The organism is Shewanella cyperi (assembly GCF_017354985.1).
GTDB lineage: Bacteria > Pseudomonadota > Gammaproteobacteria > Enterobacterales > Shewanellaceae > Shewanella > Shewanella cyperi.
Map to the genome: position 1 here is coordinate 3,704,983 of NZ_CP071501.1, position 57,671 is coordinate 3,762,653.

At 55.1% G+C, this 57,671-nt stretch carries 37 protein-coding genes and 4 tRNA genes (2 of these 41 only partly in view); 26 read left to right on the plus strand and 15 right to left on the minus strand.

The annotated features are described in order from the left end of the window. From aceE to ampD, 4 genes are all read right to left on the minus strand, one after another. Positions 1-1,989, minus strand: partial view of a pyruvate dehydrogenase (acetyl-transferring), homodimeric type gene (aceE, locus tag JYB84_RS16455; protein WP_207321092.1) — the 5' portion only. 675 nt of this gene lie to the left of the window's left edge; 1,989 of the gene's 2,664 nt are visible here — the first part of the coding sequence; its start codon is at positions 1,987-1,989; its stop codon lies off the left edge, out of view. 76 nt (positions 1,990-2,065) lie between these two features. Then, the gene (gene pdhR / locus JYB84_RS16460; RefSeq protein WP_207321093.1) at positions 2,066-2,818 is read right to left on the minus strand and encodes a pyruvate dehydrogenase complex transcriptional repressor PdhR; all 753 of its coding nucleotides are present in this window, start codon (positions 2,816-2,818) and stop codon (positions 2,066-2,068) included. A gap of 180 nt (positions 2,819-2,998) precedes the next feature. After that, positions 2,999-3,874: a beta-lactamase regulator AmpE gene (gene ampE / locus JYB84_RS16465; RefSeq protein ID WP_207321094.1), complete on the minus strand. Its 876-nt coding sequence runs from the start codon at positions 3,872-3,874 to the stop codon at positions 2,999-3,001. A 34-nt stretch (positions 3,875-3,908) separates the two neighbouring features. Further along, positions 3,909-4,463 carry a 1,6-anhydro-N-acetylmuramyl-L-alanine amidase AmpD gene (ampD, locus tag JYB84_RS16470; protein WP_207321095.1) on the minus strand — a complete coding sequence of 185 codons (555 nt, stop codon included), beginning with the start codon at positions 4,461-4,463 and terminating at the stop codon, positions 3,909-3,911. A gap of 223 nt (positions 4,464-4,686) precedes the next feature. Here ampD and nadC point away from each other — a divergent pair, with 223 nt between their 5' ends. The 12 genes from nadC to JYB84_RS16530 all read left to right on the plus strand — a co-directional run bounded on the left by nadC (position 4,687) and on the right by JYB84_RS16530 (position 15,380). After that, complete coding sequence (gene nadC / locus JYB84_RS16475; RefSeq protein WP_207321096.1) at positions 4,687-5,544, plus strand: carboxylating nicotinate-nucleotide diphosphorylase; 858 nt, start codon at positions 4,687-4,689, stop codon at positions 5,542-5,544. Positions 5,545-6,452: 908 nt separating this feature from the next. Further along, entirely contained in the window at positions 6,453-6,878 is a 426-nt protein-coding gene (locus JYB84_RS16480; protein ID WP_207321097.1) for a pilin, read from the plus strand. Positions 6,879-6,937: 59 nt separating this feature from the next. Next, the gene (pilB, locus tag JYB84_RS16485) at positions 6,938-8,647 is read left to right on the plus strand and encodes a type IV-A pilus assembly ATPase PilB (RefSeq protein ID WP_207321098.1); all 1,710 of its coding nucleotides are present in this window, start codon (positions 6,938-6,940) and stop codon (positions 8,645-8,647) included. Between the two features lie 33 nt (positions 8,648-8,680). After that, positions 8,681-9,946: a type II secretion system F family protein gene (locus tag JYB84_RS16490; RefSeq protein WP_207321099.1), complete on the plus strand. Its 1,266-nt coding sequence runs from the start codon at positions 8,681-8,683 to the stop codon at positions 9,944-9,946. A 38-nt stretch (positions 9,947-9,984) separates the two neighbouring features. Further along, a complete protein-coding gene (locus JYB84_RS16495) occupies positions 9,985-10,899 on the plus strand; it encodes a prepilin peptidase (RefSeq protein WP_207321100.1) in 915 nt (304 codons plus the stop codon). Positions 10,900-10,907: 8 nt separating this feature from the next. Next, positions 10,908-11,513: a dephospho-CoA kinase gene (coaE, locus tag JYB84_RS16500; protein WP_207321101.1), complete on the plus strand. Its 606-nt coding sequence runs from the start codon at positions 10,908-10,910 to the stop codon at positions 11,511-11,513. Between the two features lie 6 nt (positions 11,514-11,519). Further along, complete coding sequence (zapD, locus tag JYB84_RS16505; RefSeq protein ID WP_207321102.1) at positions 11,520-12,254, plus strand: cell division protein ZapD; 735 nt, start codon at positions 11,520-11,522, stop codon at positions 12,252-12,254. A 46-nt stretch (positions 12,255-12,300) separates the two neighbouring features. After that, positions 12,301-12,510, plus strand: a complete 210-nt coding sequence (gene yacG, locus JYB84_RS16510; RefSeq protein WP_207321103.1) for a DNA gyrase inhibitor YacG — start codon at positions 12,301-12,303, stop codon at positions 12,508-12,510. A gap of 6 nt (positions 12,511-12,516) precedes the next feature. After that, positions 12,517-12,912: an 8-oxo-dGTP diphosphatase MutT gene (mutT, locus tag JYB84_RS16515; protein ID WP_207321104.1), complete on the plus strand. Its 396-nt coding sequence runs from the start codon at positions 12,517-12,519 to the stop codon at positions 12,910-12,912. 196 nt (positions 12,913-13,108) lie between these two features. Beyond that, a complete protein-coding gene (locus JYB84_RS16520; RefSeq protein WP_207321105.1) occupies positions 13,109-13,846 on the plus strand; it encodes a substrate-binding periplasmic protein in 738 nt (245 codons plus the stop codon). 261 nt (positions 13,847-14,107) lie between these two features. Then, a complete protein-coding gene (gene ric, locus JYB84_RS16525) occupies positions 14,108-14,809 on the plus strand; it encodes an iron-sulfur cluster repair di-iron protein (RefSeq protein ID WP_207321106.1) in 702 nt (233 codons plus the stop codon). Positions 14,810-14,888: 79 nt separating this feature from the next. Then, positions 14,889-15,380, plus strand: a complete 492-nt coding sequence (locus JYB84_RS16530) for an AlbA family DNA-binding domain-containing protein (protein ID WP_207321107.1) — start codon at positions 14,889-14,891, stop codon at positions 15,378-15,380. A 91-nt stretch (positions 15,381-15,471) separates the two neighbouring features. Here JYB84_RS16530 and JYB84_RS16535 read toward each other — a convergent pair whose 3' ends face one another. The 6 genes from JYB84_RS16535 to lptM form a co-directional block, all read right to left on the minus strand. Further along, the gene (locus tag JYB84_RS16535) at positions 15,472-16,182 is read right to left on the minus strand and encodes an HAD-IA family hydrolase (RefSeq protein WP_207321108.1); all 711 of its coding nucleotides are present in this window, start codon (positions 16,180-16,182) and stop codon (positions 15,472-15,474) included. Next, entirely contained in the window at positions 16,182-17,060 is an 879-nt protein-coding gene (gene xerC, locus JYB84_RS16540) for a tyrosine recombinase XerC (RefSeq protein ID WP_207321109.1), read from the minus strand. The genes JYB84_RS16535 and xerC overlap by 1 nt, the downstream gene beginning before the upstream one ends. Before the next feature lie 6 nt (positions 17,061-17,066). Then, complete coding sequence (locus JYB84_RS16545; RefSeq protein WP_207321110.1) at positions 17,067-17,702, minus strand: DUF484 family protein; 636 nt, start codon at positions 17,700-17,702, stop codon at positions 17,067-17,069. Continuing rightward, complete coding sequence (gene dapF / locus JYB84_RS16550) at positions 17,699-18,526, minus strand: diaminopimelate epimerase (RefSeq protein WP_207321111.1); 828 nt, start codon at positions 18,524-18,526, stop codon at positions 17,699-17,701. The genes JYB84_RS16545 and dapF overlap by 4 nt, the downstream gene beginning before the upstream one ends. 63 nt (positions 18,527-18,589) lie before the next feature. Continuing rightward, positions 18,590-19,834 (minus strand): diaminopimelate decarboxylase, encoded by a 1,245-nt coding sequence (gene lysA / locus JYB84_RS16555; RefSeq protein WP_207321112.1) that lies wholly within the window; start codon positions 19,832-19,834, stop codon positions 18,590-18,592. Positions 19,835-19,845: 11 nt separating this feature from the next. Next, a complete protein-coding gene (lptM, locus tag JYB84_RS16560; protein ID WP_207321113.1) occupies positions 19,846-19,983 on the minus strand; it encodes an LPS translocon maturation chaperone LptM in 138 nt (45 codons plus the stop codon). Positions 19,984-20,062: 79 nt separating this feature from the next. Here lptM and cyaY point away from each other — a divergent pair, with 79 nt between their 5' ends. After that, on the plus strand, positions 20,063-20,395 hold the full coding sequence (gene cyaY / locus JYB84_RS16565) for an iron donor protein CyaY (RefSeq protein WP_207321114.1): 333 nt from the start codon (positions 20,063-20,065) through the stop codon (positions 20,393-20,395). 11 nt (positions 20,396-20,406) lie between these two features. On the opposite strand, the gene JYB84_RS16570 is transcribed toward cyaY, so the two are convergent. Next, a complete protein-coding gene (locus JYB84_RS16570) occupies positions 20,407-22,827 on the minus strand; it encodes a class I adenylate cyclase (RefSeq protein WP_207321115.1) in 2,421 nt (806 codons plus the stop codon). A 207-nt stretch (positions 22,828-23,034) separates the two neighbouring features. Between JYB84_RS16570 and hemC the strand changes: the two genes are divergently transcribed. From hemC to JYB84_RS16630, 12 genes are all read left to right on the plus strand, one after another. Next, entirely contained in the window at positions 23,035-23,967 is a 933-nt protein-coding gene (gene hemC, locus JYB84_RS16575) for a hydroxymethylbilane synthase (RefSeq protein WP_207321116.1), read from the plus strand. A 2-nt stretch (positions 23,968-23,969) separates the two neighbouring features. Continuing rightward, entirely contained in the window at positions 23,970-24,689 is a 720-nt protein-coding gene (locus JYB84_RS16580) for a uroporphyrinogen-III synthase (RefSeq protein WP_207323276.1), read from the plus strand. A 42-nt stretch (positions 24,690-24,731) separates the two neighbouring features. Beyond that, complete coding sequence (locus JYB84_RS16585; RefSeq protein WP_207321117.1) at positions 24,732-25,838, plus strand: uroporphyrinogen-III C-methyltransferase; 1,107 nt, start codon at positions 24,732-24,734, stop codon at positions 25,836-25,838. Beyond that, entirely contained in the window at positions 25,835-27,001 is a 1,167-nt protein-coding gene (locus JYB84_RS16590) for a heme biosynthesis HemY N-terminal domain-containing protein (protein ID WP_207321118.1), read from the plus strand. Before JYB84_RS16585 ends, JYB84_RS16590 begins: the two co-directional genes overlap by 4 nt. A gap of 273 nt (positions 27,002-27,274) precedes the next feature. After that, a complete protein-coding gene (locus JYB84_RS16595) occupies positions 27,275-36,289 on the plus strand; it encodes a retention module-containing protein (protein ID WP_207321119.1) in 9,015 nt (3,004 codons plus the stop codon). Between the two features lie 254 nt (positions 36,290-36,543). After that, positions 36,544-46,881 carry a retention module-containing protein gene (locus JYB84_RS16600; protein WP_207321120.1) on the plus strand — a complete coding sequence of 3,446 codons (10,338 nt, stop codon included), beginning with the start codon at positions 36,544-36,546 and terminating at the stop codon, positions 46,879-46,881. A 91-nt stretch (positions 46,882-46,972) separates the two neighbouring features. Then, positions 46,973-49,150 (plus strand): type I secretion system permease/ATPase, encoded by a 2,178-nt coding sequence (locus JYB84_RS16605; RefSeq protein WP_207321121.1) that lies wholly within the window; start codon positions 46,973-46,975, stop codon positions 49,148-49,150. After that, positions 49,147-50,529, plus strand: a complete 1,383-nt coding sequence (locus tag JYB84_RS16610) for an HlyD family type I secretion periplasmic adaptor subunit (protein WP_207321122.1) — start codon at positions 49,147-49,149, stop codon at positions 50,527-50,529. Before JYB84_RS16605 ends, JYB84_RS16610 begins: the two co-directional genes overlap by 4 nt. A 40-nt stretch (positions 50,530-50,569) precedes the next feature. Further along, positions 50,570-51,946 carry a TolC family outer membrane protein gene (locus JYB84_RS16615; RefSeq protein ID WP_407696040.1) on the plus strand — a complete coding sequence of 459 codons (1,377 nt, stop codon included), beginning with the start codon at positions 50,570-50,572 and terminating at the stop codon, positions 51,944-51,946. Beyond that, positions 51,946-52,551 (plus strand): OmpA family protein, encoded by a 606-nt coding sequence (locus tag JYB84_RS16620; RefSeq protein ID WP_207321124.1) that lies wholly within the window; start codon positions 51,946-51,948, stop codon positions 52,549-52,551. The genes JYB84_RS16615 and JYB84_RS16620 overlap by 1 nt, the downstream gene beginning before the upstream one ends. A gap of 19 nt (positions 52,552-52,570) precedes the next feature. Further along, positions 52,571-53,278 carry a transglutaminase-like cysteine peptidase gene (locus tag JYB84_RS16625; protein WP_207321125.1) on the plus strand — a complete coding sequence of 236 codons (708 nt, stop codon included), beginning with the start codon at positions 52,571-52,573 and terminating at the stop codon, positions 53,276-53,278. Positions 53,279-53,286: 8 nt separating this feature from the next. Next, entirely contained in the window at positions 53,287-55,209 is a 1,923-nt protein-coding gene (locus tag JYB84_RS16630; RefSeq protein ID WP_207321126.1) for a bifunctional diguanylate cyclase/phosphodiesterase, read from the plus strand. Between the two features lie 174 nt (positions 55,210-55,383). Here JYB84_RS16630 and JYB84_RS16635 read toward each other — a convergent pair. From JYB84_RS16635 to JYB84_RS16650, 4 genes are all read right to left on the minus strand, one after another. Beyond that, a tRNA-Pro gene (locus JYB84_RS16635) sits at positions 55,384-55,460 on the minus strand. A gap of 33 nt (positions 55,461-55,493) precedes the next feature. Then, positions 55,494-55,570 (minus strand) — tRNA-Pro (locus JYB84_RS16640). 20 nt (positions 55,571-55,590) lie between these two features. Then, positions 55,591-55,666 (minus strand) — tRNA-His (locus JYB84_RS16645). Between the two features lie 35 nt (positions 55,667-55,701). Then, positions 55,702-55,778 (minus strand) — tRNA-Arg (locus tag JYB84_RS16650). 231 nt (positions 55,779-56,009) lie between these two features. On the opposite strand from JYB84_RS16650, the gene JYB84_RS16655 reads away from it, so the two are divergent. Next, a protein-coding gene (locus JYB84_RS16655) for a diguanylate cyclase domain-containing protein (RefSeq protein WP_207321127.1) crosses the window boundary here: on the plus strand, positions 56,010-57,671 show its 5' portion. 957 nt of this gene lie beyond the right edge of the window; only the first 1,662 of its 2,619 coding nucleotides appear in the window; its start codon is at positions 56,010-56,012; the stop codon falls past the right edge of the window.

Sequence of the window (57,671 nt, forward strand, 5' to 3'; positions counted from 1 at the left end):
GGTCGGATCGTAGGAAATACAGTTGGGCACTGTGCCGGCCAGGATATGACTGTGGCCGTCTTCGTGCTGCAAACCTTCACCGTTCAGCGTGGTGCGACCGGCAGTGGCGCCCAGCAGGAAGCCACGGGCCTGTTGATCGCCCGCCATCCATGCCATGTCGCCAACACGTTGGAAACCGAACATGGAGTAATAGATGTAGAAGGGGATCATCGGCAGGTTGTTGGTGCTGTACGAGGTGGCGGCGGCAACCCATGAAGACATGGCGCCCAGCTCGTTAATCCCTTCCTGCAATACCTGACCTGCAGTGTCTTCCTTGTAGTAAGACACAATCTCACGGTCTTCCGGAATATAGTTCTGACCACGGGGGTTATAGATACCAATCTGGCGGAACAGGCCTTCCATACCGAAGGTACGGGCCTCATCGGCGATGATTGGCACTATGTTCTTACCGATATTCTTGTCTTTCAGCAGAATATTCAGGGTACGAACAAAGCCCATGGTGGTGGAGATTTCGCGCTTCTGCTCTTCCAGCAGCGGCTGGAACTCGGTCAGTTCGGGCGCGATAAATTCACCGCTGAAGTTGGGCAGACGCTTGGGGGTATAGCCGTGCAGCGCCTGGCGGCGGGCGTGCAGGTAAGTGTGCTCGGCACTGCCTTCTTCCAGCTTGAGGTAAGGCAGGTTTACCAGCTCTTCGTCGCTGATAAGATCGGTCAGGCCCAGACGATCGCGCATCTTGCTTACGTGGGTCATGTCCATCTTCTTGACCTGGTGAGCGATGTTTTTGCCTTCGGCAGCATCACCCATGCCGTAACCTTTAACTGTCTTGGCCAGGATCACAGTCGGACGGCCCTTGGTTTGCTTGGCATTTTGGAATGCAGCAAACACCTTGGACGGTTCATGGCCACCGCGCTTGAGGGCAAAGATTTCATCGTCGGTCATGTCGGCCACCAGGGCCGCAGTCTCTGGATACTTGCCGAAGAAGTGCTCACGCACAAAGGCGCCGTCTTTAGCCTTGAAGGTCTGATAATCACCGTCAACGGTTTCGTTCATCAGCTGCAACAGCTTGCCTGTGGTGTCCTTGGCCAGCAGCTTGTCCCAGCCACTGCCCCAAACTACCTTGATCACGTTCCAACCGGCACCCTTGAACAGGCCTTCCAGCTCCTGAATGATCTTGCCGTTACCCATCACAGGACCGTCGAGACGCTGCAGGTTACAGTTGATCAGGAAGCAAAGGTTATCCAGCTTTTCACGGGCGGCGAAAGAAATGGCACCACGGCTTTCCGGCTCGTCCATCTCACCGTCGCCGAGGAAGGCATAAACACGCTGCTCAGAGGTGTCCTTCAGACCACGACCATTAAGGTACTTGAGGAAGCGCGCCTGGTAGATGGCAGAAATAGGGCCCAGGCCCATGGATACGGTTGGGAATTGCCAGAATTCGGGCATCAACTTGGGATGCGGATAAGAAGGCAAACCTTTACCGTCCACTTCCTGACGGAAGTTGTTCAGCTGGTCTTCTGTCAGACGACCCTCAACGAAGGCGCGGGCGTAGATACCGGGGGAGATGTGGCCCTGGTAATACACCAGATCGCCACCGTCTTTCGGGTTGGGGGCGCGGAAAATATGGTTGAAACCCACTTCATAAAAAGCAGCAGAAGATTGGAATGAGGCCATGTGGCCGCCCAGTTCCAAATCTTTCTTGGATGCGCGCAGCACTATCATGATGGCGTTCCAACGGATGATGGAACGAATGCGGCGCTCGATAGTGGTGTCACCGGGATAAGCCGGTTCTTCGGTGAGCGGGATAGTGTTCACGTAGTTGGTGGTAATGCCGGTGGGCATATCCACACCGTCAAGACGGGCCCGATCCAATACCTGTTCCAACAGGAACTGGGCACGCTCTACGCCTTCTTCTCGGACAACGGACTCGAGGGCTGCAAGCCACTCCTGGGTTTCGGTTGGATCTAAGTCTTGTAGCATATGTTCAGACATGAGACTGTCCTTATTTATATACATTTTTGGTGGATTAACGGCTTCCGGAGGAACTGGCGAATTGCCAACCCGGCTTTCAGGCGCCGCTCTTTAAACGGCGCAGGCTACGCTGCAACCGGCTGTCTTCTTCCCTTACCGCCAGCATGACTTCCTCGATGTAGCTCAAGTGCTCATTCGAGGCTTCGCGGGCCGCTTCGGGATCACGGCGAACGATGGCGGCGAGCAGTGCCCGGCGGTGTTCGTTGGCCATTCTGGAGGCATCTTCGCGTCGGCTCAGAAGTTCCAGGTTTTGTGCCACATTTTTATGCAGCACGGGAGTCAAACTGAGTACCAGGTGCAGCATGGCCACGTTATGTGAGGCTTCTGCCACCGCCCGGTAAAAACGCACAATGGCATCGGCCTGTTGTTCTATTCCCTGGGCCTGCTCCACTTGCTGGATCATATTCTGGATGTTCTGCATATCTGCGTCTGTACCACGCAGCGCCGCGAAATAGGCCATCATGCCTTCGGTGGCATGACGGAATTCGAGCAGGTCATATTGACTCTCGGAATCGCTGTGCATCAATTCCACGATAGGATCGGCAAGACTTTGCCAGAGCTGTTCCTTTACATAGGTACCGCCGCCTTGGCGGCGCATCAACAGGCCCTTGGCCTCCAGCTTTTGAATGGCTTCGCGCAGGGATGGACGGGAAACTTCGAACTGAATGGCCAGCTCGCGCTCCGGCGGCAGTTTTTGCCCCGGCTGCAAGCTACCCTCAAGGATCATGCGCTCAAGTTGCTGCATGATCACATCTGAAATTTTCGGCTGGTTGATTTTGCTATAAGCCATTTGGCCCTCAGCTCCTTTGTAAATTGGTCTTACCAATTTTAGCAAGTGAGGGCACTTTATCAAATCACAGTTTTAAAGTCTACTTCAGTGATCCCCATCACTTACGGACAGAGAGCATAGCCCAAAATGTTGGCCATGGGGTCTGACCAATTGCCATCAAACAAGATCCAGGCCACAGAATCAGCTGACAACGCCGAAAATTGTCAGTAAGGACAGGGCTGTCACCAAGAGCACAAAGTTGCGTTTGGTGAGTGCCAATAACGCCAGTGTCGGTTGAACACATACGGGCGCTTCCGATGGCTCAGGCAACTCTTCGGCGCTGACGGCGGTGTCTATAATAATGCTGCGTGCCGAGGCCGATGAATCCAGCGCCAGGCGTCGCCAACTGGCAAAGGCCGGCTTGAAGTCACCACTGAGCACATAAAACAGCGCAAATATGCGGCTGGGCAACCAATCGAGTACCCATTGCAAGGCATCCACCAAAGGCAATGACGCTTTGGCTTTTTGCTGCACCAGACTGCAATAACGCACTGTGCAGTAGAGAACGGCCCCGACCGGGCCCAGCAAGATAAAGTACAAGGCCACGGCCCCGTAATAACGGTAGTTGACCCAGGCGACACTCTGCCCCACCCTGGCTGCAAGCGCCTTCTCACTGACCGCATCCAGGCATTCACTGCAATCCAATTGCTCGGCATGGTGATAACAGGCCTGAACATCGCCACGGCAGGCCGCCTGAATATAGTGCTTGAAGGATGCCCTTTGCTCATCGTGACTGAAACAGACGATTGCCACCAGTACCCACAGCAAGAGTGACAGGCTGCCCCAGGCCACTCCGGCAACCAACAAGCCGGCAATATAAACCAAGGCTGCAGGCAGAAGTATTGCCAACCCCAATTGCAGTTCGGACAGTTTAAACAATACCGAACCAGTCCCCTCCCGGGGCTTACCAAACAGCAGCTCCAACCCTTCGGGCAGCAAAGTATCAAATTGCCAGGCTGACGGGAGCAACCTGAGTCGCTCCACCAAGATGGCCACCAATAATGAGAACAATGCCATATTATTTGCTTCCTTTTGCGCTATCGCGCCCTTGCTAAAGTTCCGCCAGACTGGCCAAGTAAGAGTGCCAATCAAAGTGTGGACCCGGATCGGTTTTTCTTCCTGGCGCAATATCGCTGTGGCCAACGATACGATCTCTGCTGATGCCTGGATAATGCCGCATCAGCTTGCTGGTCAGCTCAGTGAGCCTTCCATATTGCACCGGTTCAAAATCAACCTCATCCGTACCCTCCAGCTCTATGCCGATAGAAAAGTCATTGCAGCCACTACGGCCTTCAAAGCTGGAAAGGCCCGCATGCCAGGCGCGCTGATCACAGGATACAAACTGCAATACCGCACCATCACGTCGAATCAGAAAATGCGCCGACACTTCCAGGCCCTTAAGATCGGCGAAGCTGGGGTCGGCGGCACAGTCCAATTTTCCCAGAAACAAGTCTTCTATATAGGGAGTCCCAAAACAGCCGGCGGGCAGGCTGATATTGTGAATGACCAACAGGCTGACCTCCCCATGGGGCCGGGTATTAAAGAAGGGAGACTCACATCTTTGGGCCGCCAGGAACCAACCTTGCTGCCATTCATTTTTGGCCACGCCAACCACACCAGACTATGACTTTGATAGATAACACTTTAACAACTTAGCCCTGGTTAACCAACTGCTATATTAAGCCATGCATCCAAAGCGCCCACCTATGCCCAAGCCAAGTGAGGATGTGGTACCATCACCACAGATGCAGGGGGTGAAGACATCCCCAATACGCTCCACAGTCCCAATTTGCTCCACAGTATTGGTACCAAGTATCAAGGAAATGAAAATGCTGGAAAATGATATTCGACTCACGGTAAAGGCAGCCCTGGATGAGGATTTAGGACATCAGGATGCCAGCGGAGACATTACGGCACAGCTGATACCGGCAGACAAATATGCCGAAGCCACACTTATCACCCGTGAAGAAGGAGTGTTCTGTGGCAAAGCCTGGGCCGAACAGGTGTTCAATCAGCTCGGCGGTGAAGTCGCCTTGCATTGGCATGTAGATGATGGCGATCTGGTATTGCCAAATCAGGTGCTGTGTGAACTGTCCGGTCCGGCACGAGCCATATTGACCGGTGAGCGTACCGCGATGAACTTCATCCAGACGCTGTCCGGTGTCGCCAGCCTTACCAAGACCTATGTGGACAAGCTGGCAGGTACTCAATGTCGCCTGCTGGATACCCGCAAGACTATTCCGGGCCTGCGCACGGCACAGAAATATGCCGTAACCTGTGGTGGCGGTAGCAACCATCGCATCGGTCTGTACGACGCCTTTTTGATAAAAGAAAATCACATCATGGCCTGTGGCGGCATTAAACAGGCTATAGATAAGGCGCGCAGTCTGTATGCCGATAAACCGGTAGAGGTAGAAGTGGAAAGCCTGGACGAGCTGACCCAGGCCTTGGATGCCGGCAGCGACATTATCATGCTGGATAACTTCGATATCACCATGATGATCGATGCGGTTGAACTTAATAACAGCTACAAAGAAAAAGGCTTGGGCGCCAAATTGGAGGTGTCGGGCAATGTCACCCTGGAAACCCTGGCCGAATTTGCCCGTACCGGCGTCGACTTTATCTCTGTCGGAGCCTTAACCAAGCACGTCCGCGCACTGGATCTCTCTCTGAGATTGAAAGCCTGATAGCCGACAAAAGCTGGCACACTTCATAGTGCGCCAGCCATCTCTTACATTATTCTGTATTGACTGCAAGCCCCAAAAGACCCATTCACAATTTTAGTGGCATTTTCCACACTCAAATGGATGCTCCTCCAAAAGCCTGGTAAACGGCCGAAATTGCCGCCGTTAAATTGACGTTTCAGCCAAAGCGTCAAGCAATCGAACACTTGTCAATGAACTGTTAGAACCAACGTCTCAAAAAACCAACTATCTTAGATAAATTAAGCGACTAGACACGACTTTCGTGCAATTTTCTGTTTCATTTTCGCAAACTTTATACTAACTTTTACTCCAGGCGTAATGGCCTGTCCGGACGAAGTGTCTGAGATGGTAAAAAATGCGTGTGGGACAAGAAACTGAACACGCCTTTCTTATCACTTAAACTCCTTTGAACCGGAGAGTGAGACCGAGACAGCCGGGAGGGCCATTATCGGTTCGTACCTCGCGATGCTTGTAACATATGCATACATCAAGAGGCAGCTTCTTTCATCTTGGGTCAGTTGTCCCATGGAGCGAGAAGCACAGTCACCGAATTCAACATAATGCCAAACTTGGTGTGAAGACACTGATGCGTTGGGGTTGATGATGAATCAGGTGATCAGGGTGAGGTTGATGCCTTACTGTTCATAAAAACGTAAATTGGACAGTTTGTTATCGACAACATTAATAACAGACGAATACAATCCATCGTCATCCGACCAGGGTGCCGACATCAGGGACGAACCGGATTGCGAGTAACACAGGGTTAACATTTTACCGTTAGCTACTGTGCATCTGGCATCCGGATGATGTATGGTTACAAGGAATCGACCTGGCAACTGGGTCAACAAACTTTGGTCAACTAAATTGCAGAGCAATTTACGGAGAAAGAAATGAAAGGTATCACTTTAAAGAAAAACGCCAAGGGTTTCACCCTGATCGAACTGATGATCGTTGTGGCAATTATCGGTATTCTGGCCGCCATCGCGCTGCCTGCGTACAAAAACTACACCCTTAAAGCAAAATTCACCGAAGTTGTTAATGCAACTGGCGCTTTAAAGACAGCTGTTGAAATCTGTGCACAGAATCTCCAGACTGTCACTGGCTGCACTGGCAGTTCCAACGGTATTACTGCAGACGTTACTGCCTCCGCTTCAGCTGTTGGCTTATCAACCAAAGATGGCGTTATCGTAGCAGTGCCGATGACAGGTAAAGGTTTAGATCCTGCCGATACCTACACTTTGACACCAACCTTCCAAGCTTCTGGCGCTGTGACTTGGGCAGCAGCTTGCGGAAACAAGTCTACGCAGTTCTGCTAACAGTTAAGTCTGTTTTAGGGTTGTGAGTCGATATGATTGAACAACCCTTTAGGAAGAATATGCCAACCACAGGCCTCCATCTTGGATTATCTACGCTGTTTATCCGTAAGAGGCTGCTCACCGAAGAGCAGCTCACGGAGGCCATAGCGACATCCCGCAAAAACAGGCATTCGCTGGTCACCACCCTGGTGGCCAGCAGCCTTTTATCGGCACGGGAAATTGCCGAGCTGTGCTATGAAGAATATGGCACACCACTGCTGGATCTAGCAGAATTCGATATCACCAGTATCCCCGAAGATTTCCTCAATAAAAAACTGGTCGATAAGCACCGCTGCCTGCCGCTGTTCAAACGCGGCAACCGTCTCTATATTGCCACCTCAGACCCGACCAATATTGCGGCGCTAGAGGATTTTCAGTTTTCCGCCGGTCTACATGCCGAAGCCATTTTAGTGGAGGACGATAAACTCAGCAAAGCACTGGAGAAAGTTCTCGAGGAAGACCTTAACAGCCTCGACCTTGGCGGGCTTGATGAAGCATCCTTAGCCGGCATTGAAATAACCGATACTGACAAGAGGCAGGAAGAGCAACAGGGGGATGGCAGCGATGACGCGCCAATAGTTATCTACATCAACAAGATTCTGACCGATGCCATCCGTAAGGGAGCGTCGGATCTGCACTTTGAGCCTTACGAAAAACGCTATCGCATCCGTTTTCGTATCGATGGTATCTTGCACGAAGTCTCTGAACCACCGATTAACCTTGCCGGACGTATTTCTGCCCGCCTAAAGGTCATGTCCAAGCTGGACATTGCCGAGCGGCGGGTCCCCCAGGATGGTCGCATCAAGATGAAACTGTCACGCACCAAGTCGATAGACTTTCGTGTCAGTACCTTGCCGACCCTGTGGGGCGAAAAAATTGTAATGCGTATTCTGGATTCTTCATCGGCCCAGCTCGGCATCGAAAAGCTCGGCTACGAAGAAGACCAAAAAGCAGCTTATCTGGAAATGTTGGCCAAGCCCCAGGGCATGATTTTGGTGACTGGCCCGACAGGGTCGGGCAAAACGGTATCCCTGTATACCGGGCTTAACATACTCAACACCGAAGAGCGCAATATCAGCACCGCCGAAGATCCGGTGGAAATAAACCTGGAAGGGGTCAATCAGGTTCATATTAACCTCAAGGCAGGATTGACCTTTGCCTCGGCGCTGCGTTCCTTCCTGCGTCAGGATCCCGACGTGGTGATGGTGGGTGAAATCCGCGATCTGGAAACGGCGGAAATCGCCATTAAGGCCGCGCAAACAGGGCACCTGGTATTATCAACCCTGCATACCAACTCTGCCGCAGAGACACTCACCCGTTTAATCAACATGGGCGTGCCCGGCTACAACATAGCCAGTTCGGTCAATCTGATTATTGCGCAGCGCCTGGCCAGAAGACTTTGTCCAGAATGCAAAGAACCCGAAGAGATACCCGAGCATGAGTTATTGCGGTTGGGATTCTCACAGGAGCAAATAAATCAAGGTATCACCTTATATAAGCCCTGCGGATGCGATCTCTGCTCCGGTGGCTATAAAGGGCGGGTGGGTATCTATGAAGTGATGAAAATGTCAGACGAAATAGCCCGAACTATTATGGAAGGAGGTAACTCGCTGCAAATTGCCTCCATGGCCAAGAGCCAGGGAATGCGCGATTTGCGTCAATCGGGCCTGCTCAAGGTCATACAGGGCGTCACCAGCATTGCCGAAGTCAACCGGGTCACCAGTTTCTAATACATAAGTAAATATAAGTTCAGGATAACTCTCATGGCCACAGCAACGGCAAGCAGCAAGTCCAAAGCCAAAAAATCCACAGCCCCCAAAGCGCCGAAAATCTATACCTTCGAGTGGAAAGGCCTGAACCGCGAGGGTAAAAAGACCAGTGGTGAATTACGCGCCGCAAACGTTGCCGAAATTCGTGCCCAATTAAAAAATCAGGGTATTACCCCAAAGACAGTTAAAAAGAAATCCGCGCCACTATTTGGTGGCGATAAAAAAATCAATGCGATGGATATCGCCATGATTACCCGCCAGATTGCCACCATGCTATCGGCCGGGGTTCCCTTGGTCACCACCATAGAGATTCTCGGCCGCGGCCACGAAAAACCCCGTATGCGAGAACTCTTGGGTGGCATACTTGCAGATGTGCAGTCCGGTATTCCTCTTTCTGACTCCCTGCGGCCACACAGAGTTTACTTTGATGATTTGTATGTAGATCTGGTCGCTGCGGGCGAGCATTCAGGTTCACTCGATGCCGTATTTGATCGCATCGCTACCTATAGAGAAAAAGCCGAAGCGCTCAAGTCAAAAATTAAGAAGGCCATGTTCTATCCCGCAGCTGTCGTTGTGGTTGCCGTGGCGGTGACCACATTATTGCTGTTGTTTGTTGTGCCCCAGTTTGAAGACATATTTGCCAGCTTCGGCGCCGAACTGCCGGCCTTTACCCAAATGATCATTGGGATTTCACGCTTCCTGCAGTCCTCTTGGTACATTTTTCTAGTCGCGATAGTTGCCGGCATTTGGAGTTTTGTCCGGGCTCACCGAAATTCGCAGCTATTTCGGGATAAAGTCGACGAATATGTGCTGAAAATCCCCATAGTGGGTGAAATTCTGCACAAAGCCGCCATGGCCCGTTTTGCCCGCACTCTGGCCACCACTTTTGCGGCTGGTGTCCCCTTAATCGATGGCCTTGAGTCAGCGGCTGGTGCGTCAGGTAATGCAGTCTATCGCAAGGCCCTTTTGAAAATCCGCCAGGAAGTCATGGCCGGTATGCAAATGAACGTGGCCATGCGCACGGTTAACCTGTTTCCCGACATGCTTATTCAAATGGTGATGATAGGCGAGGAATCAGGCTCTCTGGATAACATGCTCAACAAAGTTGCCAATATCTATGAAATGCAGGTGGATGATGCCGTCGATGGTTTATCCAGCCTTATCGAACCCATAATGATGGTGGTGATAGGAACCTTGGTCGGCGGCCTGATTGTGGGTATGTATCTTCCCATCTTCCAGATGGGTAACGTGGTTGGTTAACCACATATTTTTATAAAAGTTAATAATAAGAATTAAATATGAGCCAATTTGTCATCGCCTTGGGTCAATCCCCATGGCTGTTTATTAGCCTGGCATTTATATTCGCTGCCTGCATTGGCAGCTTTCTCAATGTGGTCATTCACCGCTTCCCTGTGATGTTGAAAAGGGAATGGCAGCAGGAGTGCAATCAATATTTGAGCGAGTATCATCCAGCCTTGGTCGCCAAAGTGGGCGAGGCTGAGCTGCAAAAGCCAATTGATAATTATCCGAGCAAATATAACCTGATTGTACCGGCCTCACGCTGTCCCAAATGTCACAGCAGCATTAAGGCTTGGCATAATTTGCCCATCCTTGGTTGGATGCTGCTAAAAGGGAAGTGCGCCAACTGTCAGACTCCCATATCCGCCAGATATCCCATAGTCGAAGCCTTAACCGGCATTACAGTCGCAACACTGGCCTGGCATTTCGGCCCCAGCTGGCAGTTTTTATTGGCTGCGCTGTTAACTTTTGGCTTAATAGCCATGGCCGGAATAGATTTAGACGAAATGTTGTTGCCGGACCAAATAACACTGCCATGGTTGTGGCTCGGTTTGCTGGCGAATCTCAATAATCAATTTGTCGGGATTGAAGATGCCCTTATTGGCGCAATGGCAGGCTATCTGTCGCTCTGGTCCGTATATTGGCTATTCAAAATACTCACGGGCAAGGAAGGCATGGGCTATGGCGATTTTAAGCTGATGGCCCTGTTCGGCGCTTGGCTTGGCTGGCAAATGCTGCCGCTCATTATCTTGCTCTCATCTCTTGTTGGCGCCCTAGTGGGAATCACCATGATGCTGAGTAAAAAACTCTCCCGTGAAAACCCCATTCCCTTCGGTCCCTATATTGCGGCAGCCGGCTGGATAGCCTTGGTTTGGGGACAAGACATAGTTGACTGGTACCTAGCCGGTCTGTGACGCCTTGTATGAAGAAATACCTTGTAGGTTTAACCGGTGGGATAGGCAGCGGCAAGACAACCGTTGCCAATGGCTTTTTAACTCATGGTATTAAGCTGGTTGATGCGGACATAGTTGCCCGGGAAGTCGTCGAACCAGGCAGTCCAGGCCTTGAACAGATCCGCGCCCACTTTGGCAACTCGGTTATTAACGGCGATGGCACTTTGAATCGTGGGCATTTACGGGAAATCGTATTTGCCAATCCACAGCATAGAGAATGGCTGAATAATCTTTTGCATCCAATGATCAGGACGCGAATGCTGGAACTTGTCGAAAAAGCCAATTCGCCGTATGTGATCTTGATTGCCCCCTTGCTATTTGAGAACGGCTTGGATAGGTTAGTCAATCGGACCTTGGTGGTGGATATTTCACCTGAAAAGCAAATAGCCAGAACCATGGCCAGGGATAAAGTATCAGAAACACAGGTCAATAATATTATAGCCAGCCAGATGTCGCGGGAAGACCGCTTGGCCAAGGCAGATGACATCATAGATAACAATGGAGACGTTGCCGGCATAGAAGATAAAGTCGCTGAACTGCATAGCTTGTATATGACCTTATCTCAGTCGCAATAACAGCGCATGACAGAACTGATATACGAACAACCATTAAATGAGCGAATTCGTAGTTATCTGCGTCTGGAATATCTGTCTCAACAAATAGAGAATAATTTGCAGCAGGATCACCAGCACAGGTGTTTTTACCCCCTGTTCTCCCTGTGCGATTTAACCGACCGCTGCGATTACCGTAATGATCTTTTAAAAGAGATAGAAAAGCAGCTTTTTATGCTGGCCAAATGGCAGCAGCTACCCCACGCCAATGCCCCCCAAATAGAAGTCTTCGTCAGTCAACTCACCTCCGCCAAGGAAGCGTTGCAGACCCCGAATCGAATAGGTTCCTGTCTCAAACAGGACAGGTTTCTCAATGCCCTACGGCAAAGATTCGGCATGCCCGGGGCCTGCTGCAATTTTGATCTGCCACAGCTGCACTTTTGGCTGGCCAAGCCTTGGCCGCAACGGCAAATGGAATATCGAGCCTGGGTGGATCATTTTTCCCCACTGCTGGAACCTGTCAACCTCTTGCTGTCTTTAATCAGAAGCACCGGTGAGTTCCAGGACACTCAGGCCTGTGGTGGCTTTTACCAGGGCGACAGCGCCCAGCCGTTATCCCTTATCCGGGTGAAATTGGACGCCAATCAAGGCTGTTACCCCACCATCAGCGGCCACAAAAATCGCTTTGCGATTCATTTTGTTCAGTTTCAGGAACAACGCCATTCGGACAAAACCATAGAGTTTAAACTGGCAACCTGCCCTTGATGGCGATACCATTGGCCTCCAGGCCATAGATCTGCAGTTACGAGCCATGCCCATCACAGTACAATGTCCCCAATGTAAGAAAACCGTCGAATGGAACAGTGATTTTCCGTTCAAGCCATTTTGCAGCGAACGCTGCAAATTGATTGACCTCGGAGACTGGGCTTCAGAAAAGCATGCCATTCCGGTTAAACCTGAGTTTGATCCTCAATTGCTTGATGAACTCGGCTTCGACGAAGAACACTTCTTTAAAGAGTAATAGGCAATGCTAAAGCGAATTCACGTGGCGGTTGGCATCATTCAATCGGGTGACACCATATTGCTGGCCAAAAGACACGGACACCTGCATCAAGGTGGAAAATGGGAATTCCCGGGAGGCAAAGTTGAACCGGGCGAAACCGTCGCCATGGCACTGGCACGGGAATTAAAAGAGGAAGTGGGCCTGGAAATTCATGGTTGCACCCCCTTTATGGAGCTGGCCTACGACTATCCGGATAAGCAGGTCTTTTTGGACATTCACTTGGTCAATGACTTCAGTGGTGACGCTCACGGCGCAGAAGGGCAGGAAATTGCCTGGGTACCAATGAGCGAATTGAGCCAATATTCCTTTCCTGATGCCAACCGCCCCATACTCGACAAATTGCTTGGCTTAAATTGCTGAAGCTTTTCTCTGCCCGGAACCGCATCCGGGCAGCTTTCCCACAGATCCCCGGAAGCTTCGACTGTCTCACTTGCAAAAGTGAGATCACTTTGGCATGTCGCAATTCCATAATCGACTAAAATAGACAATGCTTTTTCGGTTGCCCTTAGTCACGGCAGCCGCAATCCTCACGCAGCCCATCTAAAGGTTTTTCACCATGTTAAAGAACGCATTATTCACTCTGCTTCTGGCTATCTGCCCCGTGCTGGCCAATACGGAAGAACCCATTACGGAAATCAATGTTGTCAGCGAGGTATGGACTAATGCCACCGAAAAAAGTGGCCGGGGTCTTTACTGGGATATGTTGCGGCTGGTGTATCAGCAAGAAGGCATCAAACTCAACTTCGAAACCATGCCCTACGCCAGGAGCGTCAGTAAGGTGATGGCAAATGGTGCCGATGCCTGGGTCGGCGCTTCTCCAGACGAAGTTGCAGACGCCGTATATCCCAAGCTGCCTCTGGATGAAGATCAGTATTACGCCCTGTATCCCAAAGGCAAGGTTGCCAACTGGCAGGGAGAGCAAAGCCTGGCAGAAAAGCGGGTTGGCTGGAGTAAGGGCTATCAACTGGACAGCTACCTCAAGGTCAAGGTGGAGGCCAGTGAGTTCCTCAAATTAAAAGTTGGCATCAATCGCTTACAAAGCGGTGAGCTGGACTTTGTACTCGACGCCCGTTATGACCTGGAGCAGGAAATGCAGCGGGAAAACATTGACCCGACTGAATTTGAGATGCAAAAGGTCATAGTGTTGCCAACTTTCATTGCCTTTGCCAACAACGAGCGCGGTCGTCGGCTGGCGGCTATCTACGATAAACAGATGCGTGAACTGATCAAGTCAGGCGCCATACGCAAGCTGTTTGACCAATACCAGTGGCCCACCTTCCCCTTCGAAGAATGACCCACTTAGCCGGGTCGCCTCCATCAGACCCGGCTTAGTTTCAGCTGCTAATGCTACTGCTAAAAAGAGCTGAAATTACAACCCGACTCCATATTGCCCCCTCCTACTCCTCTGAAGCGAGTTTGCCGCTTTAATGGGGCTTGCTGCTCTCATCGCCTGCCAACTTCGCTGTGATCCGCCGCCCAAATAGCCCTGTTGCCCCTTGCCTGCCTGACTGCTGAACACTAACATGCATTATTTTTACATCATTAAGGAATACCCATGAACCCCACATCATTACTGGATCGCAGCGTAGGTGAACTGGTGGCAGAAGACTTTCGCCGCGCCCATGTTTTCAGTCAGTTTGGTATCGATTTTTGTTGTGGCGGTGGCAGGTCTTTGGCCAAGGCCTGTGAGCGTGCCGGGGTTCCCACCGATCGCCTGCTCGACCTGCTGGAAACCATGGCCGCCAGCGGTAAAGCCGACGACACCCTCAATCAATTACCCCTGGGCGAACTGATTGATTACATCGAAGCCAATCACCATGCCTACGTCAGGGAAAAAGCCCCCCTATTGCTGGAGTACACGGCCAAAATGGTGCGCGCCCACGGTGAACACTTTGCAGAAATCAAGCCCCTGGCTGCCTGGGTACAGGCATTGATGGATGATCTGGTGCCCCATCTGATGAAGGAAGAGCAGGTACTGTTCCCGGCCATTCGCGCCATGGCGGCCGGTGAAGCGGTTGAAGGTTGCTTTGGTCATATAGGCAACCCAATCCGCGCCATGCAGCACGAACACGACGATGCAGGGCAAATACTGGCGAAATTGCGTGAAATAACCGGTAATTATCAGCCACCGGAAAATGCCTGCACCACCTGGCGGGTCTGCTATGCCACCCTGGCAGAATTTGAGGCAGATTTGCATCGCCACATACATTTGGAAAACAACCTGCTGTTTCCCAAGGTTATGGCCCTGACTTGCTAAGGCTGGCCAGCGCCGCTTTCCCATGCTATGACTGAGACAAGGGCGGCTAACCACCGCCCCGTCAGTTCGGAGGGAAAGCATGGCGGCACTAGCTCTCAGTGATCTCGATAGACTGCGGGAATCTGTCAGGGTGGAGTTCAAACTGGCTGCGGGGCGCAACGGCCTGGGCCAGCTACCTGAGGCCATCTGGGAAAGCTACAGCGCCTTTGCCAATACCCAGGGGGGAGAAATCATTCTCGGGGTGCGGGAACACGAAGGGCAATTCAGTATCCAAGGCATTGCCCAACCCGAACCTTTGGTGCAACAAATCTGGCAGATCCTGGAAGATCGCAGCCGAATAAGCTGCAATCTGTTGGGCCCGAGAGATGTGCAGATTGTGGCCCTGGCCGACAAGAAACTCATCCGTATCCATGTGCCCGAAGCCACCAAGACTCAGAAGCCCATATTCCTTGGCTGCTCGCCGTTCGGCGGCACCTATTTTCGGGTTGGTGATGCCGATATGCGCGCCAGTCACCGTCAGGTCAACCGCCTGCTGCGGGAAAGCAAACATCTGACGCCACCGGAAAGCTGACAAGTTCTAATTCGTCGCCCCATTAACAGAGGCTGACAACAGTTAACGCCCCCTCAAAGCACCCAATACAACAGGCAGCCGCATTGACGCTCTACGTTAACATTGCCTGCAACTGATACAGCTCATGAATGGTCATGGTGGGCAGCACCGGCGCCGCCAGCGGGCTTGCCTGAGGCAGTTGCAGCCACACGGGCTGGCACCCGGCCATGCGGGCACCGGTCACATCGGCGCTCAGGCTGTCACCCACGTGCAGCAGTTGTGACGCAGATATCCCCAGCCGCTCGCAGGCCAGCTCAAACATATCCGGAAAGGGCTTCATTCGCACGCCCTGCCCCGCCTGCAGCACGAATTCCAACGCCTGTCCCAGGCCTATCTGCTCTGGATTGACGTTACCGTTGCTGAGGCCAATCAAAGGCCAGCGCTGGCCCAATCGTTCCAGCAAGTCCAGCACCTGGTCACTCACCCTGAAATCACTGCGGCAACGTAAAAACTCCGCCATGGCGGCTTCGCTGCCCGATTGGGCTTCCTCTGCGCCATATCCCAGCCGTTCCAGTCCCAGGCGCAAACACCGACGCCTCGCCGCGGTGGGATCGTGTGCCAGAGTCGGTTCCACCGCCATCAGCTGCAATCTGAGATGGCGCCAATTGCTGGCGAGCCAGCTTCGGCTGTTGGGATACTCCTGATGTAAAAAGGCCAGCAGACCGGCTTCGGCCTGGCTGATAATGGGACCGTTATCGTACAGGGTATCGTCAAGGTCAAAACTGATGGCGGCAAAGGGCCGCAACCGCTGGAAGACCTGCATTATCGTTCCTTTTTGCGCGCCCGCGGGTGGGCGCCGTCGTACACCTTGGCCAGATGCTGAAAATCCAGGCTGGTATAGATTTGGGTTGTCGCCAGGTTTGCATGGCCCAGCAACTCCTGCACCGCCCGCAAATCACCGCTGGACTCCAACATGTGGGTGGCAAAGGAATGTCTCAGTTTGTGGGGATGCACATGCACAGCCATGCCCTGGATTTTGGCCCATTTATCGATACGCGCCTGGATGCTGCGATGGGACAGGCGCCTGCCCCTTGCGGTGACGAACAGGGCATCATCCTCGCAGGGCAAGCCCCGGCGAACATCGAGCCAACGGCTAAGGGCCGCAATAGCCACCGAACCCACGGGCAAAATCCGCTCCTTATTGCCCTTACCCAGCACTCGCACCTGCTGTTCCTTAAGGTTAAGCGCGTGACAGTCCAGGCCCGCCAACTCGGCAAGACGTAAGCCGGAGGAGTAGAACAGTTCCATGATGGCGCCATCGCGAATATCCAGCGGATCATCACCGTCGATGTCGAGCAGGTGGCTTATGGCATCCGGATCCAGATTTTTCGGTAACGGCTTATTTTGCTTGGGGGCGCTGAGGCCCACAGCGGGGTTGACCTCAATCACCCCCTGGCGCAACAGAAACTGACCGAATTGCTTGAGTGCCGACAGGCACAGCGCCAGGGAACGGGGGCTCAATCCCTGACGATGCAGCTTGGCCATAACCGCAGCCAAATCCCTGTGCTCCAGGGTCAGCCAGTCCTTGGTGACCATGGCCTTGACCCGATTCAGTTCATACAGGTAGTTGCGAACCGTCTTGTCTGACAGGCGTCGCTCGCTCGTCAGGTAACGTTCGAAGCGCTGCAGCCAATCGTTCATTTGGCCTCAGAGCTTGGGTAACAGATGATCGAGCAGACGCCTGAGCTGGTCCAGCAGCAGGTTATCCATCTCGGGGTGGAAGTGGGCCGGATCCTGGCTGGCGATGGCAAAAACCACCTGACCACAGTCTTCCGACAAGCGGGTCAGGGCCACAGACCCCACATCAGCACCGAACAGACGGCGGGCCTCCTGTTGGGTGAGGCGACCGAAATAATGCCCCTTGGCGAGGCGGTTACTCCAAATGGCCGACAGCTCGCTGTCAATATCGTGGACAGTGATCAGCCGTACATGACTGAAGCCAAATTGCTGCTTGAGCCCCTCGGACAGGCATTGGCGCACCTCGCCCAAGTCCTCGCATTCCAACAAGCGGAACGACAGCTCGTTATTGAAGCGGAAGATGCTTTCATTACGGCTGGCCATCGTCATCAGGGCGGTAATTTCTTCTTCCAGTTGCTGTACCCGGCTGCGGAGCAATTCCTGGCGCCGTTCCACCAGTGACACAGTGCCCCGTTCACCGTGGGGCATCCGCATGGCCAACAACAACTCGGGATAGCGACAGAAAAAATCAGGATTATCCAGCAGGTATTCGCGGATGATCTGTTCGTCAAAGGGTTCAGTCATCAGGGGTTTCACATCTTTCATAGCGGGATCTGTCCATCGTACACGTGCTGGGCGGGACCGGTCATCCACAGGGGCTTGCCCTCGCCTTCCCAATTGATGGTCAGGGTACCGCCGGGCAGGTCTACCCGCACCTGGGTTCCCAGTTTTTCCTGCAATTGCCCCACCACCACGGCGGCACAGGCGCCGCTGCCGCAGGCCAAGGTCTCCGCCGCGCCGCGCTCGTAGACCCGCAGGCGTATATGTTCCGGGCTCAACACCTGCATAAAGCCCACATTGACGCCCTTGGGGAAGCGTTCATGGCGGGTCAGCAAGGAGCCCACCTCGCCCACAGGAGCTGTGTCCACATCGTCCACTTGCAGCACACAGTGGGGGTTGCCCATGGAAACGACCCCGCACAAAAAGGTCTGGGTCGGCGTCGGAATCAGATAGGTCTTCTCGGCCTTTTTGGCCTTAAAGGGGATCTGGGCCGGATCCAGTACAGGCACGCCCATATTGACCGTCACCTGACCATCACGTTCCAACCTCAGGGTCATCTTGCCGCTGCTGGTGCTGACCCGGATCTTGTGTTTGTTGGTCAGGCCCTTGTTACGTACAAAGCGGGCAAAACAGCGGGCGCCATTGCCACACTGCTCAACCTCACTGCCATCGGCATTGAAGATGCGATAGTGGAAGTCCAGGTCCGGATCGTAAGGCGGTTCCACCAGGAGCAATTGGTCGAAACCAATCCCAAAATTGCGATCGGCAAGGCGACGGATCTGCTCCGGGGAAAAATACACGTTCTGGGTCACGCCATCGACCACCATGAAATCATTGCCCAGGCCGTGCATCTTAGTGAAATGGATCAAGATAGCTTCCCTTTACCATGACACCCGCCTTGGCGGGTATCCAAACTCGTGAATAGCGTCAGTTTACGGCAGGATCTGCTCACCATGCCAGAGCTGCGTCAGTTTTTCCCTTTCCCTGACAACACTGGCTGTTGCACCATCCACCATGATTTCCGCCGCCCTGGGGCGGGTGTTGTAGTTGGATGACATAGCAAAGCCGTAGGCACCGGCGGAACGCACCGCCAACAGATCGCCGGACACCACGTTCAACTGACGGTCTTTACCAAGGAAATCCCCTGTCTCACATACAGGTCCCACCACGTCACAAAGGCATGAGTCACCTTCATGGGGGGTCACGGGAATGATGTTTTGCCAGGCGCTGTATAGCGAAGGACGGATAAGATCGTTCATGGCACCGTCGACTATCACAAAGCGTTTGTCGCCATTGTCCTTCAGGAACAGCACTTCGGTCACAAAGATACCGGCATTGGCGGCGATGGCACGACCGGGTTCAAAGATCAGTTTCAACGGCCGCCCGGCAACTTTCTGCAGCAGAGCCTCGGCATACTTGTCCGGATGCGGTGGTGTCTCATCGTTATAGGTCACGCCCAGGCCGCCACCCACGTCCAGGTGTTCAATCACGATACCGTTTTCGGCAAGGCGATCGATCAGCGCCAGCATACGATCCGTGGCATCCAGGAAGGGCCGCAGCTCGGTCAGCTGCGAACCTATGTGGCAATCCACACCCTTCACCTGCAGATTGGGCAGGCTTGCGGCACGCAGAAACAGGGCTTCGGCCTCGTCCATCGGGATACCGAATTTATTTTCCTTGAGACCGGTGGAGATATAAGGATGGGTGCCTGCGTCCACATCGGGGTTGATCCGCAGCGAAATCGGCGCCACCTTGCCCAAACGGCCGGCCACGTCATTGAGCAGTTCAAGCTCGGCAGCGGACTCCACGTTAAAGCAGTGAATGCCCACTTCCAACGCCATTTCCAGTTCATCAACCTTCTTGCCCACGCCGGAAAATACCACCTTGTCAGGATCGCCGCCCGCGGCCATCACCCTGGCAAGCTCACCACCTGAGACTATGTCGAAGCCACTGCCCAGACGGGCCAACACATTCAGCACCGCCAGGTTGGAATTGGCTTTCACTGCATAACAGATAAGGTGCGGATGGGACGCCACCGCCTGATCAAAGGCATGCCAATGGCGCTCCAGTGTCGCCCGGGAATAAATGTACAGCGGCGTGCCATGCTGACGGGCCAATTTGGCCACCTCGCAGTCTTCCGCATACAGGGTGTCGCCTCGATAATTAAAGTGGTCCAAGACAGTATTCCTTATTGTTTTGCTTTGTCTTTGTCTGTTTGTTCTTGGGTCTGATTGTCCGCCGCCGGCGGCGTTTTATACAAAGGGCCTTTCTGACCACAACCCACGACCAGCAGGCTAACAAGCAACAGGGATAATTGCAGTTTCATTTTTCTCAACGTCTGTGCACTGGATGGCTAATGGACTTATAATCGCATCCATACCAATGAAAGCAAAGGACAGAAATAGATGTCGATGACAGACTCCGAGTTTCACCAAAAAGCAGACGAGATGTTCCACATCATAGAAAACGCCATCGAGGACGCCATAGACAGTCAGGGTGCCGATGTTGATGTGGACGCCAGCCATGGCGCGCTGCAGTTGGAATTCGACGATGGTTCAGTGATAGTCATCAATAAACAGGAGCCGCTGCATGAGATCTGGATGGCGACCCGTTTCGGTGGCTTCCATTTCGCCTGCATTGACGGTGACTGGATTGACCAGCGCAATGGTGGCCTGGAGTTCATGTCGTTTGTACGTGAATCCATCAAGCGTCAGAGCGGTATCAACGTCAGCTGGTAAGCCTGAGGGGGCTATAGCTCAGCCCCCATTTCTTCCCGCTGCACCCCCATGGCATTGGCAAAGGGCAGCACCCTGAGCTCACCTTCACTGCGTTCCAGCAGGAAAAACTGCGGCAAATTGAACCGCCGTTTGACCTCAAACAAACCGTCAAATACGTGCTGGCAACTCACTTTACTGACCAGTTCCTCAATGTGACTGCCGTGCTGGATAAAATGACTCAGCTCATTGTCGGCATTCAGAATAAACACATCCAGACCCTCTTCCCGTGGACGCAGAAAGTACTGAATAACTTCTGCTGCCGCATATTGCTGGATAACTTCTGGGGCACTGGAAAAAGGGTCGTCGCCCATATCCGGCCTTGGCAATTCCAGCAACTCGGTATGAAACACTTGTTGATACAGGGATTTGGCGTCGCTGAGGTCCTGGTACTTGAGTCCCATGGTATTGAAAAACAGCCCAAATCTGCGTTTCCCAACCTGCAGTGGTTGCATCAAAGTGCTGGAAGATTTCACCTGGGCACCTATCGCCAGCAAACGTTTCAGCAGGGTAGACAAGGCAATTTCCAGTTGCACCGACAGTTTGGCAGCACAACTGATCACCTCCACTACCACATCCTCATCGGCACGACGCAGTCCCGGCATCACAAAGGTCAGGGCTTCCAGCAAGGCTTCTTCCCCGTTGAATTGGCAGCATTGCCATTCGCCCCAGGAATTGAGCAACAAAAGGTCAATCGAGCCCAGGATATTCCGCTGCTTGCGCCCCAGAGAAAACAGATTGGCATGGGTCACATCGACCATCACTTCCTGGCCTTCCCAGGCGATGCTTGGATCCTGTTCAATGTTCAGCAGCACAATAGCCTTACGGTAATGCCAGGGATGACAAAGATCCTGCTTTGATACCTTGGGACTGCGACCTGCCACCCAAGGCAAGATGCGCTCGGTCAGTTGCCTGACGTCTTTGGCGGACAGGGGCAATTCCCCCATCAAGGTCCAACGGCTGCGACCGTCACACACACCATTGATGCAGGCCCAGGCGATGAGCCTGGCCAGTGAATCCGATTGGAACAGCAGGGTAGCAGGGTCCGCGCCCTCCGGCTTACGATAGAGGGAGAAAGCCCCATCTGAATCGCGGCGTAACAGCAATTCAGGTTCCAACACGCTTTGGCTCCAGAGGCGGTTGAACTTGATGATTTGCCGCTTATCTTCGCGAAAAAAAGTATGCAACTTGCGGGTCAGCATACCCAGTTCTTCGATGCGCAATCCCTCCCGCAGCCCATGGGCCGAGGCAAAATGCAACAGGGTCTGATAGCTGGCCAGCAGCAATTCGTTCAGTTGGGCGTTAAACCATTGCAACTGGCCGCTATGCCAATGTTCACAGTCATCCAGTGTCTGTATCAGGCTTTCAGGCCAAGCCCAATCCCCCACCAATTTCTTGAGCTTGTGCCAACGCCAATCCCTTGCCTGTGATTCCCAGGAAAGACGCACCCCGCATTTGAGATAAAAACAACGGCGGACGATTTCCAGACGGTGCCAATCTTCCTTTTGCAGCAAATACTGCTCTACCGCCTCATAAAGCAAAAAATAAGGGTCGTTGGCGGTGGAAAAATCCCCTTCGCAGGTGTGCTGCCATACTTTGTCGGTCAACAGCACTGTCTTTGGATAGCTGACGGCATAGGTCTCCAGCAGCATCACCTTGAGCAAGGCCTTGTGGGGATTGGCCAGGCCCTTGTACAACTGCCACAGGGACGCACTGAAATATTCGCTCGCAGGTAAATTGTGCTCGTCCCCAAGACTCAGACATTCAGGAAACTTGGACGCCAGCGGCCACCAGGCCAAGGGCCTGCCCGCCAGACGGATCTGGCTGCGATAGAACTCTTCCAGTAACAGCCAGTGCTGGGCACTGCCGCTGTGTTCCGTCGCCAGACGCTGACCATGGGGCTTTCCGGCGGAAAACTGTTGCGGATGCACCAGATAGAAGTTGACCTCAAAGCCATAGCCCTCGTACCAAAGGTGCAACTTGTGCAGCTTATCTTTGAGCATGGACAACTCAGAACCTTGCATCGCCGCATCATGGATAACCCAGATATCAAGGTCACTGCGGGGATTTTGCCCCAGGGTGCCGGTGCTGCCCATGGCATAAACCCCCTCGATGGCTGCAGGCAACTCGGGAACCAATTTGGGTAAGGTCAGTGACAGTGTCTTTGCGGCCTGCTGCATTTCTTCAGTCAAGGCAAAATCAGCAATACCACAGGGGGTTTCATGACCGTTATACCCCGGCAATCTGGGGCCGTGAAAATGCAGCAGCAGGGAGATACTGTGAAACAAATGGCGTTGCAACGGCGTCAGCAAGGCCAGAGCCCTTGCCTGTCGCACGCAATTCAGCCGCTCTGACAGTTCAATGGGAGCATGATGGGAGACCTGTGAGCGCAGCATCCGATATAGCCAAGCCATTCCATGGAAACAATGTGTTACATCCTAGCCACTCCCGAACGACATAGCAAATAAATGAGACCTGCGTCACATTCTTAAAAATAGCTTAAGCGGACCTAGTTCAAAGATCCTGCAGGCATTTGTGACATTCGCCACCGGCCAATGTTAGCATTGGCGCAATTTATCCAGACCAGATATGGAATCTACGGCATGTCGCAAAACCTCATTCGCATCGCAACCCGTAAAAGCCCTTTGGCCATGTGGCAGGCTGAATTTGTTAAGGCAGAACTGGAACGCATTCATCCCGGCTTAGTGGTCGAATTGTTGCCCATGAGCACCAAGGGCGATGTGATCCTGGATACCCCGCTGGCCAAGGTCGGTGGCAAAGGGTTGTTCGTCAAGGAGCTGGAAGTCGCCATGCTGGAAGACAAGGCTGACATCGCCGTGCACTCCATGAAAGACGTGCCCGTCGATTTCCCTGAAGGCTTGGGACTGGAAGTGATTTGTGAACGCGAAGATCCCCGTGATGCCTTCGTGTCCAACAGCTATTCCAACCTGGAGCAACTGCCCCATGGCGCTGTGGTGGGTACATCCAGCCTGCGTCGCCAGTGTCAATTGCGCGCCCGTCGTCCGGATCTGCAAATCAAGGATCTGCGCGGCAACGTAGGCACCCGCCTGGCCAAACTGGACTCAGGTGAGTATGACGCCATCATTTTGGCCGCAGCGGGCTTGATCCGCCTCGGTCTGTCAGAGCGTATCGCCTCTTTCATTTCCGCCGAAGAATCTCTGCCGGCCAATGGCCAGGGAGCGGTAGGTATTGAATGTCGCACCGACGATGCCCGGGTTAAGGCCCTGCTGGCACCGCTGGAGCACAAAACAACCCGCCTGCGGGTGCTGGCCGAACGGGCCATGAACACCCGCCTTGAGGGTGGTTGTCAGGTTCCCATTGGTGCCTTTGCCGAAATTGATGCCGGCCAGCTGACATTGCGCGGCCTGGTGGGCAATCCCGATGGTTCTGAAATTATCACCGGCGTAATCCAAGGCGCAGCGGACGATGCGGTTAGCCTGGGTCAGCAACTGGCAGACGAGCTGCTTGGCAAAGGCGCCAAAGCCATACTGGATGCCGTATACGCCAAGGCTTGATGATGAAGGTGCTGCTGACCCGTCCAGAGGGGCGCAATGGGCAGATGCAACAGGCGTTAACCGAACGCGGCGTCGCTTTTATGGTGACGCCGCTCCTGTGTGTTGAGGGCATTGCCGTCAGCCCGGAGGCACTGAGCCTGGCCAAAGAGGCCGACATGCTCATTTTCATCAGCACCACAGCCGTAACCCACGCCGCCAAGCTCTTTGGCAGCCATTGGCCAACAAGCCGTTATTATGCCGTGGGTGAGGCCACCGCCGCCGCACTCGAACAATTAGGCCTCAATGTAACCCGGGCACCCGACGACTGCCAGCAGACCGAAGGCCTGCTTCAATTGCCGGACTTTGACCAAGTCAGCGGACGCAAAATTGGCATTATCCGGGGTGAAGGTGGGCGTGAAACCCTGGCCGAAACCCTCAGCCAACGGGGAGCCCAGGTAAATTACCTTGAGGTGTATCGTCGTGGCTGCCCGCCACTGGATCCACAAGCCACTGTAGCGGCCTGGCAGGCCTTTGGGATAGATACTTTGCTGCTGACCAGTGGTGAAGTGCTGGACAACTTGCTGAAACTGGTTCCCAAAGAGTGTTTTGCTTGGCTAAATTCCTGTCATATCATAGTGCCCAGCTGCCGGGTGGAAGCTCAGGCTCGCGATAAAGGATTGACCAGGGTTACCAATGCAGGCGCGGCCAACCATCAGGCCATGCTTGACGCCCTGTCACTGTAATTCTCTTCTTTCCGCCATTACAGGTGTTAACAGGACAGTTTCATGGATAACCAACCGCAAGAAGTCGAATCCACACTCCCGGACACCCCGCAGGATATGGACCCGCAGCCAACAGCTGAAAATGCCCCCAAGGGCCGCCCCTGGTTCTTCATGGTGCTCACACTGTTTGCTTTGCTGGCTGCGGCAAGCGCCATTGGCGGCAGCTACTGGCTCTATATGCAAATGCAGGCCCTGCAGCAGGATAATCAAAGCTCGGGGCGCCAATGGCAGACGGCGCTGAATAATGCCAATGACCAGATATCCGCACTCAGCCAACAACTGCAACAGCAGTCGACTCTGGCAGGAAAGCTCCAGGCATTGGAAGACCAACAGCAACAAACCGCACAGCGCATCAATAGCCTGACCCAGCGCGACCCCAACCATTGGGTATTGGCCGAAACCGAATACCTGATCCGTTTGGCCGGGCGCAAATTATGGTTGGAGCGGGATCCCGCCACATCGATGGCGCTGCTGAAAGAAGCCGATGGCCGCATTGAGTCACTGCAAAATCCCGCCCTGCTCCCCTTGCGCAAGGCGCTGGCAAGCGATATCAGCAGTGTCAGCAGCATCAAGATCACCGATGCCGCCGGCACCCTTTATGCCATTGATGAAATTATTAATGGTCTGGATAAACTGCCCCTCAACCGCACCGAAGCAGAGCCGATTGCAGCAGAAGATCAGCAGCAACTGACCGAATCCATTGATGACTGGCGCACTAATTTAGCCAAAAGCTGGCAGGCGCTTATTCAGGAATTCATTACCATACGCCATCGCAATACCGATCTGGCGCCGCTGCTGTCCCCCCAACAGCAGTGGTACCTGCAGCAAAACGTCCGCAATAAGCTGCTGCAGGCGCAACTGGCCTTGCATCGCCATGATGAACTGAATTATCGCCAATCCATCGCCATGGCCCGTAAATGGATCTATCAGTATTTCAGTCTGAGCAGCGAACAAACCCAAGCGGCGCTGGAAGCCCTGGACGCACTGCAAACCCTGAGAATTGACCCCATCACTATTGAAAGCTTCAAGGCTGACAAGCTGTTGCAGCAGTTTAAAGAATACGGTGATCTGCTGGGTGCCGAGTCAAGCGCTGGGGAGACTGGTCAATGATCCGTTCCCTGTTTTACCTGCTGATAGTGTTGATGGGTTTATGCCTGAGCCCCTATTTGATAGGCAACACAGGTTACGTTTATATCGCCGCCTGGGACTACCAGATAGAAACCAGTGTGGTGTTCGCCTCTTTGCTGCTGATCCTGTTTTACGCTGTGCTGTACCTTGCGGAGTCCGCTTTTATCAAAGGCTTGTCACTGCTCCTTGGCAGTCGATATCTACCGCAAAAATGGCGCAATAAGGCCGCCAAGAAGCACACCCTTCAAGGCGCTCTGGCGTTGGCGGAGGAAGACTGGCCCCAGGCAGAAAAAGCCATGCTCAAAGGTGCCGCCAACGGCGAGCTGCCGGCGCTGAACTTGCTGGCCGCTGCCCGCGCAGCTCATCAACAAGGCAAGCCGGAAACCCGGGATACCTTACTGGATCAGGTTGATCCCCAGCACGGGGACTCGGTTAAACTGGCCAAGGCGCGCTATTTACTGCAACAGGGTGAATTGGCGCAAGCCAGAATTCTGCTGGATAAATTCAATCCCAGCAGTCGCAGCAAACCCGCCATTATTCGCCTTGCAAAAGAGCTGTATCTGGCACAGCAGGACTGGCAGGCCCTGAAACTGCTGCTACCCGCCATCACCAAACAAAAACTGCTGGATGAGCAGCAACTGACCCAACTGAGCAACCGGATTAACCTGTCTCTGCTGACCGATGCTGTCGCCCACAGTGAACAGGAGCTGGACAAGTGTTGGCATTGGCTGAGCCGTCAGGAACGCTCATCTTCTGAACTCATGAGTCAGTATGCTCTGGGGCTGCACGCTTTTGGACGTCATGAAGATGCCATCAAATGGCTAAGCAAGGCGCTGAAAAAAGATCATCCCGAACCGGCCTTTGTGGTACTGCCCAAGATAGTGACAGTGGACGACACCGAAGTCATAAAGCTACTGCAACAACTGAGTAGCGGCTGGGCCGATGACAGCGATTATCTTCAGAGCTTGGCCAAGGTCCAACTGCTGCTGCGCGAGAACAAGGCGGCCCGGGATACCCTGGAAAAGCTGTGTCAATTGCACCCCACCCGCGAACACTGGTCTGCTTTTGCCCACGCCCAAGAGCAATTGGGCGATACTCACGGTGCGTTTCTGAGTTATAAAAAGGCCGCGACCTGCATAGATTGATAGAATTTTTAGGATTAAAAAAGCCACCAATTAGGTGGCTTTTTTATTAAGTCATAATACATCAGCAACCAATAAGCCTTAACCCCATGAATAAGGTGGATTATCCCCTGATACCGCCGTGTCGGACCTGAACCGTGCCAACCACCCGTCAAGCGTCATGAATTTGACAGTCCAGTCTCGCTCCCCAGACTTAAAGTAGCACCATTGCCTCTGGCGTGGACTCAGACACCCCCATTTCCGGCAGCGGTAGGCCGGACACTCGGAGTAAGGATCATGGGCATTGCAATCAACCAACAGGATGCAGTTGTCACCCAGATAGTTGGCCAGCTAAGGGCCAAGGATGAGCAAGGCAACGTTCGCACATTAAATATTGGTGACATCATCCACCAGGGGGAGCAATTGATATTTGCTTCCGATGATAAGTTTGTCATTGAGTATGCAGACGGCACCCGCATGAGCGAAGTGAACATGCAGTCTCAGGCACAAACAACGCCAGCCTCAACGCAGATGCCAGATCTGCCTGCTGACGCCACAGATGCGGAGATAGCCGCCCTGCAGGCCCAGATATTGGCAGGCCAGGATCCGACAGCTGATTTACCTGAAACCGCAGCCGGTGCCGGCGGTGGTGGAACCGAGGGTGGATTCGACTACACCAGTGTCGGCCGTGATGGTGCCGAAACCCTCGCCAGTGCAGGATGGGATACCACAGGGTTCACAACTACGACGCTGACCGCCCAGCAAGAACCTCTGCTGACCGATATACTCCCCGAAGCCCCATTCCTCGCCAATGCCAATCTCACCTTCTCCGATGCTGCCTTACCCCTGGGGTCTACCCCGGATGCCCAACAGGTTACCCAAGATGGCACCCTAGCCTTCAGTGCCACTTCCGGTGTACTGAACATCAGCATTGACGGAGTGGCCATTGTGACCGATGGCATATTCAATGGACCTGTGACTATCAGCACCTCTTATGGGGTGCTGACTATTTCCGGGGTAGATCTGGCAAACGGTATTTTGAGCTTCAGCTTTACCCAAACTGCCGCCGTCGATCACAGCCAGGGGGACATATTCAACCAGTTGTTCTCACTTCTGCTGACCGACAATCTTGGCGTCACCACCTCAAGCACCCTCACCATCAGCGTCGGTGACGATGCTCCCAGCGGCCAGAATGACAGCAACAGCCTGTCAGAAGATACCAGTCTGGCGGTGATCGGCAACCTGCTCGCCAACGACACCCAGGGCGCTGATACGGCCCAGGTTACCGCGGCCGGCGCCGGAAGTGCCACCAACATCAGTGTGGGCCAGGCCAGCCAAATCAATGGCAGTTTTGGCGTACTGACACTCAATAGCGATGGCAGTTACAGCTATCAATTGAATACCGGTTTGCAAGCAGTGCAGGCCCTGGCTCAGGGCCAGACCCTGAATGAGGTCTTCAGCTACGTGTTGCAGGACGCCGATGGCGATATCAGTGTCCAAACCCTGACCATAACCATCACCGGCAGCAACGATGCCCCCGTCATTACCACGGAGCAAGGTCAGGATCTGGGTACAGTAATAGAAGCCGGTAACTTCGACGATGGCTCCTTCAATCCCGGCGTCCCCTCCGTCAGCGGTAACCTCAGCGCCAGCGACGTGGACAATGGTGCAGTGCTGACCTGGAGCGGAAATGCTGACAGTCCCTTCGGCAGTTTCAGCATAGATGCGGCCACAGGTGCCTGGACCTATACCCTCGATAACAGCGCCGCCGACAGTCTGCAGGAAGGAGAGGTGCGCATTGAAACTTTCCTCGTCACAGTGACCGATGAATTTGGCGCCACTGCCACCCAGGAAGTGACCATCACCATAGTCGGCAGCAACGATGCGCCGATATTGAGCGCCGAGACCAGTGGCAGCGTCACCGAAGATCAAAATGTCTCTGCCGGCATGCTGGTTGACAGCGGCGCCCTCAGCTTCACCGATGTGGATCTGGGCGACGACCATCAGATGAGCAGTAGCTATAACGGCGATATCAGCTGGAGCGGTGGCAGTCTGACCCAGGAGCAGATCAATGCCCTGCTGGCCGGTTTCAGTGTCGACAGCAACAGCTGGGACTACAGCATCGCCAACAGCCTGGTGCAATTCCTGTCCGTCGGCGAAACCATTACCCTCAGCTTTACCGTCACCGTCACAGATGAATTTGGCGCCAGCGACAGCCAGATAGTCACCCTGACCATCCACGGCACCAACGATGCCCCCGTCATTACCACGGAGCAAGGTCAGGATCTGGGCACAGTAATAGAAGCCGGTAACTTCGACGATGGCTCCTTCAATCTCGGCGTCCCTTCCATCAGCGGTAACCTCAGCGCCAGCGACGTCGACAACGGTGCAGTGCTCACCTGGAGCGGAAATGCTGACAGTCCCTTCGGCAGTTTCAGCATAGATGCGGCCACAGGTGCCTGGACCTATGTCCTCGATAACAGCGCCGCCGACAGTCTGCAGGAAGGTGAGGTGCGCATTGAAACCTTCCTCGTTACTGTGACCGATGAATTTGGCGCCACTGCCACTCAGGAAGTGACCATCACCATAGTCGGCAGCAACGATGCACCGATATTAAGCGCCGAGACCAGTGGCAGCGTCACCGAAGATCAAAATGTCTCTGCCGGTATGCTGATTGACAGCGGCGCCCTCAGCTTCACCGATGTGGATCTGGGCGACGACCATCAGATGAGCAGTAGCTATAACGGCGATATCAGCTGGAGCGGTGGCAGCCTGACCCAGGATCAGATCAATGCCCTGCTGGCCGGTTTCAGTGTCGACAGCAACAGCTGGGATTACAGCATCGCCAACAGTCTGGTGCAGTTCCTGTCGATAGGTGAAACCATTACCCTCAGCTTTACTGTCACCGTCACAGATGAATTCGGTGCCAGCGACAGCCAGGTAGTCACCCTGACCATCCACGGCACCAATGACGGGCCTGTCATCAATCCCCCTGCAGAAGGCGATGCCGATGGCACTGTTATAGAAGCGGGTAACTTTGATAACGGCAATGTCGATCCTGGTTCTCCCGAAATCTCCGGTACCCTGACGGCCACAGATGCGGATCATGATGCCGTATTGACCTGGAGTGGTAACGCCGAGGGTGAGTTCGGTGGCTTCGTCATAGATCCAGAAACCGGCATCTGGACCTATACAATCGATAACAGCGCTGCCGACAGTTTGCAGGAAGGCGAAACCCGTACCGAAACCTTCCTGGTCACAGTCACAGATCAAAATGGCGCAACCAGCACACAGGAAGTAACCATCACCATAGTCGGCAGCAACGATGCACCGATATTGACCCTGAATGACAGTGGCAGCGTCATAGAAGATGTCGATGTCATCGCCGGTATGCTGTCCGACAGTGGCGCCCTCAGCTTTACCGATGTGGATGTGGGGGACAGTCACGAGATCAGCACCAGTTACAATGGCGACATCAGTTGGAGTGGTGGCGCCCTCACCCTGGCAGAAATTAATGCCCTGGTGGCGGGCTTCAGTGCCGACAGCGACAGCTGGGACTTCAATATAGCCAACAGCCTGGTGCAATTCCTGGCGGTGGGTGAGACCATTACCTTAAGCTTTACCGTCACTGTGACCGACGAATTTGGCGCCAGTGACAGTCAACAGGTAAATATCACTATCACAGGCACCAACGATGCACCGGTACTGACCGTCGATACCAGCGGCAGCGTCACCGAGGATGTCAACGTGCTCGCCGGCATGCTCTCCGACAGCGGCGCCCTCATCTTTACCGATGTCGATGTCAACGACAGCCACAGCGTCAGCTCACTCTACAACAATGACATCAGCTGGAGCGGCGGCGCCCTGACCCAGGACCAAATCAATGCCCTGGTGGCCGGCTTCAGTGCCGACAGCGACAGCTGGGACTACAGCATCGCCAACAGCCTGGTGCAGTTCCTGGCGGTGGGTGAAACCATCACCTTAAGCTTCAACGTCAGCGTCGATGACGGCCATGGCGGTATCGATACCGACACCGTCACCATCACCATCAACGGCACCAACGATGCACCGGTACTGACCGTCGATACCAGCGGCAGCGTCACCGAGGATGTCAACGTGCTCGCCGGCATGCTGTCCGACAGCGGCGCCCTCAGTTTTACCGACGTGGATGTCAACGACAGCCACAGCGTCAACTCGCTGTACAACAATGACATCAGCTGGAGCGGCGGCGCCCTGACCCAGGACCAAATCAATGCCCTGGTGGCCGGTTTCAGTGCCGACAGCGACAGCTGGGACTACAGCATTGCCAACAGCCTGGTGCAGTTCCTGGCGGTGGGTGAAACCATCACCTTAAGCTTCAACGTCAGCGTCGATGACGGCCATGGCGGTATTGATACCGAGACCGTGACCATCACCATCAACGGCACCAACGATGCACCGGTACTGACCGTCGATACCAGCGGCAGCGTCACCGAGGATGTCAACGTGCTCGCCGGCATGCTGTCCGACAGCGGCGCCCTCAGTTTTACCGACGTGGATGTCAACGACAGCCACAGCGTCAACTCGCTGTACAACAATGACATCAGCTGGAGCGGCGGCGCCCTGACCCAGGACCAAATCAATGCCCTGGTGGCCGGTTTCAGTGCCGACAGCGACAGCTGGGACTACAGCATTGCCAACAGCCTGGTGCAGTTCCTGGCGGTGGGTGAAACCATCACCTTAAGCTTCAACGTCAGCGTCGATGACGGCCATGGCGGTATTGATACCGAGACCGTGACCATCACCATCAACGGCACCAACGATGCACCGGTACTGACCGTCGATACCAGCGGCAGCGTCACCGAGGATGTCAACGTGCTCGCCGGCATGCTGTCCGACAGCGGCGCCCTCAGTTTTACCGACGTGGATGTCAACGACAGCCACAGCGTCAACTCGCTGTACAACAATGACATCAGCTGGAGCGGCGGCGCCCTGACCCAGGACCAAATCAATGCCCTGGTGGCCGGCTTCAGTGCCGACAGCGACAGCTGGGACTACAGCATCGCCAACAGCCTAGTGCAGTTCCTGGGGGTGGGTGAGACCATCACCTTGAGCTTCAACGTCAGCGTCGATGACGGCCATGGCGGTATTGATACCGAGACCGTGACCATCACCATCAACGGCACCAACGATGCACCGGTACTGACCGTCGATACCAGCGGCAGCGTCACCGAGGATGTCAACGTGCTCGCCGGCATGCTGTCCGACAGCGGCGCCCTCAGCTTTACCGATGTGGATGTCAACGACAGCCACAGCGTCAACTCGCTGTACAACAATGACATCAGCTGGAGCGGCGGCGCCCTGACCCAGGACCAAATCAATGCCCTGGTGGCCGGTTTCAGTGCCGACAGCGACAGCTGGGACTACAGCATTGCCAACAGCCTGGTGCAGTTCCTGGCGGTGGGTGAAACCATCACCTTAAGCTTCAACGTCAGCGTCGATGACGGCCATGGCGGTATTGATACCGAGACCGTGACCATCACCATCAACGGCACCAACGATGCACCGGTACTGACCGTCGATACCAGCGGCAGCGTCACCGAGGATGTCAACGTGCTCGCCGGCATGCTGTCCGACAGCGGCGCCCTCAGCTTTACCGATGTGGATGTCAACGACAGCCACAGCGTCAACTCGCTGTACAACAATGACATCAGCTGGAGCGGCGGCGCCCTGACCCAGGACCAAATCAATGCCCTGGTGGCCGGTTTCAGTGCCGACAGCGACAGCTGGGACTACAGCATTGCCAACAGCCTGGTGCAGTTCCTGGCGGTGGGTGAAACCATCACCTTAAGCTTCAACGTCAGCGTCGATGACGGCCATGGCGGTATTGATACCGACACCGTGACCATCACCATCAACGGCACCAACGATGCACCGGTACTGACCGTCGATACCAGCGGCAGCGTCACCGAGGATGTCAACGTGCTCGCCGGCATGCTGTCCGACAGCGGCACCCTCAGCTTTAGCGACGTCGATGTCAACGACAGCCACAGCGTCAACTCGCTGTACAACAATGACATCAGCTGGAGCGGCGGCGCCCTGACCCAGGACCAAATCAATGCCCTGGTGGCCGGTTTCAGTGCCGACAGCGACAGCTGGGACTACAGCATCGCCAACAGCCTGGTGCAGTTCCTGGCGGTGGGTGAGACCATCACCTTGAGCTTCAACGTCAGCGTCGATGACGGCCATGGCGGTATTGATACCGAGACCGTGACCATCACCATCAACGGCACCAACGATGCACCGGTACTGACGGTCGATACCAGCGGCAGCGTCACCGAGGATGTCAACGTGCTCGCCGGCATGCTGTCCGACAGCGGCACCCTCAGCTTTAGCGACGTCGATGTCAACGACAGCCACAGCGTCAACTCGCTGTACAACAATGACATCAGCTGGAGCGGCGGCGCCCTGACCCAGGACCAAATCAATGCCCTGGTGGCCGGTTTCAGTGCCGACAGCGACAGCTGGGACTACAGCATTGCCAACAGCCTGGTGCAGTTCCTGGCGGTGGGTGAAACCATCACCTTAAGCTTCAACGTCAGCGTCGATGACGGCCATGGCGGTATTGATACCGAGACCGTGACCATCACCATCAACGGCACCAACGATGCACCGGTACTGACCGTCGATACCAGCGGCAGCGTCACCGAGGATGTCAACGTGCTCGCCGGCATGCTGTCCGACAGCGGCGCCCTCAGCTTTACCGATGTGGATGTCAACGACAGCCACAGCGTCAACTCGCTGTACAACAATGACATCAGCTGGAGCGGCGGCGCCCTGACCCAGGACCAAATCAATGCCCTGGTGGCCGGTTTCAGTGCCGACAGCGACAGCTGGGACTACAGCATTGCCAACAGCCTGGTGCAGTTCCTGGCGGTGGGTGAAACCATCACCTTAAGCTTCAACGTCAGCGTCGATGACGGCCATGGCGGTATTGATACCGAGACCGTGACCATCACCATCAACGGCACCAACGATGCACCGGTACTGACCGTCGATACCAGCGGCAGCGTCACCGAGGATGTCAACGTGCTCGCCGGCATGCTGTCCGACAGCGGCACCCTCAGCTTTAGCGACGTGGATGTCAACGACAGCCACAGCGTCAACTCGCTGTACAACAATGACATCAGCTGGAGCGGCGGCGCCCTGACCCAGGACCAAATCAATGCCCTGGTGGCCGGCTTCAGTGCCGACAGCGACAGCTGGGACTACAGCATCGCCAACAGCCTGGTGCAGTTCCTGGCGGTGGGTGAGACCATCACCTTGAGCTTCAACGTCAGCGTCGATGACGGCCATGGCGGTATTGATACCGAGACCGTGACCATCACCATCAACGGCACCAACGATGCACCGGTACTGACCGTCGATACCAGCGGCAGCGTCACCGAGGATGTCAACGTGCTCGCCGGCATGCTGTCCGACAGCGGCACCCTCAGCTTTAGCGACGTGGATGTCAACGACAGCCACAGCGTCAACTCGCTGTACAACAATGACATCAGCTGGAGCGGCGGCGCCCTGACCCAGGACCAAATCAATGCCCTGGTGGCCGGCTTTAACCTGGTTAATGGCGGTTGGACCTACAGCATCGACAATGAGCTGATCCAATTCCTGGGCGAGGGCGAGACCATCACCCTCAGCTTCGATGTCACTGTGGATGATGGAAACGGAGGCACAGACACCAAAACGGTTTCCATCACCATCAATGGCACCAATGATGCTGTAGAGGGTGAGTTCGCCAAGGAAATCTGGGTACCGGCCTCCATGGCCGAACTGCTCAACCCCTATGACGACGGTTACCCACTGCACATTGCCGTGCCCACAGACACAGATGTTAACGACACCATCAGCATTACCAATATCAGCATGGCCTTTGTGGATCAAAACGTGGTCGCAGACATAGGTACCCTCTGGTATGTGGATGATGATACCAATCTGTTGACCCAATTTGACTTTGACAACCCGGTCAGCCTGTCCGCCGCGGAATTGGGCACCTTGGTTTACATGCCGGGTGACAACGGCGATTTAGACAGTCAGCTGGATATTTCACTCACCTTCACGGTCAATTCGGGCGCTGAGCAGGTGCAGGGTGACTTTGTTATCCATACCGTGCCGCAAAATAGCCTTGGCGATAACAGTGTTCTGATCGGCGACGGCAGTTCACCACTCACCTCGGGTAACGATCAGGATGCTTACTTAACCGTCAGCAGTGGTTTCGCCGAAGTGCTTAATACGGATCCCAGTTTGGGTACCCTGGATCTCTTTACCGACTTCCAGAAATCGCCCTTCGATATCCCAATTCCGGCCGGTGAGATAGGTGGAGTCACTGGCCAGGAAAGGGAAGACGAAGTCTCGGTCCGGCTCACCATCAATGGCATCACCTTTATTGTCATTGCCGCTGCAAACGGGGTGACAGATTGGACCTTTGATGTGGATTCAGGTCTGATGAAGGCCAGCGTGGCCTACGACAGCATATTAATGGAATCTGATCCATCCACCACCCTTGCCCAATACCTGGCAGCCAATCCGGTATCCGCGGGAGACATTTGGACCATCACCTATCTGGATAACGATGGCGGCTCGTACCAAGCCCGCTTTGTTCAGGCGACCTTTACCCATGAACTCTTGCCCGATACCGCTATTACTGTCACAGGCACAGACAATGTCGATAACTTGATTTTCGGCACCACTGAAGGAGATATACTGACAGGGGCCAATCTGAACGATGAAATTGTTGGCCGGGAAGGTAACGATATCATCAAAGGACTGGCAGGTGATGACGAACTGCTGGGCGGTAGCGGAAACGACACAATAGAAGGCGGCACAGGTGCCGATTACCTGATTGGCGGTCTGGGCAGCGACAGTCTGGATGCGGGGATAGACACAGACAGAGATATATTGGTGTGGGATACAGGTTCAGCCGATGGCAGTACCGATGATGTCTACCATTTCGACCCCGATCATGATGCTTTGGATTTATCAGATATTCTGCTTGATGAAGAAAACGGCAGCTTGGAAGATTACCTCAGCTTCAGCTTCGGAGGCGGTGATACCACCATCACCATTGATAGCAACGGTGCAGCCCCCGGCGGGGATACTGTCACAATAGTCCTGCATGGCACGGATTTGTCGGCTATCTATGGTTCTGCCAACGAAACCGACATTATCCAGGGTATGCTGGGTGATAACGCCCTACTGGTAACACAACCGCCTGCCCCCCCCATTCTGCCAGAAGCAAACCATGTAGTGCTCCAGGACGAGCACAGCATCCCCTAAACTCAAGTCCCTACCTTAAAAACCATGATAAAAACAGGAGTACATTCGTACTCCTGTTTTATTTTTCAACCAAAAAAGACATTTACCCTTACACTTCATTGACTTACAAAATCACATCATCCGTCAAATAATTGACTTAACTAAATAACTCAATTAACATTCGCTCTCATAAGTTTCACAAACACTATATTTGCAACATTTGCAGTACATAAAGTTGCTTTCGAATACGGACGTTTTTGCTGCAGGGGCTGGCTATGAAATCATTGATCACATCACAAAACAGTCAGGTAAAGAGCCTGGATGGAAAAGTATATATAGTCAGCAATGGACTTGAGCAAGAGCTCAGGCTTGGGGATGCATTGCCGCAAGGTAGTGAAATCCTGTTGGCAGACAATGCCAACCTGGAGCTGCAATTACAGGATGGCTCCAGCTTTAATAGCGGTGAGTTTTCAGCTCCCAATGAGTCCGTATCCGATGCCGAAATTCAACAGCTGCAGGACTTAATTGCTGCCGGTGACGACCCCACAGCCGATTTACCAGCCACTGCCGCGGGTGGTGCACCCGGAAATGAAGGTGATTCAGGCTTTGTCTCTTTGGTGCGCGATGGCGCGGAAGCCTTGGCCGGCGCTGGCTATGACACCCAAACAATACTGTTCAGCGCTGGTTCTACAGCAAATGGCGACAGCGAGAGCTTCAACCTGGTAGCCATAGCCAATAATGATATTCAACAGATTGCCGAGGATACCGTTGCCACTGGCAATGTGCTCGATAATGACAGTGACAACCTGGGGCAGGTGGAAGTCACCAGCTTCATAATTGATGGCGTTGAGTATGGTGCGGGCACCAGTGTCACTCTCACTTCAGGCACATTCACACTCAATGCCGACGGTTCCTACACCTTTACACCAGCCGAGAACTGGAACGGCGAAGTACCAGTTATAAGCTACAACACCAGTGTAGGCACCACCGCCACTCTGACCTTAGTTGTTACCCCAGTGGACGACCCGTCCATAGTGCAGAACGACACAGTAACGGTAGCCGAAGACACGGTGGCCAGCGGCAACGTGCTCGACAACGACAGCGATGTGGATGACGACCTGACCGTGGTCAGCTTCGAAGTGAATGGCAACAACTACAGCGCCGGTGACAGCGTCGAGCTCGACGGCGGCACCCTGGTGCTGAACGCCGATGGCTCTTACAGCTTCACCCCCAACGCAGACTGGAACGGCAACGTGCCGGTGGTGACCTACACCACCAACACCGGTGCCACCGCCACCCTGACGATCGTCGTGACCCCGGTGGACGATGCCACCAATGCGGTCAATGACTTCAACACCGTAGCCGAAGACACGGTGGCCAGCGGCAACGTGCTCGACAACGACAGCGACGTGGATGACGACCTGACCGTGGTCAGCTTCGAAGTGAACGGCAACAGCTACAGCGCCGGTGACAGCGTCGAGCTCGACGGCGGCACCCTGGTGCTCAATGCCGACGGCTCTTACAGCTTCACCCCCAACGCAGACTGGAACGGCAACGTGCCGGTGGTGACCTACACCACCAACACCGGTGCCACCGCCACCCTGACGATCGTCGTGACCCCGGTGGACGACGCCACCAATGCGGTCAATGATTTCAACACCGTAGCCGAAGACACGGTTGCCAGCGGCAACGTGCTCGACAACGACAGCGACGTCGATGACGACCTGACCGTGGTCAGCTTCGAAGTGAACGGCAACAGCTACAGCGCTGGTGACAGCGTCGAGCTCGACGGCGGCACCCTGGTGCTGAACGCCGACGGCTCTTACAGCTTCACTCCCAACGCAGACTGGAACGGCAACGTGCCGGTGGTGACCTACACCACCAACACCGGCGCCACCGCCACCCTGACCATAGTGGTCACGCCGGTGGATGACGCCACCAATGCGGTCAATGACTTCAACACCGTGGCGGAAGACACGGTGGCCAGCGGCAACGTGCTCGACAACGACAGCGACGTGGATAACGAACTGTCGGTGGTCAGCTTCGAAGTGGACGGCAACAGCTACAGCGCCGGTGACAGCGTCGAGCTCGATGGCGGCACCCTGGTGCTGAACGCCGACGGCTCTTACAGCTTCACTCCCAACGCAGACTGGAACGGCAACGTGCCGGTGGTGACCTACACCACCAACACCGGTGCCACCGCTACCCTGACGATCGTGGTTACCCCGGTGGACGATGCCACCAATGCGGTCAATGACTTCAACACCGTAGCCGAAGACACGGTGGCCAGCGGCAACGTGCTCGACAACGACAGCGATGTGGATGACGACCTGACCGTGGTCAGCTTCGAAGTGAACGGCAACAGCTACAGCGCCGGTGACAGCGTTGAACTCGACGGCGGCATCCTGGTGCTCAATGCCGACGGCTCTTACAGCTTCACCCCCAACGCAGATTGGAACGGTAACGTGCCGGTGGTGACCTACACCACCAACACCGGTGCCACCGCCACCCTGACGATCGTCGTGACCCCGGTGGACGATGCCACCAACGCGGTCAATGACTTCAACACCGTAGCCGAAGATACCGTCGCCAGCGGCAACGTGCTCGACAACGACAGCGACGTCGATGACGACCTGACCGTGGTCAGCTTTGAAGTGAACGGCAACAGCTACAGCGCCGGTGACAGCGTCGAGCTCGACGGCGGCACCCTGGTGCTGAACGCCGACGGCAGCTACAGCTTCACCCCCAACGCAGACTGGAACGGCAACGTGCCGGTGGTGACCTACACCACCAACACCGGTGCCACCGCCACCTTGACGATCGTCGTGACGCCGGTGGACGATGCCACCAACGCGGTCAATGACTTCAACACCGTAGCCGAAGACACGGTTGCCAGCGGCAACGTGCTCGACAACGACAGCGACGTGGATGACGACCTGACCGTGGTCAGCTTCGAAGTGAACGGCAACAGCTACAGCGCCGGTGACAGCGTCGAGCTCGACGGCGGCATCCTGGTGCTCAATGCCGACGGCAGCTACAGCTTCACCCCCAACGCAGACTGGAACGGCAACGTGCCGGTGGTGACCTACACCACCAACACCGGTGCCACCGCCACCCTGACGATCGTCGTGACGCCGGTGGACGATGCCACCAACGCGGTCAATGACTTCAACACCGTAGCCGAAGACACGGTGGCCAGCGGCAACGTGCTCGACAACGACAGCGACATCGACAGCGAACTGTCGGTGGTCAGCTTCACCATCGCCGGTGATGAGACCGTCTACAGCGCCGGTGACAGCGTCGAGCTCGATGGCGGCACCCTGGTGCTGAACGCCGACGGCAGCTACAGCTTCACCCCCAACGCAGACTGGAACGGCAACGTGCCGGTGGTGACCTACACCACCAACACCGGTGCCACCGCCACCTTGACGATCGTCGTGACGCCGGTGGACGATGCCACCAACGCGGTCAATGACTTCAACACCGTAGCCGAAGACACGGTTGCCACTGGCAACGTGCTCGACAACGATAGCGACGTGGATAACGAACTGTCGGTGGTCAGCTTCGAAGTGGACGGCAACAGCTACAGCGCCGGTGACAGCGTTGAACTCGACGGCGGCACCCTGGTGCTCAATGCCGACGGCTCTTACAGCTTCACCCCCAACGCAGATTGGAACGGTAACGTGCCGGTGGTGACCTACACCACCAACACCGGTGCCACCGCCACCCTGACGATCGTCGTGACCCCGGTGGACGATGCCACCAACGCGGTCAATGACTTCAACACCGTAGCCGAAGATACCGTCGCCAGCGGCAACGTACTCGACAACGACAGCGACATCGACAACGATCTGTCCGTGACCAGTTTTGAAGTGGATGGCAACAGTTATGCGGCCGGCAGCAGCGTTGAACTCGACGGCGGCACCCTGGTGCTGAACGCCGACGGCTCTTACAGCTTCACCCCCAATGCCGACTGGAACGGCAACGTGCCGGTGGTGACTTACACCACCAACACCGGTGCCACCGCCACCCTGACGATCGTCGTGACCCCGGTGGACGATGCCACCAACGCGGTCAATGACTTCAACACCGTAGCCGAAGACACGGTGGCCAGCGGCAACGTGCTCGACAACGACAGCGACGTCGATGACGAACTGTCGGTGGTCAGCTTCGAAGTGAATGGCAACAGCTACAGCGCCGGTGACAGCGTCGAGCTCGACGGCGGCACCCTGGTGCTGAACGCCGACGGCTCTTACAGCTTCACCCCCAACGCAGACTGGAACGGCAACGTGCCGGTGGTGACCTACACCACCAACACCGGTGCCACCGCCACCCTGACGATCGTCGTGACCCCGGTGGATGACGCCACCAACGCGGTCAATGACTTCAACACCGTGGCTGAAGACACGGTGGCCAGCGGCAACGTGCTCGACAACGACAGCGATGTGGATGACGACCTGACCGTGGTCAGCTTCGAAGTGAATGGCAACAACTACAGCGCCGGTGACAGCGTCGAGCTCGACGGCGGCACCCTGGTGCTGAACGCCGATGGCTCTTACAGCTTCACCCCCAACGCAGACTGGAACGGCAACGTGCCGGTGGTGACCTACACCACCAACACCGGTGCCACCGCCACCCTGACGATCGTCGTGACCCCGGTGGACGATGCCACCAATGCGGTCAATGACTTCAACACCGTAGCCGAAGACACTGTGGCCAGCGGCAACGTGCTCGACAACGACAGCGACGTGGATGACGACCTGACCGTGGTCAGCTTCGAAGTGAACGGCAACAGCTACAGCGCCGGTGACAGCGTCGAGCTCGACGGCGGCACCCTGGTGCTCAATGCCGACGGCTCTTACAGCTTCACCCCCAACGCAGACTGGAACGGCAACGTGCCGGTGGTGACCTACACCACCAACACCGGTGCCACCGCCACCCTGACGATCGTCGTGACCCCGGTGGACGACGCCACCAATGCGGTCAATGATTTCAACACCGTAGCCGAAGACACGGTTGCCAGCGGCAACGTGCTCGACAACGACAGCGACGTGGATGACGACCTGTCGGTCGCCAGCTTCGAAGTGAATGGCAACAGCTACAGCGCCGGTGACAGCGTCGAGCTCGACGGCGGCACCCTGGTGCTGAACGCCGACGGCTCTTACAGCTTCACCCCCAACGCAGACTGGAACGGCAACGTGCCGGTGGTGACCTACACCACCAACACCGGCGCCACCGCCACCCTGACCATAGTGGTCACGCCGGTGGATGACGCCACCAATGCGGTCAATGACTTCAACACCGTGGCGGAAGACACGGTGGCCAGCGGCAACGTGCTCGACAACGACAGCGACGTCGATGACGAACTGTCTGTGGTCAGCTTCACCATCGCCGGTGATGAGACCGTCTACAGCGCCGGTGACAGCGTCGAGCTCGACGGCGGCACCCTGGTGCTGAACGCCGACGGCTCTTACAGCTTCACCCCCAACGCAGACTGGAACGGCAACGTGCCGGTGGTGACCTACACCACCAACACCGGTGCCACCGCCACCCTGACGATCGTCGTGACCCCGGTGGACGATGCCACCAATGCGGTCAATGACTTCAACACCGTAGCCGAAGACACGGTGGCCAGCGGCAACGTGCTCGACAACGACAGCGACGTCGATGACGACCTGACCGTGGTCAGCTTCGAAGTGAACGGCAACAGCTACAGCGCCGGTGACAGCGTCGAGCTCGACGGCGGCACCCTGGTGCTGAACGCCGACGGCAGCTACAGCTTCACCCCCAACGCAGACTGGAACGGCAACGTGCCGGTGGTGACCTACACCACCAACACCGGTGCCACCGCCACCCTGACGATCGTCGTGACCCCGGTGGACGATGCCACCAACGCGGTCAATGACTTCAACACCGTAGCCGAAGATACCGTCGCCAGCGGCAACGTGCTCGACAACGACAGCGACGTCGATGACGACCTGACCGTGGTCAGCTTTGAAGTGAACGGCAACAGCTACAGCGCCGGTGACAGCGTCGAGCTCGACGGCGGCACCCTGGTGCTGAACGCCGACGGCTCTTACAGCTTCACTCCCAACGCAGACTGGAACGGCAACGTGCCGGTGGTGACCTACACCACCAACACCGGTGCCACCGCCACCCTGACCATCGTCGTGACTCCGGTGGACGATGCCACCAACGCGGTCAATGACTTCAACACCGTAGCCGAAGACACGGTTGCCAGCGGCAACGTGCTCGACAACGACAGCGACGTGGATGACGACCTGACCGTGGTCAGCTTCGAAGTGAACGGCAACAGCTACAGCGCCGGTGACAGCGTCGAGCTCGACGGCGGCACCCTGGTGCTGAACGCCGACGGCTCTTACAGCTTCACTCCCAACGCAGACTGGAACGGCAACGTGCCGGTGGTGACCTACACCACCAACACCGGTGCCACCGCCACCCTGACGATCGTCGTGACGCCGGTGGACGATGCCACCAACGCGGTCAATGACTTCAACACCGTAGCCGAAGACACGGTGGCCAGCGGCAACGTGCTCGACAACGACAGCGACATCGACAGCGAACTGTCGGTGGTCAGCTTCACCATCGCCGGTGATGAGACCGTCTACAGCGCCGGTGACAGCGTCGAGCTCGATGGCGGCACCCTGGTGCTGAACGCCGACGGCAGCTACAGCTTCACCCCCAACGCAGACTGGAACGGCAACGTGCCGGTGGTGACCTACACCACCAACACCGGTGCCACCGCCACCTTGACGATCGTCGTGACGCCGGTGGACGATGCCACCAACGCGGTCAATGACTTCAACACCGTAGCCGAAGATACCGTCGCCAGCGGCAACGTGCTCGACAACGACAGCGACGTCGATGACGACCTGACCGTGGTCAGCTTTGAAGTGAACGGCAACAGCTACAGCGCCGGTGACAGCGTCGAGCTCGACGGCGGCACCCTGGTGCTCAACGCCGACGGCTCTTACAGCTTCACTCCCAACGCAGACTGGAACGGCAACGTGCCGGTGGTGACCTACACCACCAACACCGGTGCCACCGCCACCCTGACGATCGTCGTGACGCCGGTGGACGATGCCACCAACGCGGTCAATGACTTCAACACCGTAGCCGAAGACACGGTGGCCAGCGGCAACGTGCTCGACAACGACAGCGATGTGGATGACGACCTGACCGTGGTCAGCTTCGAAGTGAACGGCAACAGCTACAGCGCCGGTGACAGCGTTGAACTCGACGGCGGCACCCTGGTGCTCAATGCCGACGGCTCTTACAGCTTCACCCCCAACGCAGATTGGAACGGTAACGTGCCGGTGGTGACCTACACCACCAACACCGGTGCCACCGCCACCCTGACGATCGTCGTGACCCCGGTGGACGATGCCACCAACGCGGTCAATGACTTCAACACCGTAGCCGAAGATACCGTCGCCAGCGGCAACGTGCTCGACAACGACAGCGACGTCGATGACGACCTGACCGTGGTCAGCTTTGAAGTGAACGGCAACAGCTACAGCGCCGGTGACAGCGTCGAGCTCGACGGCGGCACCCTGGTGCTGAACGCCGACGGCTCTTACAGCTTCACTCCCAACGCAGACTGGAACGGCAACGTGCCGGTGGTGACCTACACCACCAACACCGGTGCCACCGCCACCCTGACCATCGTCGTGACTCCGGTGGACGATGCCACCAACGCGGTCAATGACTTCAACACCGTAGCCGAAGACACGGTTGCCAGCGGCAACGTGCTCGACAACGACAGCGACGTGGATGACGACCTGACCGTGGTCAGCTTCGAAGTGAACGGCAACAGCTACAGCGCCGGTGACAGCGTCGAGCTCGACGGCGGCACCCTGGTGCTGAACGCCGACGGCTCTTACAGCTTCACTCCCAACGCAGACTGGAACGGCAACGTGCCGGTGGTGACCTACACCACCAACACCGGTGCCACCGCCACCCTGACGATCGTCGTGACGCCGGTGGACGATGCCACCAACGCGGTCAATGACTTCAACACCGTAGCCGAAGACACGGTGGCCAGCGGCAACGTGCTCGACAACGACAGCGACATCGACAGCGAACTGTCGGTGGTCAGCTTCACCATCGCCGGTGATGAGACCGTCTACAGCGCCGGTGACAGCGTCGAGCTCGACGGCGGCACCCTGGTGCTGAACGCCGACGGCAGCTACAGCTTCACCCCCAACGCAGACTGGAACGGCAACGTGCCGGTGGTGACCTACACCACCAACACCGGTGCCACCGCCACCCTGACCATCGTGGTCACCCCGGTGGACGATGCCACCAATGCGGTCAATGACTTCAACACCGTAGCCGAAGACACGGTGGCCAGCGGCAACGTGCTCGACAACGACAGCGACGTGGATGACGACCTGTCGGTGGTCAGCTTCGAAGTGAACGGCAACAGCTACAGCGCCGGTGACAGCGTTGAACTCGACGGCGGCACCCTGGTGCTCAATGCCGACGGCTCTTACAGCTTTACTCCCAATGCCGACTGGAACGGCAACGTGCCGGTGGTGACCTACACCACCAACACCGGTGCCACCGCTACCCTGACGATCGTGGTTACCCCTGAAAATGATGAGCCAGTGGCACTGGCAAACAGCTACTCTGTGGATGAAGGCGACACAGTGTCAGGCAATATCATCACAGATGACACAGGTGCAGGTGTTGACAGCGACCCAGAGGGTGACGAACTCAACATCACCCATATCAATGGAGAACTTCTCAACTTCGTCAATGGTGTAGCAACAGTAGCCATTTCAGGCGGCACACTGACCATTAATCAAGACGGCAGTTTCAGCTACAGCCATGACGGTAGTGAGCCAGTCCCCATTAGCTTTACCTACACAGTTTCCGATGGTAACGGCGGTACAGATACGGCCACAGTTTCAATCACTGTCAATCCGGTAGACGATATCGCGATCGCCAATGACGACAGTTTCTCGGTAATGGAAGACCAGACTTCTGACGCCTTGGATCTGCTGGGTAACGATATTGGTGAAGGGTTAATAATCAAGTCTATCAACGGAGTCCTGCTGACGGGCGGGGAGCAATTCATTGCTGTCGATCACGGCACCATATTCATCAGTGCTGAGGGCGAAATCACCTTCACTCCAACTGCGAATTACAGCGGTCCAGTGACCTTTGATTACGTTATCGAAGATCTCGACGGCGGCGAGGCAACTGCTACCGTCACGGGCACAGTGATCCCTGTTGCGGATATTGCCGGACAAGAGTTTGGCGTCACATTGGGCGATGTCACTGAAATACTGATCAATTTTGATTCAGGCTATACCACCTACAAAGGTACCGGCTCACACAGCAATGATATTGTCAAAATCGTCTATGAGGACGGCACCACAATTACCACCAGGGAAGGTGAGTCCCTGAGTGTCAGCAACGGGCAAGGTATTGGTGTTGGCCGCGGTGGCGATTTCCGGATAGATGGCGACGATTACATGAACATCGATTTGCCAAGCTATCTGACAGACATTGCTCTGACCTTCAAGAATGCTTCAGGTCAAACTATCACCTTTACCATGCACAATATTGATGGCACCACAACAGTGCAGAGCTACACCTTCTCTGGTAATCAAAACAGCCAGGAAACCATGGTGCTGCACAGTGAAGTGGCCTTCAATTCATTCAGCTTTGAATTGTCCGGCAGTTCAAATGGTGGCAACGGTTCCACACTGCTGAGCATGACCACGTCAGGCGTTACCCAGACTGCTTATGTCTACCCCATCACAGCATCCTATGAATTTACGGATCTGGACGGCAGCGAGAGCATTCAAAGTATCACTTTGTCAGGCTTCCCCGCCGGCGCCAAGATTTACTCGGCGCAAGATGCCAGCCTGGAAATTCATGACAATGGTGATGGCACCTGGACCATTGACAGCAGTGTCTTTACCGATAATGGTGGCGTGTTCACCTTTGACGATTGGGTCGTACAGACCCAATCACCACTGGAAAATGGCTTCAGCCCAAGACTGGAAATCGTTATCCAGGACGGAGCTGACACCTCCATTTCCATTCGTGGCGGCTCTGCCAGCTCGGATCTGATTGGTGGCGATGGCAACGATTACCTGGATGGTGAGTCCGGCGATGACATGTTAATTGGCGGTCAAGGTGACGACACCCTGATAGGTGGCCTCGGTGCTGACACCTTCGTTTGGCAAGCCGGTGATACTGGTACCGATCATATCGTCGACTTCGACATCAGTCAGGACAAACTGGATCTGAGCGATCTGCTCCAGGGTGAAGATCAATACAGCCTGGAAGGCTTCCTGAGCTTCACCATAGAGAATGGCTCCACTACCATAGAGATAGATGCAGACAAGGATGGCCAAGTCGACCAACGCATTGTGCTCGACGGTGTGGACCTGGCAGCAGAATATGGTGTTGAGGCAACAAACGAGACAGGCATCATTAATGGTTTGCTCGGCGACGGCAACGGCCCACTCATCATAGATACCACCTCTGACAGCCCCGGTATCCAATCTGTGAGCAGCGGTTCTTCAACGCTGGATGAGCAAAGCCATAACTTCAGCGGTCACTACATACCTTAACAAGTGAATCCCAAGGTGAGCGGTAGCAATATCGCTCACCTTGGTTGATACTTAGCGTAACGCATTAAAAATACAAAGGTAACAACCCAAGGTGTCTCTCACTGCCTCTGAAAAGCAGGAGCAATGGACTATCTCTGCCTCCACTCGGGTCACAGTTGATCCCTTACTCGATAGTCTCGTACTCCTGACTGAATATTTTGGAAGCCCCTGTTCCAGCGACTCGCTGGCGGCCGGCTTGCCCATTAGCGGCGCCCTGTTGACGCCTGACTTACTCCCCCAGGCAGCAGCCAGGGCGGGCTTGACTGCGCGTCTGACTCGCAAGGGGTTGGATCAGGTGTCAGCGATCATGCTGCCCTGCATCCTGCTGCTGAAAGACAAGAAAGCCTGTTTGCTGCGCAAATTGGATCATGAAAATGACACTGCCGTGATTCAGCTTCCTGAAACCGGTGGCGAAGAAACCCTGTCCATCGAGGCATTGGAAGCCCTGTATGTGGGTTACCTGTTTCTGGTCAAGCAGCAGTACCGTGGTGACATGGGATTCGACGTCTATCGTCACGACCACAAACATCATTGGTTATTGCAGACCCTGAAGGATGCCACCCCCATCTACCGGGATGTGTTGATCGCCTCCATCCTGGTTAACCTGTTCGCCCTGGTGTCACCGCTGTTCATCATGAACGTCTACGACAAGGTGGTGCCTAACCTGGCTTTCGAATCTCTCTGGGTGTTGGCTATCGGAGCCTCGATAGCCTATATATTTGACTTAATCATGCGGCAACTCAGGAGCTACCTGATTGACGTGGCAGGGAAAAAAGTCGACATCATAGTCTCATCCAGGCTGTTTGCCAAAGCCATTGGTATACCGCTGGCCAAGCGCTCTCCCAGCGTCGGTGGCATGGCCAAACAGCTGGGTGAATTCGACAGCATAAGAGACATTCTTACTTCGGCTACCATCACCACCCTGGTGGATCTGCCCTTTGCGCTATTTTTCCTGTTAATCATTTACATAGTATCGGGTGATCTGGCCTTGGTGCCTCTGTTTGGCGGTTTGATCATCATAGGTTACACCCTGTATGTGCAGCCCAAACTCAAGGCCGCCATTGAAGAAAGCAACAAATTCTCCAGCCTCAAACACGGCCACCTGATCGAAAGTTTGGCGGCACTGGAATCCATCAAGGCCTACGGTGCCGAGGGTTTGGTGCAGAAATCCTGGCAACAGATGATTGGCCATACAGCCACCTGGCAGCTTAAATCAAAAAAGTTAACCAATGCCGTGGCCAATACCGCCAACTTTATGGTGCAACTGACAGTGGTCAGCGTAGTGATCCTTGGGGTTTACCGGGTCGCAGAGAATGAGATCTCCATGGGTGGCATCATAGCCGCCGTCATGCTCTCCAGCCGTGCCATTTCACCCATGGCGCAACTGGCAAACTTGCTTACCCGCGGTAACCATACCGCCAGCGCCCTGCGTCAGCTGGACGGCATCATGACCCAGGAAGACGAATTCGAGAACAAGGGTCACTTGGTCAGTAAGCAAAGACTGCTCGGCAAGATAGAAGCCGACCATGTGGGCTTTAATTACCCCGGCTCCGAAAAACCTGTGCTGCACCCTTGCAGCATCAGCATACAGCCCGGCGAGCGGGTGGCCATCATTGGCCGAAACGGCAGTGGCAAAAGTACCCTGGCCAAGCTGCTGGTTGGATTGTACCAGCCCACCAAGGGCAGCCTGCGCTACGACGGCCTGGACAGTGCCCAGATCCACCCCAGCGATCTGAGGCGCAATTTCGGTTACCTGCCCCAGGATGTGGTCCTGTTCCACGGCAGCATACGCGACAATATATTGTTCGGCACCCGCCAGGTGTCAGAACATCAGTTGATACGGGCAGTGCAATTGTCCGGGGTCAGCCTATTCACCAACCTCGAGTCAGAGGGGCTCGACCAGCAGGTGGGCGAAGGCGGTCAAGCCCTGTCACGGGGCCAGCGTCAGACCGTGGCTTTGGCCCGCGCGACACTTAACGACCCGCCGATCCTGTTGATGGATGAACCCACGGCCAGTTTAGATGCCCGAGCCGAGAAGCAATTTATCCGTGCCATGGAGAACGTCTCCAAGGACCGAACCCTGCTGCTCATCACCCACAAGATGCACCTGCTGAAACTGGTGGATCGCATCATAGTGCTGGAACGCGGCCATGTACTGGCCGATGGCCCCAAGGCCGAGGTGCTGGAAAAACTCAGCCTTGGTTTGCTGGCCGGAGGGCAGAAGCCATGAGCAAGCATCTGACAACCCAGGATCTGGAGATGGTGGATGACATCTATGGCGCCATGATGGCCGATGCTCCCACCAGCCACCGCCTGACCATCTGGGCTTTGGCAGCCTTTGCCTTCGTCTTTTTGCTGTGGGCCTACTTTGCGGAACTGGACCGGGTCACCACCGGCAGTGGCAAAGTAATCCCCTCGTCACAGGTGCAGGTCATACAGAGTCTCGACGGCGGCATACTGCAGGAACTCTTTGTTCGTGAAGGTAATATGGTCACCAAGGGCCAGCCTCTGGCCCGCATAGACGATACCCGTTTCCGCTCAGACTACGCCCAGCAGGAACAGGAAGTCTACAGCCTGCAAGCCACTGTGATTCGCCTCAAGGCCGAGCTGGACAGCATCCAGGTGTCCGACATGGCCAAAGACTGGCGCGAGCAGGTGCGGATCACCAAACATCCACTGACCTTCCCCGGCAACCTGATAGCCGACAAGCCTGAACTGGTAAACCGCCAGCAAGCAGATTACAACGGCCGTCTGTCAAACCTGGAAAACCAGCTGGAGATCCTCGCCCGTCAGATCCAGCAGCGACAACAGGAAGCCGAAGATCTGGCCTCCAAGATCACCACCCTAACCACCAGCTTCCAGTTGATCAGCCGAGAGCTGGAGCTGACCAAGCCGCTGGCGGAAAAAGGCATAGTGCCCGAGGTGGAACTGCTCAAGCTGCAAAGAACGGTCAACGATCTGCAGGGGGAACTCAAGTCACTGCGGGTTATGCAGCCCAAGGCCAAGGCCACCTTGGATGAAGCCATACTCAAGCGCCGCGAAGCCGTGTTTGTCTACGCCAGCGATGCCCGCACCCAGCTCAGCGAGCTACAAACCCGCTTGTCACGGATGAATGAAGCCCAGGTCGGTGCCCAGGACAAGGTCAGCAAGGCGGTGATCACCTCTCCGGTCAATGGCACGGTGAAAACCGTCCACATTAACACCCTGGGCGGTGTGGTGCAGCCCGGGGTGGACATTATTGAGATAGTGCCATCGGAAGACAAGCTGCTGATTGAAGCCCGCATCAGCCCCAAGGATATTGCCTTCCTGCATCCGGGCTTGCCGGCCGTGGTGAAGGTTACGGCCTACGATTTTACCCGTTATGGTGGTTTAAATGGGACGGTGGAGCACATCAGTGCCGATACTACCCAGGATGAGGAGGGCAATAGCTTCTACCTCATCAGAGTTCGGACCGAAGAGTCCAATTTAGTTAAAGAGGATGGCACACAGATGCCAATTATCCCTGGGATGCTGACTTCGGTCGATGTGATCACAGGGCAAAGATCTATTCTTGAGTACATATTAAATCCAATACTTAGAGCCAGAGAGAACGCGCTCAGGGAGCGCTAGGCACAGTAAACCGGGAGGGTTTCAAATGAACGATAAACTTATGCTGCAGCTCAGGCGCAGTGCCTTGGCACTGGCGGTTGGCGCATTGATGCTGCCGGCCACAGCTTCCAGTCATACCCTGGAGCAGGCCGTTGCCCATACGCTGGATACCCATCCTCAGCTGAGGGTGGCATTCAATCGCTTCAAGGCCAGGGAAGAACAAGTCAACCAGGCCATTGCCGGCTACATGCCGACCATAGACATCACAGGTGGCTATGGTTACGAGAATACCGATAGTCCAGCCACCCGTCGCCGTGGCAAAGATGAGGTCGAGTTGGACCGTGGCGAATTTGGCATCAGCATCAAACAAATGTTGTTCGATGGCTTCTACACCAGCAGCGAAATTGATCGTTTCAGCTTCGAAGCCAGTGCCGATCAGTGGGCTCTTTTCTCTGCCGCCGAAGACATGGCGCTGGACGTATCCAAGGTCTATGTCAATTACCTGCGTACCGAACAGGTATTGCAACTGGCTGAAAAGAACCTCAAAACACACCAAGACATTTACGATCAAATCAAACAGCGTACCGATTCTGGCCTGGGCTCAATTGCCGACTTGTCGCAAATCACCGGCCGTCTGGCCCGCGCCAACGCCAATGTGATGGCTGCCCGCAATAATTTCTACGACGCCAAGGCCCAATACCTGAGAGTGGTGGAAATGGAGCCGGACGATATGATTATCCCGGTACCCGATGCCGACATGCTGCCGGCTGATCTCCCAAGCACAGTGACATTGGCTCAGGAAAATCATCCGATACTCAAGTCTGCCGCAGCCGACATCAATGCCGCCGAACATGAGCGTTCATCAGCCCAAGCCAACTACTATCCCAAGGTTACCCTGGAGTTGGACGGCAACTGGAATAACGATCTCGACGGTGAAGACGGCAAGAGCATCATCCCCAGCCAGAACGTTAACGGCTACAGCAATGACCTGCTGGCCATGGTGAGGGTTCGCTACAACCTGTTCGCCGGTGGCAAGGATTTGGCCCGCGAGAAAGAAGCGGCCTACAAGATCAGCGAAGCCAAGGAAATCCGTCAACGAGCCTACCGTGAGGTACTTGAAGGCGCCAATCTGGCCTGGAATGCCTTTGAAATGCTGGCACCACAGAAACAGTACATACGTGAGCACGTAGTGGCGGCCAAAGACACGCAAGTGGCTTACTCACAGCAATTCAACCTGGGCCAACGCACCTTGCTCGATTTGCTGGATACCGAGAATGAACTGTTCGAAGCACGCAAAGACTACCTGCAGGCTGAATTTGACGAAATCGTTGCCAAGTACCGGGTGCTCAATGCCACCGGCCGTTTGCTCGACTCCCTGAGGGTCACTCGTCCGGAAACATGGAAAGGTGAGCGCAACTACGAAGGAGGAGTAAACTAATGAAAGCCTTATACTTATTGCTGGCAATGTCCATGCTCGGTGCCTGTTCCATGCGCGATACCGTCAACATGGATAACCCAACCAACCAGGTACATGACCTGAACGACATAGATCACGATGGTGTGATTGAAGCCCGGGAACGCTGCGCCGGCACAGTGCGCGGTGCATCCATAGACAACTACGGTTGCGGTAAGATCAAACCAATCAATGAACGCCGTGAGCTGAAAATTCTGTTCGCCAATGACTCCTTCTACCTGGATCCCCAGTACTATGGCCAGATAGAAGAGCTGGCGACCTTTATGCGTCAGTATCCCAATACCAAGGTGACCATTGAGGGACACTGCAGCCGTACCGGCTCCCATGAGCATAACCAGGAGCTGTCGCAAAACCGCGCCAATGCCGTGACCACTGTGCTGGCACAGCAGTTTGGCATTGCCGCCGATCGCCTGACCGCTATTGGTTACAGCTTTGACCGCCCCGTGGACCCATCGGACACCCCGCTGGCCCACACCCGCAATCGCCGGGTAATTGCTGAGCTGACGGGTGAAGATACAGCTGCCGATATGAAATGGACAATATATACTGTTGACGAACAAGTGAAATAACGTCCACTAAGCACAGAAGATGGCAGGCAGGCTACACACACAAAGTACTTTAAAGAGGGTCTGCCAACTGAGCATTGTGGCGTCGACCCTGCTTGGTAGCAGCCTGTTTGCCAGTTCTGTGTCTCAACTTGATGAAGCCCAAGTGGTCAGCACGCTCGAATCCCATTATGGCGAGCGTGCCGGCATGCGTGCCAGAGCCTGGTTCAATGTGGTGGCTTCGGCTCAAGGCCTGCCCGAGAAGGAACAGCTCGAAAAGATCAATGGTTTCTTCAATCTGTTCCGCTTCGTCGATGACATCAAACTTTGGGGTGACTCCAACTATTGGGCCACACCAATGGAATTTATCGGTGTCAATGGTGGCGATTGTGAGGACTTCTCCATCGCCAAGTACTTTACCCTGTTGCAGCTTGGTGTACCGGAAGACAAGATGCGCATTACCATGGTCAAGGCGACGACGGTAAACCAGTACCATATGGTGCTGGCCTATTACGAAACGCCCGGTTCGGTCCCCCTGGTATTGGATAACCTGGATCCTGCGATCAAACCTGCCACTGCGCGTAAAGATCTGCTGCCCGTATACAGCTTCAACGGTAAGCAGTTGTGGTTGAACAAAGAAAAAGGGCGAGGCGTTCTGGCGGGTTCATCGACCCGACTGGAAAAATGGAACGACCTCACCCACAGACTGGGACTTGACCGTCTGCGTCAACCCCGTATGAGACTGGAGTAGCTACTGACATGACACTGTTTCGACAGCTTTACTCGCTATTATTTGGCCTGTTCCTGCTGGTGATCTGCAGCCTTGGGTACGTTCAATTTACTGAAACTAAAAGTTTTTTGACCAAGCAAATGGAATCAGACCTCAACAACGTCAGCAATTCGCTGGGACTGTTGTTGGTACCGGCACTGGAGTCGGGCGATATGGCCACCGCAGAAACACTGATCAATGTGATCTTTGAAGGTGGCTACTATCAGCAAGTGAAACTGACCTGGTTGGTCGATGGCAAACAGCAGGAATGGAACAACGCCATCCGTATTCAGGATGTGCCGCAATGGTTTATCCAGCTCAACATCTTTGGAGCCATCAAAAAAGAAAGCACCATTACCTCGGGTTGGCTGCAGCTGGCACACCTGGAAATCACCGCCCATCCCGGCTTTGGCTACCACGAACTGTGGCGAATTTTAACCAACACCGTGATGGTCTTTTCTGCCCTGTTTTTGATTGCCATCTTCACCGCCAGGTTCGGCCTTGGCTGGATACTTAGACCCCTGCATGAATTGTCTGAGCACGCCAAGAGCGTGGCCAAACGTCAATTCGGGCCGGAACTGCCGCTGCCAAAAACCGAAGAGCTAAAGGAAGTGGTGCTGGCATTCAACAGCATGACGGCGCAACTGAAACAGATTTTCGCTTCTCTCGATGAAGAAGTGACCGCGCTGCGTAAAAAGAATCTGGTGGATCATGCCTCCGGCCTGCCCAACCGTCAGTACATGGTCGGCCGCCTGACCAGCTGGCTCAGCGAACCCAACAGCGGCGCCCTGTTCATGGCGCGCTTTGACTGGCTGGAAGAAGTGCACAGCAAATACGGCTACCAGGTGCGGGACGAAACCATACGCCTGCTGTCAGAAAAGCTCACAGAGCAACTCAATGAAATTGCGCCCTGCGTTATCGCCCGCATTGCCGCCTTTGAATTTGCCTTCCTGGTCACAGATGTTGAGCGCGAGCAGCTGAGTAAGTACCTGCAAACCCTGATCCGCACCGTCAATCAGGAAATCTCCAAGGCCGGCTGTAAACCCAATGAGCAATTCGCCATAGGTGTGGCCGAACGCATAGGTTCAATGAATGTGTCCGACATCCTGGCCCAGGCCGATAACGCGCTGCAAAAAGCGCTGAAAGAGGGCCAGGTGTTCCATTGGTTTGAATCCAACGAACAACAACTCTTTACCCGCGAACAATGGCGCGAAAAGCTCTCCAGCGCCATCAATGCCAAGCATTTCAAATTCCGCTGGCAACCCATTCAGCTCCATGACAATGCAGGGGTATTGCAGCGCGAGCTTTACTGTCAACTGGAGCTGGGTGACAAGCTGGTGCACGCGGGTCAGTTCATGCCTTATGTGGAGCTGCTGTCCATGGGTGCCACCCTCGACCGCTGCCTGATCCAAACGGTACACGATGCCCAACTACTGGAGCGCAACCTGGAGCCTGTGGCCATCAACCTGACCCACCAGAGTCTGTCGGATCCCAAGTTCCACGAGTGGCTGCAGCAGTTCCTGCGCGCCTCGCCGTTGGCGAATAGGATCTGCTTCGACATCCCCGAGTCGGGCATATACAGTTCCGCCGATGCCTGCCAAACCCTGTGCAACATCATCCGCGAGAATGGCGCTCATTTCGGTATTGACCACTTTGGTCGCCAGTTTGGTTCCATGTCTTACCTGCAGGATCTCAGACCCAGCTATGTGAAGCTGGACCAATCCTTTGCCTATTACGATGAAAACCAGCACAACAGCGAGCTGTGTCGTGCCCTGGTGAACGTCGCTCGGGGATTGGAGATCAAGGTCATAGTCACAGGTATCCAGGAACAGCAGCAGCTGAATCGCTTCCTGCCGCTGAAAACAACTGCTTTCCAAGGCTTTATCGCACCACCAATTCCGGTGGAACTCTGAATTCGGCCACTGTCGAAATACTGAAAAAGCGCCTAAGGGCGCTTTTTTATTGAGCGAAATTTACTGGTAAACACGCCATTGGCACGCATTCAGCCAATAGTTCAAGATGCAAAGACAACGGGAATACAAGAATACGGGAACAGATAAGGGAAACTGAAAAAGTGAAGCGGAAAGTGGTCGGTGATAGAGGATTCGAACCTCTGACCCTCTGGTCCCAAACCAGATGCGCTACCGGACTGCGCTAATCACCGAATCTGAATATCTTTGAAATAATAAGAGAGAAGTGGTCGGTGATAGAGGATTCGAACCTCTGACCCTCTGGTCCCAAACCAGATGCGCTACCGGACTGCGCTAATCACCGACGTAGATCTTCAAAGGAAATGGGGTGACTGATGGGGCTCGAACCCACGACAACCGGAATCACAATCCGGGGCTCTACCAACTGAGCTACAATCACCACTGATTTTTCCTGCTAACCGGGTGTTATCCAACTGGCGCACCCAGAAGGATTCGAACCCTCGGCCTCACCCTCCGGAGGGGTGCGCTCTATCCAACTGAGCTATGGGTGCCCACCTTGTTAGCGCCGCATATAGTAGGAATTATTTGTTCTGCCGTCCAGCGCTTATTTGTATTTTTTCGCCGTTTGCTCAAGTTTTGAGTCAACCGCTGTAAAAAACAACGCCGTACAAAGGGAATATCCCCTTGGCACATACGGTATTTCATGTTAATTCTACTCTTTGGTCCTGGGACTAAGCCGTTCCCAGATAGAAAAATACCATAACAACAAATCGGCGAGCGCTATGTTCAGGGATAATGGATTTAAGGATGAAACCTGTCCCCTGCCTGGGGAAGAGGTGCACAGACTCCTGAAAAGGGTCGAACGCCTGCGCAGATTGGCGGGCAAATACAAGCGTGCAGAAATCATACGCGATGCGCTGTTGGAAATTTCCAATATTTCCACCGAGGTCAGCACCCCGGAAGATTTCTATTCCGGGGTACACAACCACATCCGGCAACTGATCGCTGCCGACAACTTCTTTATCGCCACCTTCAATGCTCTCAGCGGCCAACTGGAAATCCCGTTCTTCGCCGATGAGAAAGACCCCCATCCCGCCATCAGTTACCCCGATGGGCAGCTCCATGGCGTGCTGATGCGGGGGCTCACCGGTTACGTATTCCGCACCGGCAAGGCGCTGCTGTGCAATGCCACCACCTTTGCCGAGCTTATCGACGCGGGGGAAATCGTCAGCCTGGGTTCCGATTGCAATCAGTGGTTGGGTGTACCCATACGCCATAACGAAGTGACCACGGGCGTGATAGTGGTGCAAAGCTATGACGGCGCGACCCTCTATGGCGAGACCGAGCTGGAGCTGATGGAGTTCATCAGTCACCATATCGCCGGGGTGATGGAGCGTCTCAAGCATCAGGAGCAACTGGAGCAAGCCATAGAGCAACGCACCCGGGAGCTGAGCCTGGCCTACGACCGGCTTAAACAGGAAGTGTATGAGCGGCGCCGGGCTGAGCGATTGCAAAAATCCCTCTATGAAATCGCCGAACTGGCGGCCAGCGGTCTGGAGCAGCAGGACTTTTACGTGCGTCTGCATGCCATCATCAGCCACCTGTTACCGGCCAACAACTGTTATATCGCCTTGGTCAGCGACGAGGAGCAGAGATCGCTGCATTTCCCCTTCTATATGTCGCAAATCGATGCCGATGTACCGCCGCCCCGGCCCTTGACCGACGGACTCACCGAATATCTGCTCAAACATGGGCGCCCACTGCTATTGAACAGTGACGATATTCGCGCCCTGGAACAGGCAGGTGACATCTATGCCCAAGCGCCAGAACTGAACAAGACCCAGAGCATGCACCAGTGGATAGGTGTGCCCCTGTATATCCAGGATCAGGTCCGCGGTGCCCTGACCATCTACAGCCTCAGCGCCAACCAGAATTACCAGCTCAGGGATCTGGAGTTGCTAACCTTTGTGTCCCAACACATAGGCACGGCCATCGAACGTAAGCTCAATGCCGAATCCTTGCAGCGCAGCTATGAGCAGCTGGAAGAAAAGGTTGAGGCCCGTACCCGGGCGCTGGCGGCGGTCAATCAGGATCTGCAGCAGGAGATCCAGCGCCGCAAGCAGATAGAGCAGCAACTGATCCACGATGCCCATCACGATGCCCTGACGGGCCTGCCCAACAGGTCGATGTTTATGGAACGCCTGGCCCAGGCGGTCAAGCATGTGCGCCGCCACGGCAAGGATCAATTCGCCCTGCTGTTTATCGATCTCGACCGCTTCAAATTGATTAACGATACCCTGGGCCATCTGCAGGGGGATCGTTTCCTGATAGAAACCGCCAGCCGTCTCAAAACCTGTATCCGCGACAATGACACCCTAGGACGCCTGGGCGGTGATGAGTTCGTGATCCTGCTCGACGCCATTAACCACTCCCAGGACGCCGAA

What these genes read in the sequence shown, in the direction of transcription:
- yacG (WP_207321103.1), top strand. Translation starts at nt 12,301, where the DNA reads ATGCCCATCACAGTACAATGTCCCCAATGTAAGAAAACCGTCGAATGG.
- cyaY (WP_207321114.1), top strand. Translation starts at nt 20,063, where the DNA reads ATGTCGATGACAGACTCCGAGTTTCACCAAAAAGCAGACGAGATGTTC.
- JYB84_RS16625 (WP_207321125.1), top strand. Translation starts at nt 52,571, where the DNA reads ATGGCAGGCAGGCTACACACACAAAGTACTTTAAAGAGGGTCTGCCAA.
- zapD (WP_207321102.1), top strand. Translation starts at nt 11,520, where the DNA reads ATGACAGAACTGATATACGAACAACCATTAAATGAGCGAATTCGTAGT.
- coaE (WP_207321101.1), top strand. Translation starts at nt 10,908, where the DNA reads ATGAAGAAATACCTTGTAGGTTTAACCGGTGGGATAGGCAGCGGCAAG.
- JYB84_RS16530 (WP_207321107.1), top strand. Translation starts at nt 14,889, where the DNA reads ATGGCGGCACTAGCTCTCAGTGATCTCGATAGACTGCGGGAATCTGTC.
- JYB84_RS16615 (WP_407696040.1), top strand. Translation starts at nt 50,570, where the DNA reads ATGCTGCAGCTCAGGCGCAGTGCCTTGGCACTGGCGGTTGGCGCATTG.
- JYB84_RS16495 (WP_207321100.1), top strand. Translation starts at nt 9,985, where the DNA reads ATGAGCCAATTTGTCATCGCCTTGGGTCAATCCCCATGGCTGTTTATT.
- xerC (WP_207321109.1), bottom strand. Translation starts at nt 17,060, where the DNA reads ATGAACGATTGGCTGCAGCGCTTCGAACGTTACCTGACGAGCGAGCGA.
- JYB84_RS16535 (WP_207321108.1), bottom strand. Translation starts at nt 16,182, where the DNA reads ATGCAGGTCTTCCAGCGGTTGCGGCCCTTTGCCGCCATCAGTTTTGAC.
- lptM (WP_207321113.1), bottom strand. Translation starts at nt 19,983, where the DNA reads ATGAAACTGCAATTATCCCTGTTGCTTGTTAGCCTGCTGGTCGTGGGT.
- hemC (WP_207321116.1), top strand. Translation starts at nt 23,035, where the DNA reads ATGTCGCAAAACCTCATTCGCATCGCAACCCGTAAAAGCCCTTTGGCC.
- pilB (WP_207321098.1), top strand. Translation starts at nt 6,938, where the DNA reads ATGCCAACCACAGGCCTCCATCTTGGATTATCTACGCTGTTTATCCGT.
- ric (WP_207321106.1), top strand. Translation starts at nt 14,108, where the DNA reads ATGAACCCCACATCATTACTGGATCGCAGCGTAGGTGAACTGGTGGCA.
- JYB84_RS16620 (WP_207321124.1), top strand. Translation starts at nt 51,946, where the DNA reads ATGAAAGCCTTATACTTATTGCTGGCAATGTCCATGCTCGGTGCCTGT.
- pdhR (WP_207321093.1), bottom strand. Translation starts at nt 2,818, where the DNA reads ATGGCTTATAGCAAAATCAACCAGCCGAAAATTTCAGATGTGATCATG.
- JYB84_RS16490 (WP_207321099.1), top strand. Translation starts at nt 8,681, where the DNA reads ATGGCCACAGCAACGGCAAGCAGCAAGTCCAAAGCCAAAAAATCCACA.
- mutT (WP_207321104.1), top strand. Translation starts at nt 12,517, where the DNA reads ATGCTAAAGCGAATTCACGTGGCGGTTGGCATCATTCAATCGGGTGAC.
- JYB84_RS16480 (WP_207321097.1), top strand. Translation starts at nt 6,453, where the DNA reads ATGAAAGGTATCACTTTAAAGAAAAACGCCAAGGGTTTCACCCTGATC.
- JYB84_RS16545 (WP_207321110.1), bottom strand. Translation starts at nt 17,702, where the DNA reads ATGAAAGATGTGAAACCCCTGATGACTGAACCCTTTGACGAACAGATC.
- JYB84_RS16580 (WP_207323276.1), top strand. Translation starts at nt 23,970, where the DNA reads ATGAAGGTGCTGCTGACCCGTCCAGAGGGGCGCAATGGGCAGATGCAA.
- JYB84_RS16570 (WP_207321115.1), bottom strand. Translation starts at nt 22,827, where the DNA reads ATGCTGCGCTCACAGGTCTCCCATCATGCTCCCATTGAACTGTCAGAG.
- ampE (WP_207321094.1), bottom strand. Translation starts at nt 3,874, where the DNA reads ATGGCATTGTTCTCATTATTGGTGGCCATCTTGGTGGAGCGACTCAGG.
- JYB84_RS16610 (WP_207321122.1), top strand. Translation starts at nt 49,147, where the DNA reads ATGAGCAAGCATCTGACAACCCAGGATCTGGAGATGGTGGATGACATC.
- JYB84_RS16590 (WP_207321118.1), top strand. Translation starts at nt 25,835, where the DNA reads ATGATCCGTTCCCTGTTTTACCTGCTGATAGTGTTGATGGGTTTATGC.
- JYB84_RS16585 (WP_207321117.1), top strand. Translation starts at nt 24,732, where the DNA reads ATGGATAACCAACCGCAAGAAGTCGAATCCACACTCCCGGACACCCCG.
- JYB84_RS16520 (WP_207321105.1), top strand. Translation starts at nt 13,109, where the DNA reads ATGTTAAAGAACGCATTATTCACTCTGCTTCTGGCTATCTGCCCCGTG.
- JYB84_RS16595 (WP_207321119.1), top strand. Translation starts at nt 27,275, where the DNA reads ATGGGCATTGCAATCAACCAACAGGATGCAGTTGTCACCCAGATAGTT.
- nadC (WP_207321096.1), top strand. Translation starts at nt 4,687, where the DNA reads ATGCTGGAAAATGATATTCGACTCACGGTAAAGGCAGCCCTGGATGAG.
- JYB84_RS16630 (WP_207321126.1), top strand. Translation starts at nt 53,287, where the DNA reads ATGACACTGTTTCGACAGCTTTACTCGCTATTATTTGGCCTGTTCCTG.
- JYB84_RS16600 (WP_207321120.1), top strand. Translation starts at nt 36,544, where the DNA reads ATGAAATCATTGATCACATCACAAAACAGTCAGGTAAAGAGCCTGGAT.